Source organism: Subsaximicrobium wynnwilliamsii (assembly GCF_007997225.1).
In the GTDB taxonomy this organism is placed as follows: Bacteria; Bacteroidota; Bacteroidia; order Flavobacteriales; family Flavobacteriaceae; genus Psychroserpens; species Psychroserpens wynnwilliamsii.
This window is the reverse complement of record NZ_VORM01000017.1, coordinates 57,672-106,103: the sequence shown is the minus strand read 5'-3', so window position 1 is coordinate 106,103 and position 48,432 is coordinate 57,672. Positions and strand designations below refer to the sequence as shown.

The window sequence follows — 48,432 nt, the reverse complement described above, 5'->3', positions numbered from 1 at the left end:
CACAACTAGCAACCTTGCAGCTTACTAATGGTTCAAGGCGTTACCCCTGCCCATAAGGGACTTGCACCCTCTAGATTAATTAACTACTTTTCTGTAGTTATAAAGATGCCCATGCTGGGCACACACATCGCGTATAATTAATTGCTTGGCCTGTTCTTCTTCCGAAAATCCTCGTGGATTCGCTAGTTCGTTTTTATTTGCTAAATTAGCGCTTGAGACACGCAACTAATCATACTCAAGGGCGTTGTAGTGCATTTGAGAAAAATGAGAAATCGAATAAAAATATTGCTATTGATTTTTGCAATCGGATTTACAAATCTGACTTTTGCAGAAGTTAAAATGGACACAATTACGAATTGGCAACTTTATAAAGACTCTGAATTACTATTTAAAAGTCACTTTCTAGATTCAAACAGATATACTGCAAAAATCAACTCAACTGATAAATACGAGAACTTAGTCCTTTCTGTTTTTTACGATTTCAACAATGAAGTTATTGATAGAAAAATTGAACTAGTATGCGATAATCAAATTATTGCAACATTTAAAAATGAAAGTAATAGTCGTTCCAAATTTAGAATTCCAAAAAGCGAGATTGATAAACTTTTTTCAAAAAATTTAAACAAAGAAATATCCATAAATTACTCAGATAAAATTAATGGAAATGGATTTACAATTGGACTATTAAAGCTGTTTGTTACTGAATACACACAATTATCAATACCGGAAATTAGGCAAATAGTTCAAATGGCAATTGATTTACCTGAATTACAACAATACTTTCATATTGATAAATCCCCAAACAGAAAACCATTGATTTTTAAAGAGTTTGGCGTAATCAATAAAAACAATATTGAAAGCATCACGAAATTTGACACGAATGTCAAGTTTCTTTCCGAAGAAGAAATTAAAAGAAAATCGATAACTGAATATATTGGAATAGGAGATTGGACTTGTATAATTGATAAATTAAGACTTCAACTATACTATGTACCAGAAGGAATAACAATAAATTATATTTTTAATAAACTTGATTCGGAATGGAAAATAGTTGAATCAATAATAATGGAAGAATAAAAACGCACTACAACGTATATAAAAAATAGCGCGAGTCATTGCTAACATTAAGGTTCGGGCATTTTTGGAAAGTCGCCAAATTTTTAAATTTGACAAAATCACAAAAATAAAATAATTAGTAAAATTTAAAAATTCGGCTTGTGTTTTATCCGAAAATTATCGCTTATTTTCAGCGCTAATTTTCATATACCAAACGTTCTACACCATTTGAAAAAAACCACAATTATGAAAAGAATATTTTTAGTATTATTAGTAATTTCAATAACATTTTCTTGCAAAAAAGATGGAGAAATAACAAAAAGAGAAACTTTTGATTTAACAGTTTCTGCAAAAAATTTCCTTGATAGCACTAAAGTATATCTTTACAATAGAGATATTGACAAAAACATAGATTCTGCTTTTGTGATAAATGAACGTTTCAAATTTTCTGGAAAAGTAGATTTACCATCGCTTTGCTATTTAGAATTTTACGACAAAAACAAAAAGCATATAGAACCATATAAATTTTTCTTTTTAGAAAATGAAAATATATCAATTTCAGGAGATTACTCTGATTTTATTAATGCAAAAGTAACTGGTTCAAATCAAACAGATTTATATTCGAAATACGATTCTATATCTATAAATAGTGATAAGAGATATAAAGTTGATAAAGAAATTGATTTTCTCTTTTCAAATGCCAATAACCAAATGACATTGAACGAATTATTATACAAGAAAAAAGAAGTTTCAAAAGATAGTTTATTACTATTTCATAAAAAGTTAGATTCTATAAATTCAAATTCACCAAAAGGTCAAGAATTGTTGGCTTATGCTAAAACAGTTGACATAAAACCTGGAGATAAATTCAGAGATATTGTTGGAAAAGACTTGAATGGTAAACAACATAAATTATCTGATTATAAAGGTAAAGTCATTTTGTTGGATTTTTGGGCAGCAGGTTGTTATCCTTGCAGATTACAAAACAAAAAAGAATTTCCCGAATTAGTTAAAAAGTATAGTAATGATGATTTTATTATTGTTAGTTATTCGCTTGACACTGATGAAAAATCGTGGAGAAAATCAAGTCAAGACGATAAAATTAATTGGTTGAGTATTTCGGACTTGAAAGGAATGAAAGGCGAAAACGTTAAAAATTATGCAGTTACTGCAATTCCGAATAGTTTTTTAATCGACCAAAACGGAGTTATAGTTAAATCATTTGTTGGTTTTTCAGAAGGAGCAAATATAATTGAAAAGGAAATTGACCAACTTCTGAAATAAAATACATGTGGTAAGTCGCGTATAATTAATTGCTTGGCTTGTTCTTCTTCCGAAAATCCTCGTGGATGCCCAAGTTCGTTTTTATTAGCTAAATTAGTGCTTGAGACGCACAGCTAATCATACTCAAACAAGTTCCACAATACAGCTCCGGATATAATTTCTGCAAGATTGAAATTGGCGTAACTCGAAATAACCACCTAGTGCAATTTCAAGCGTTATGTTAAGCAGCGAGAAAAAATCGCACAAAAAAAAGCCTCGAACCATCGAGACTTTATTTTTATTAAAATAAACTCCTAATTACTTAGGCATTACAACGGTGTCTATCACATGGATTACACCATTGCTACCCATGACATCTGTAGCAGTAATTTCGCTATAATTTCCTTTTGAGTCTTTCAACCAAATTTTACCATCTTTTTGCATTACAGTAATTTCTTCGCCATTTAAAGCTTCTAATTCAACAGTGCCATTGCCGTTCTTTAAAGCAGCAGTTACGTCTTTTGCTGTTAATTTTCCAGCTACTACGTGGTAAGTTAAGATGTTTGCCAGTGCTTTTTGATTTTTTTCCTCTAACAAAGAATTTAAGGTTTTTGAATCAATTTTAGCGAAAGCATCATTGGTGGGAGCAAAAACGGTAAAGGGACCATCACCTTGCAAAGCTCCAACTAAATCGGCAGCTTTTAAAGCAGTTACCAAGGTCGAAAAATCTTCGTTTCCAACGGCAACATCTACAATTGTTTCTTGTGCGGTAACAGTGTTAGAAAGTGCTACAGACATACTAATAGTCAAAATAAGGATTAATTTTTTCATAATTTATAAGTTTTTATTTCTTCAAATATATAACTTAAAACTTTATTCTGTTTAACTTTTAACTAAATATGTTAAACAGAAAATCCTAAAATAATCTTAAATTTTCGGTGTAACGAAACAAACCCTTCTGCAAATAATGGGTCTTTCGCACTGCCCATTGTCCACAAACACGATACATACTAGATCTCAAACATCCCATTTGTGATTATTAAAACTTTTCGTAATGTTTCAACCGAATATTTGCTGAAGAAAATACAACGAAGATGTTTAATTTATTAACTGGCTGGGGAACAAAATAAATTGATCCATAACATCTGAAGAATTGCATAGTTTAAAAGCTAGTTCGCTTACTGGCATTGATAGCCCTGGGATAGCGTTTACAGTAACTCAAGGATTCCAGACAGGATAGAACACATTGTTTAAATTTACAAAACGATTGAAATACTATTCTCTTTACACCTGATGAAGCAACGGATTTTGCGTTACAACGATTCACTTTTTTCAACTCACGCTTAAAAATTCACTAATATTAAATTCCTAGATAAACTACTTGGTATAGGCTATACATTTACATTATATTTGTTTCTAAATTGTAACCCTCCTCTTTAACACATCAGCTTTTGATCTCATAACTGTTACAATTAAAACAGATTTTCGCAATTGAAACTTAAACGAAGACGGAAGCTAATTAGCTATTCAAATATTCTCGATCAACCCATTAGGTTCAATCCATTCGTGTTTTCCCGAATGTTTATTTTGTGGGCGATTTTAGGATTGGTTGGCGGGGTCATAGCAGGCATCTATTGGATTGCTCTAGAGTTCCTTACTCATGAATTGGCAGCCTTTACCGGTTGGCTGGTTATTCCTGTCATGGCGATTTGCGGACTTCTAGCTGGTTTGGTGATACACTTTATTGGCGATCCAGGAGAGATTCACCTCATCGTGAATAACATTAGATTCAATAAGGGAAAACTCGACCCGAAGAATAATCCGTCAATGATCCTCTCCTCTTTACTTTGTATTGCATCTGGATGAAGCTTGGGGCCTGAGGCGCCGTTGGTTCAGGTAATTGGCTCTACAGGCACTTGGTTTGGCAAATTGTTTAGACTGAAGGGCGAGCAATTACGATCGATGAGCATTGCGGGGATGGCATCAGGTTTTACCGCAATGTTTGGCGCGCCATTGGGCGGAAGTTTATTCTCTTTGGAAATTTTACACCATAAACACGCCGTTGAATACTATAAAGCAATCATTCCTGCACTGGTGGCCAGTAGTTTTAGCTAGGTGGTGTTCGCTTTAATCATTCACCTGGGACTCGGTACGCTATGGGAATTGTCGTCTTATGAATATTCGGGGGTATTGGATTTTTTGATGGCCGTAGCTTTTGCCATCGCCGCAACTGCCGTGGGATGGTTCTTTATTCACTGCACAAAATTCTTTAAATTAGCGTTTGAAAAACGACCTATCCCCATTTACATCAAGACTTTAATTGGCGGGGTGCTTTTGGGTATTATTCCCTATTATTTCCCTATTACGAGATACTTTAGCCACTATCAATTAAACGACTTGCTTGCGGGTGAATACAGCCTCAATTTTTTGTTGCTCATCCTCCTATTTAAAATCATCGCAATTGCCATTACCGTAACATCGGGCTGGAGAGGTGGGTTCATCATTCCGTTGTTCTTTGTTGGAGCAACTTTAGGCTTGATTATTCATCACATCTTCCCGGCCACAAGCTTAACCTTGGCAATTATTAGCTGCATGGCCGGCATCAACGCCTGTGTGACTAGAACCCCCATGAGCACAACGATTTTACTTGCGACCCTAACTGGGTTTTCTTATTTCATCCCTATTTTATTTGCGAGCCTCACAGGATATTTTCTAGCGCCAAGAATACCATTTATAAGTTCCCAATTGGAGAAGCAAAGTGAATGATGCTTCAGAAAATAAAGACATCCGAAGCTTTTAGAAAAATAATAAAGTAGTTTGATGTTTTTCAGTTAAACAAGAGACCGGATATTGGCATAACTATTCTCCAGCGCGTCTCGGCTCTCTTCCGCCGTTAACCATTTAACCTGGGTAATGCCTTCGTTTAACTCTGGTTGCAATTCACCTTCAAAATTTGTTTTCATTTCAAACCAGTGGGTAATTTTGATTTTGTGCTTGCCGTTGCGTTTGAAAATATGATAGGTGGATTCTAAGCGACTCACAATCTCAAGGCCTGTTACGCCTGTCTCCTCCTCCACCTCCCTAAGGGCGGTTTCTTCAATGGTTTCTTTACGTTCTGCTTTGCCTTTGGGAAGGTCCCATTTGTCATTGCGGTAAATAAAGAGAATTTTGCCTTCAGTATTGTAAACTTTGCCGCCACCTGCAATTACATTGGGCAATTTTTTGAGAAATTTTTTAAGCAGTTTTTCTTCTTTCTTGCCTATAAGGCGTACTTCTTTGAGAGAGGTTTTATTCAAAACCTTGATCACTTTACCTATACTGACTCTTGAAAGCAGATAATTTTTAAACCCATCTTCCTCTTCAACCGTGGTGGTTAAGACTATGGGTTTATCGTTTACAAAGACCTTGTGCATTGTTGGTTTTCTATCTTGATGCCGTAAAAATATCATTTTTATAATCTTCCCAACCATTTTTAAATTGAAATTTATTCAATTTAAAAAAAACCATATAGTTAAAAATCCGTAGTTTTGTCTTATGATTTTTGACAAAGAAACCGCCAAAAAAACAGCCGAGCTTTTATTGCAAGTCAATGCCATAAAGCTTCAACCCAACGACCCTTTCACTTGGGCCTCTGGCTGGAAATCGCCAATTTATTGCGATAATAGAATTGTACTCTCCTACCCGCCAATTAGAAATTACATACGCACCACCATGGCCAGGCAAATCGAGGCCCACTACGGAAAGGTAGATGTCATTGCTGGAGTTGCCACAGGCGCCATTGGCATAGGCATCTTGGTTGCCGAGTATTTAGGCCTCCCTTTTGTATATGTGCGACCAGAACCAAAATCGCACGGGAGACAGAACCAGATCGAAGGATTTTTGGAGTCTGGACAACATGTGGTTGTTGTTGAAGATTTGATAAGTACAGGCAAAAGCAGTCTTAATGCTGTAAGAGCTTTGAAGGAAGCCAATGTACACGTCAAAGGCATGCTTGCGATTTTCTCCTACGGATTTGAGGTTGCTGAAAAGAACTTTGAAGAAGCGCATGTAGAATTACGCAGCTTGAGCAACTATGATAATTTGTTGGAGCAAGCCCAAGAAACACTTTATATCAATAAAAAAGAGCAGCAAATACTTTCACTCTGGAATGCTAACCCCAGTGAATGGACTGCCAAATAACTCATATCAAGACCTTACCATGAAATTAGAATCAAAAAAAACAATCATACCCAAGTCTGCGGAAGAAACCTATCATTTTTTATCCGATGTCAAGAACTTTGAGAAGCTAATGCCAGAAAACATTAGCAAATTCGAAGTTTTAGGAGAAGATAAATTCCTCTTCGCTCTTAAAGGCATGCCAGAAATTGTGCTTAAAAAGAAAGAGGCCATCCCTTACAATAAAATTATTCTAGGCGCTGCTGGCGGAAAATTGGATTTTTCATTAACTGCCATAATTCTTGAGATTACCGGAGACTCCAGTGAAGTACAACTCAAGTTTGAAGGCGAATTCAATGCGATGATGGGCATGATGATTAAAAGCCCCATCAACAAATTTTTAGAGACCTTAGCTACCAATCTGCCTAAAGAAGTCTAGAATAGTAGCTTGACGTCTTTGAGATCGAAGGTTTTTAGAATATTATCTTCAACTCTAATCTGAAGCAATCCAACATCTGAAACCCCTTTGATAAAACCGGAAAAACGATGACCATCAGGCGTTTGAAACGTTGAAGGTTTGTCTTTTCTAAAGAGTGCCGCTTCATAGTCTTTTTTCACATTTTCAAGTTTACCTGTTTCAAGACGCTTCATTTCAACAACTACCTGCTCTGCCAGGCGTTTTAAAAGTTGATCTAAATCATGATCCACACCAGTTATGGATTTTAATGAGGTCGCTTGTGATAAATCACCAAACTGGGTTTGGTTCACATTTAGGCCAATACCTATAATGGTGGTTTCCATTAAAGTGTTCTTAATGCTGTTTTCAATTAAGATGCCTGCAATTTTCAGGTTGTCTGCCAAAATGTCGTTGGGCCATTTTACATATAATTGCCTCAAATGAAATTCACGCAAAACCTTCAGCAAAGCTAAAGAAGTGGCCATGCTAATATAAAAGGCCTGATGAATCTCCAAATACGAAACCTTAGCATAGATGCTCGCTGTGAGATTTTTTGAAGCTTCAGATTGCCATTGTGTACCCATTTGACCTCGACCTTGAGATTGTTTTTTGGCAACCACCACGGTATAATTCTCTAGTGATTCTTGGGTCTTTAAATTCCGTAAATAAGAATTTGTGGAGTCAATGGCATCAAGTTTGATAATATTCATGCGAGAAAGCAGATAAAAATTATAGATATCTTATGAATTTTTACCGCTTGTAAACCGCAAAAAAACAATAACTTTGCACAAAATTAAACCAAATTAATGGCTAAAAAAAATATAAGCCCAGATCAACTTATAACCACCATTATTGCTGGTATTGAAGATGTAAAGGGTAAAGAGATAACAATTTTAGACTTAAGAGAAATTGAAAATACCGTTTGTGATTATTTTATCATTTGCGAAGGCAGCTCAAATACTCAAGTAAATGCCATTGTGAACTCCATTCAGAAAAAAGTAAGCAAAGAGCTTAAAGACAACCCTTGGCACGTTGAAGGTAGCGACAATGCCGAATGGGTGTTGATGGATTATGTCAATGTGGTAGTACATGTTTTTCAGAAGCAAATTAGAACCTACTACGATATTGAAAGTCTTTGGGGTGACGCTAAGACTACCGTTATTGAATCAAGTTATCAAAAATAACATATTAATAAATAAGTACCACAACCGTGATATATACGTATGGCAAAAGACAATAACAATTTAAATAAAAAACCAAAATTCAGTCCTTACTGGATCTACGGTTTTATTATAGCTGCTTTTTTAGGGTTTCAATTGATCTCCGGCGGTTTGAGCGGCAGTGACGTTAAACAAATCAATCCAAACCAGTTCTTTGAATTCATGAAGGATGGCGATGTTGCAAAAGTAAACATCATCAACAATCGTGAGGCACGGGTTTATCTCGTCAAAGAAGCTTTAGCCAAAGAAGTTCACAAGGGCACCAAACCTAATAATATTTTACCTTCTGTATCACCTCAAGCCAATTATAGTTTTGAGTTTGGTGATTTAAAATTATTTCAAGAGGAGATTAATAAAATCAAAGCCGAGAGCAATCTTACCGTCCCTGTATCTTTTAAAACGGAGGAAAACGTTTGGGGTAATTTCATTTTCTCCTTACTGCCATTCGTATTGATTATTGGTGTTTGGATCTTTATCATGAGACGCATGTCAAGCGGCGGCGGTGGCGGTGCCGGTGGTCAGCTTTTCAATATAGGAAAATCAAAAGCCAAGCTTTTCGATGAAAAGACTGATGTAAAAACGTCCTTTAAAGATGTTGCAGGCTTGGAAGGCGCTAAAGAAGAGGTTCAGGAAATTGTTGATTTCTTGAAATTTCCCGAAAAATACACCTCCTTAGGTGGTAAAATCCCTAAAGGTGCTTTGTTGGTAGGCCAACCTGGTACTGGAAAAACCTTATTGGCAAAAGCAGTAGCCGGTGAAGCCAAAGTTCCTTTTTTCTCACTATCTGGATCAGATTTTGTTGAAATGTTCGTAGGCGTTGGCGCATCTCGTGTGCGTGACCTTTTCAAGCAAGCCAAGGAAAAATCACCTTCCATTATCTTTATCGACGAAATCGATGCCATTGGTCGCGCTAGAGGTAAGAGTAATATGTCAGGCTCTAATGATGAACGTGAAAATACGCTCAACCAATTATTGACAGAGATGGATGGCTTTGGAACCAATACCAATGTTATTGTCTTAGCCGCGACGAACCGTGCCGATGTTTTGGATAAAGCTTTAATGCGCGCAGGTCGTTTTGACAGACAGATTTTCGTAGATCTTCCCGACGTTCGCGAGCGTAAAGAGATCTTTGAGGTACATTTAAGACCTATCAAACAATCTGAAAAACTGGATATTGACTTTTTGGCCAAACAAACACCTGGTTTCTCTGGTGCCGATATTGCAAACGTTTGTAACGAAGCTGCATTGATCGCTGCCCGTAATGGCAAGAAAGCAGTAGATAAACAAGATTTCTTGGATGCGGTAGACCGTATCGTTGGTGGGCTTGAAAAGAAAAACAAGATCATTACTAAAGACGAGAAGAAAGCCATTGCTTATCACGAAGCTGGCCACGCCACAGTGAGTTGGATGCTGGAACACGCAGCACCTTTAGTTAAAGTAACCATCGTACCAAGAGGGCAATCTTTGGGCGCTGCATGGTATTTGCCAGAAGAGCGACTCATTGTGAGACCAGAACAAATGTTGGATGAAATGTGTGCCGCCCTTGGCGGTAGAGCTGCTGAAAAAGTTATTTTCGATAAAATATCAACAGGCGCTTTGAGCGACTTGGAGAAAGTAACCAAACAGGCAAGAGCCATGGTAACCATCTATGGATTAAGTGAAAAGGTAGGTAATCTAACCTATTACGATTCTTCGGGACAGTCTGAATATAATTTTTCAAAACCATACAGTGAGAAAACTTCAGAACTTATTGACAATGAGATATCAGATATCATTGAAACACAATATAGACGTGCTATCGCGCTTTTAGAAGACAACAAGGATAAGCTTACGCAACTAGCAGAAGTTCTGCTTGAAAAAGAGGTAATCTTTAAAGACAATCTCGAAAAGATATTTGGCAAGCGTCCTTTTGAGAAGAGAGAATTGATCACGCCAGAAGACACTCCTGCTTCAACTGGAGCAGAGGTAAAAGGCGAGGAAATCAAGATTGAGGACGATAAGTAACAAGATTATCTAAATTTCATATAAAAAACTTAAAATATCGCATCGATACTTTAAGTTTTTTTATATTTGGTCAACCCTATACTGTTAAAGGTTAATAGCAATTTATTACATGAGTCTATTTCGTAAAATCTTCGGCTTGAAAAACACACCCGAGGAAACCATAAAAAACGAAGAGAGAGGCAAATATATGCCTGAAGTTAAGTTGCCTATTGATGAACAGTTCACGATCAATTTCAAAGCAAATGGCGGGAAATTTCTGTATTGTGAGAATATGCAGGAAATTCAACAGAATTTAAAATTCATCCTTTCTGAAAACAATTGGCAAAACGAAAAGGTCTTCATCTATGACGAGCAACTAAACCAACTGTTCAAGGCTATGGACTTTGATGCTACGAAAAAGGTTTCTGAAAGTACTTATTTCTTCTCCACCTGTGAGTATCTCATTGCTGATGATGGTTCACTCTTAATATCTTCCAACCAAATTGCCGAAAAGAAACTTAAGGAACTCCCAGACCACTTAATTATTTTTGCCACCACGAGTCAATTTGTGCAAAATATAGGCGAAGGCTTAAGAGGCATTAAACACAAAAGCAAGCAGAATTCTAAAATCCCCACCAACATTACCACCATCAAACATTTCAAGACCATAGAAGACAAAGACTTTCTTTCTTACGGAAGCAGCTCAAAAAACCTATATTTGTTGCTCTTAGAAGATTTATAGATGAAGGAACTTCGTACGCGTGCCCTGTCGGGCATTATTTACATAAGCTTATTGATTGTATCGCTCTATTGGCAGCATGCGCTAATTGTACTTTTTTTCCTCTTCGGAATGGTTTGTATGGGCGAATTCAAAAAACTCATTCAACTCAAAAGCATTTGGCCTTACATCGTCTTTGCCGTATTGTATGCTGGTTTTGCATATTGGGAATCCATTTTAACAACTTCTTCAGGATACGCAGAAGCCTCTCAAATACTCTTGGTAATCACCATTTTTGTGCAGCTCCTTTTGATTAAGGATCTGTTTTCAGAAAAAATAATACCCTTGTTTGAAACCAAACGCTTTATCATTACCACCTTCTACCTTTCGAGCGCATTTGTCTTTTTGATTTCCATTGCCAATTTTGAGCGTAACTTCACACCCTTGCTCTTATTGGGCGTCTTTATATTGGTCTGGGTCAACGATACCTTCGCTTTTTTGGTAGGGAAAAACTTCGGAAAGCAGAAATTATTTTCCAGTATTTCTCCCAAAAAAACAGTTGAAGGCTTTTTGGGCGGACTCTTTTTTGCCTGTATCGCAAGTTATTTCATTGCAAGATTTACAGAAACCCTTAACTTTACCCATTGGCTAATGCTCGGTATCATTGTAAGTGTTTTTGGCACTTTGGGCGACTTGATTGAATCCAAATTTAAACGTCAAGCCAAAGTCAAGGATAGTGGCGTGATCATGCCTGGTCATGGCGGCCTCCTAGATCGACTGGATAGTATTATATTTGCTGCAGCATTTGTATTTTTGTACTTAAGACTCATAACCTATGTTCCATAAAGAAGGCTATAAAATCATTGTGATCACATTCGCCATAGTCGTGGCAGCAGTGCTCTTGATCGATACTTTTGTAAGCTTAGCTTGGCTGCGAATGACATTGATTGTTTGCACAACCCTATTATTGATCCTGATCCTTCAGTTTTTTAGAAACCCAAAGCGACAAACTATTTTAGGCGAACATACGGCGATGTCGCCCGTGGACGGTAAGGTGGTCGTTATTGAGGAAGTTTTTGAAAAAGAATTTTTCAAAGATAAACGCATACAGATCTCTGTATTTATGTCGCCTATTAATGTGCACGTTACGCGATTCCCAATTAGTGGCAAAGTGATCTATAGCGAATACCATCCAGGAAAATTCCTCGTGGCATGGCACCCAAAATCAAGTGAGGAAAACGAACGCACAACAGTTGTGGTCGAAAACGATAGTTTCGGAAAGGTGCTGTACCGCCAGATTGCTGGAGCAATGGCCAAACGTATCGTGAATTATGCAACTCTGGAAGAGGAAGCCATACAAGGCGCCGATTCCGGTTTTATAAAATTCGGGTCACGTGTGGATGTGTTTTTGCCATTGGATGCCAATATCAAAGTGAAACTCAACCAAAAAGTACGAGGCGGTGAAAGTATCATTGCAGAATTGACAAAATGACTTCAGAAGAGTTACATATAGAGTTTGAGGAAGCGGTAGAACGCATTAACAGTTTTAAAGAACCCTACCCTGCCGATTTGTTGTTGCGTCTTTATGCCTACTTCAAAAAAGCCAGCAACGACTACAGAAGACCTAGCAGTAGCAAACCCATCATTAATGCCTTTAAGACCAATGCGCTGTTTCAAGTTAAGGATGTCACACAAGATGAGGCAAAGCGTATCTATATTGATCTAGTCAACAATTATTTTCTGTATAGAAAATAAAAAAGCAGAATCTGGTAAGATTCTGCTTTTTCAATATTGGGAAAACTCAAATTAATTGGCTCTGAGAGCTTTAATCAACGCTTTCTTTTTCATAGTGCTTCTTCCGCTTATACCAACAGTTTTTGCCTGTTCGTACAATTCTTTCATCGTTCGTTCTTCATAAGGCTTAGCTCCTCCACCCTTTTTACCAGGGTTTTTAGTATTGGCTATTTTTGCAGCCTTTTCCTTACTATAACCTTCGTCGCGTAGAGCTTCATACGTTTCATCGTCTTTGATACTTGGCCCATGATCTGTTTGTTTTCCCATAATATATGGTATCAAATATTAAGCAACTTGCTCTTCATGCTTACCTTCATAGACTTCCTCTACTAATTTAGAACAAAATGCCGGTAAATCATTTGGAGTTCTACTCGTTACCAAGCCTTCATCTACAACAACTTCTTCATCAACCCAATTTGCTCCTGCATTGATCATGTCGGTCTTTATAGAACTGAAAGAGGTAATTTTTCGTCCCTTGAGCACATCAGCTTCAGCCAACATCCATGGTCCATGGCATATTGCTGCAACAGGTTTTTTGTGTTCAAAAAAGGAGCGTGTAACGTTTACTGCGTGCTTGTTGCGTCTCAAAACGTCTGGATTGATTACACCACCTGGCAATACCAAGGCGTGATAATCTTTTTGATCGACCTCGCTCAATGTTTTGTCAACATTATACTCTGGTCCCCAATTTCCATCGGCCCAAGATTTGATTTTTCCTTTTTCTTCTGAAATGATATGCACGTCGGCCCCAGCTTTTTTCAAAGCATTCATTGGCTCCCTAAGTTCACTTTCTTCGAATCCGTTAGTTGCTAAAATGGCTACTGTCTTTTTATTTAAATCTTTCATGTTATTTAGTTTTAGTAATATTAATGATTACTTCAATATACAGGTTAGATAGGCCAAACCCTAATGTTTACAAGGCTTTAACGAAGATTTAGCAGGAAGTGTTAAGGCTTCTTAATGTTGGGCCAGAATCTTGACCAAGAGCTCTCGGAGTAAATCGCCTTGCGGCACAGCGTTAGAATTCACGCCCTTACCCTTGACATCAAATTCACGCAAGGTCGCGATGACTTGACTCACACGGCGCATGGGAAAATTGCGTGCTGCCGTAAGGTACTCATCTACAAAATAGGGATTGATCTTTAATGCAGTAGCCACGTCTCTAGGATTTCTGCTGCTCATGCCATGAAGGTGCAGCAAACTGGCAAAAAAGCCGAATAGCAACGAGACCGTGACCACCATGGGATTATCTTTTGGATTCTCGCCAAAGTAGTTTACGATTTTGAAAGCTTTAACCGTATCTCTATAACCAATGGCTTTGCGCAATTCAAAATTGTTGTAGTCTTTGCTTATGCCTATGTTCTGCTCGATGTGTTCTGGTGTGATCTGGCTGCCTTTCGGCAAAACGATCTTGAGCTTATTGAGTTCGTTACTGATCTTGCCCAAATCATTCCCTAGAAATTCCACCAGCATTTGGGAGGCTTTTGGGGTAATGCTATAATCTTGACCAGACAACACCCGATTGATCCAGCTGGGCACTTTGTCTTCGTAGATTTTCTTGCTTTCAAAAACCACCCCTGTTTTCTTGATGGTCTTGTACAAGGTCTTGCGCTTATCAATAGACTTATACTTGTAGTTTAGCACCAAAACCGTGCTAGGCTGCGGGTTTTTGGCATAGCGTTCTAAATTGGCAATGGTACGCGAGAGGTCTTGGGCCTCTTTGACAATAATCACTTGCCGCTCGGCCATCATCGGGTAGCGCTTGGCATTGCTTTCAATATCTTCTACGGAAACATCTCGTCCATAAAGCACCATTTGATTGAAACCCCTTTCTTCTTCGGAAAGTACATTCTTCTCTATAAAATCTGAAATAGCGTCTATATAATAAGGCTCCTCGCCCATAAGAAGGTAAATAGGCTTGATCTGGCCTTTTTTGATGTCTGCTACAATTGTTTTAACGTCGTCCAACTCTTGAAAATCTTAAAGTTCATTCGCCTAAAAACCGAAACATGGGTTTGGTTTTTAGATTTCGGTCAAGGTAAACTATCTTTGGAAAAAATGAGGATTAGTGCTTCAAGATTTGAATTTTCCGAAGTTTACATTTCGATTCAAAAATAGCGAAAATAAAGTTTCCATTTTTGATGAGATCCGTAAAAAGTTCATCATTCTTCAGCCCGAAGAATGGGTACGCCAACATACCGTGCGATTTCTCATGGAACATAAAAATTATCCAAAATCGCTCATTAACGTCGAAAAGGAACTCAAGCTAAACGGCTTGTCAAAACGCTACGATGTAGTCGTGTTCAACCCAGACGGAAGTCTCCACCTTATTGTGGAATGCAAAGCTCCCAAAATCAAGATCAACCAATCCACCTTCGACCAGATCGCTCGTTATAATTTAGAGCTCAATGCCACCTATTTAATGGTCACTAACGGAATTAATCATTACTATTGCCAGATGGATTTTGAAAATGAAAAATATGTGTTTCTGAAGGATATTCCGGAGTATGAGTCTTGAAACTGAACTTGAAATTGAAGTTGATCATGAACGTGAACATGAACTTGAATTTGAATTTGAAATTGAATTTGAATTGCTCGCAACATTGAAGAATCATCAATGAAAATATCGTATACAAAACATTGGAAACGTTTAAATTGCAAAATTATAGATATCACATTCGGCAAACAGAACTTGCTTGACGTAAACCATTGACTAATTAATACAACTAAAAAGCTTCCTTAGGGGAATTTAGCGCTTAACCTTAAACCTTGTAACTTGAAAATAGCAATCGTCATATTAAATTGGAATGGAAGGAAGTTGCTCGAGAACTTCTTAGCTTCCGTTGTGGCGCATGCTTCAGGAGCTGCTGTTTATGTGGCCGACAATGCGTCTACCGATACTTCGATACAGTTTATAAAAACCAGCTTTCCGAAGGTAAAAATTATTCAAAATAGCACTAATGGCGGCTATGCCAAAGGTTACAATGACGCCTTAAAACAAGTGGATGCCGAGGTGTTTTGTTTGCTCAACAGTGATGTTGAAGTGACCGCAGGTTGGTTAGATTCCATTTACACTGAATTTGAGACACATCCCGAAACTGCCATAGTTCAACCTAAGATTTTAGATTATAAAAAGAAAGACCATTTTGAATATGCTGGTGCTGCAGGCGGATTTTTAGACCGATATGGTTTTGCATTTTGTCGTGGGCGTATTTTTGAGAGTATTGAGAAAGATGAGGGCCAATACAATGACCGAAGCTCAATCTTTTGGGCCTCTGGAGCTTGCTTTTTTATTAGGAAATCCACTTTTGACGCCCTCAATGGCTTTGACGAACACTATTTTGCCCATTTTGAAGAGATTGATCTTTGCTGGCGGGCATTCAACAAAGGTTTTGATTGCGTCTATATTGGCCAATCAACCGTCTATCACGTGGGCGGCGCCACTTTAGAGCCCGCAAATCCTAAAAAAACATATCTCAATTTTAGAAACAGTTTGTACACCATCACAAAAAACACTGGCTATTTCTTGCCGGGCATTTTATTTAGCAGGATGCTTCTGGATGGCATCGCTGGACTTCGGTTTTTGTTACAATTGAAATTCGATCATTTTTGGGCTATTCTCAGGGCGCACTTCACATTTTATTCCAATTTGCCTCGTCTTTTGAAACAGCGAAGAATGCTTCCGCAGAAAAAAAACCATGAGCTAATACAGTCCATTGTTTGGGCTTATTTTATCAATAAAAAACGCCGGTTTAAATTTCTCACATAAGTGTTAAAGTTTTAGTTAAAGCTTGCGAAGGCCTACGTTCTTTTATATAATTTTGGTAAGTTAAATTTTAACCATTTATACTAAAACTCATTATGAAAAAACTAATGCTATTAAGCGTCGTTGGGATGTTAATTATGTCATCCTGCGTGTCCAAGAAGGAATTTACGGCACTCGAGGCGAAACAAAAGGAAACCCAAGATCTTTTAAATACTGCAACTGTTAAATTAAACAGCTGTCTTACTGATAAAGCTGCTTCAGATGCAAGAGTATCAGGACTGCAAGATCAATTGGCAGACATGCGCAGTACAAACCTAGATTTGATCAACACCAAAGGAAATTTGACCACCTTGACTCAAAAAGGTGCTGAAAACCTAGAAAAATCTCTTGAAAGCCTAAAAGAAAGAGATCTTAAAATCACTCGTTTGCAAGATGCGTTGACCAGAAAAGACAGTGTAACATTGGCAATTGTTTCAAGTTTGAAACGTGATGTTGGATTGAATGATCCAGACATCCAAATCAATGTAGAGAAAGGTGTTGTTTATATCTCAATCGCCGACAAATTGTTATTCCAAAGCGGAAGCTACAATGTGACTTCAAGAGCAAGAGAAATTTTAGCTAAAGTCGCAAAAGTGGTTAACAGCAAACCAGACTTTGAAGCTATGGTTGAAGGTCATACGGATTCAGTACCATACAATAAAGGTGGTGTATTAGTTGACAACTGGGATTTAAGTGTGAAACGTGCTACGTCTATCGTAAGAGTATTGGAAGATTTAGGCGTGAATCCTAAGCAATTGGTAGCAGCGGGACGTTCAGAATATGTGCCATTGGTACCAAACGACTCTGTAGAAAACAGAGCAACCAACAGAAGAACCCGTATTTTGGTACTTCCAAAAATCGATCAGTTCTACGAAATGGTTGAAAAAGAAATGAAAAATCTTGCTGAAAGTGAAAAATAATTTGCTTTAAGTTTTATAAAGTAAAAGCCCAATCGAAAGATTGGGCTTTTTTTATGGGCTGAATTTAATTTCCTTTCATTAATCTGCGAGGATAGAGTTGCTTTTGGCTTTTAAAACATCTACAGTCAGCTCTGAGCTTCAAACACTCCACTTCACGCTTCGTGCTTCAAAAAATCTCCAAACTCCCTTTGCCTTCCCGAACGACTTTTGGTTCAGCTTCAGACAAGTCAATCACCGTGGAAGCTTCATTGTCGCCATAACCACCATCAATAACTAGATCGACTAGTTTATCCCATTTTTCAAGAATGAGTTCTGGATCTGTGGTGTATTCCAACACATAATCCTCATCTCGAATGGAGGTTGAAATTATAGGATTGCCAAGTTGCTTGACGATTTCCAAAGCGATCTTATTGTTTGGCACTCTAATACCAACTGTTTTTTTCTTTTTAAATGGATTTGGTAAACTTTTGGAACCAGGCAATATAAAAGTGTAGGGCCCGGGAAGCGCACGCTTTAAAATCTTAAAGGTGGCCGTGTCAATCTGTTTCACGTAGTCACTTAAATTACTCAAATCATGGCAAATAAATGAAAAGTTTGATTTTTCCAATTTCACGCCTTTGATTCGGGCTACTTTTTCTAAAGCCTTCATATTATTGATGTCACAGCCCAAGCCATAGACGGTATCGGTTGGGTAAATGATGAGTCCGCCATTTCTCAAAACCTCAACGACCTTTCTAATTTCCTTGGGATTTGGGTTCTCTTCGTAAATTCTTATTAATTCAGCCATAATATGTATCTTAACTTTACGTTTACAAAATAAATAATATTTCAACATGAAGCACATAAAAATAACCTTACTCGCACTTTTTATCGCTTTCGGCTTTACCTCGTGCTCAGATAACGATGCTTCTCCATCTCCAGAAAACAATCCTGATCTACTCTATCAAGAAACGCTCAATGTATCTTACGGAAATGATACAGACCAGAAATTCGATCTTTATCTTCCTGCCAATAGAACTTTAGATACAAAGGTAATGATTATGATCCATGGCGGCGGATGGATTTCTGGCGATAAGGCCGATATGAATTTTCTCAAGGATTTAATGCGCCTCGACTTGCCCAATATCGCCATTGTGAATATGAATTACAGATTGGCAGATGCGAATAATCCGCCAATCCCAATGCAAATCGATGACATTAGTACGGTCGTGGATATGCTGAAGGCAAAGCAGGACGAGTATGTGATTTCAGACGATATTGGGTTTGTTGGCGTGAGTGCTGGCGCTCATTTGTCATTACTGTGGAGTTATGCCCATGACAGCAACTCACAAGTTAAAATGGTTGGCAGTGTCGTAGGACCAACAAACCTAACCGATCCAGCCTATTTGGAATCTGAGAATCCCTATTTACTGCAACTTATAGAAGTTTTCGGAATCGACACCTCCTCCGCTTTTCTTGAAAGTGTTAGTCCGTATCATCAAGCAACGACTAGCTCACCTCCAACAATTTTATTCAATGGCGGTAATGACCCACTGGTTCCCACAAGCCAAGGTATTGATATGGATGCTAAATTAAGTAGCTTGGGCGTGACCCATTCGTTTACCCTGTATCCAGAAGAAGGTCATGGATGGACAGGCGCAGCGCTATTAGACACTTGGATCTCCTTTAAAGCATTTACAAAAACCCATTTGGAAGATTAACCTCAACGCAGTTAAAGCACTTTACTTGAGGCATTGATAATAAAATCTTTTCAATAGAGTTCCAAACCCTGAACAGGCTTTGAGCTTTGAGCTTTGAGCTTTGAGCTTTGTACTTTAAAATCAACCCAACACATCCAACTTTGCAAAGCGCAACAACAGATTTTTCACACCGCCGTGCTCAAAGTTGATTTCTGCCTTGGTGTCTGGTCCTTTGCCTTCAAGCTTAAGCACCTCCCCTTTTCCGAAGCGGGAATGCTCCACAATACTGCCAACCGCCAAATCACCATCAAATAAATTGGTCTTGAAATTATTCGCGTTGGCAGCTCCCGTTTTTTTAACCGGCTTTAAGTTTTTTGGTGCTACAAATTTTGGGGTTTTAGCTTCAGACTTCCGTGTTATAGGCTTCTTAAACCGAATATGGTTTGGCTCCACATCTCCAAAAATATCTGCACTCAACATGGGATTTTGACGCGGATCATTTACTGGCGTCATCACATCCAAATACTGCTCATCAATTTCCTCTATGAATCGGCTAGGTTCAGCATCTATGAGTTTTCCCCAACGGTAACGTGATAAAGTATAAGTGAGATAGGCTTGTTTTTCGGCGCGGGTTAATGCCACATAAAATAAACGTCGCTCCTCCTCCAACTCACTTCTGGTATTCATGCTCATCGCACTTGGGAAAAGATCTTCCTCCATGCCCACAATATACACATACGGAAACTCCAAACCTTTGGCCAAGTGAATGGTCATCAAAGCCACGCGGTCATCGTCGCCTTTGTCATTATCCAAATCGGTCGCCAAGGCAACATCTTCCAAGAATTCGGCTATGTTGCCGGTGGCATCCACCAATTCCATTTGGCCTTCCACAAAATCCTTGATCCCGTTTAAAAGCTCCTCAATATTTTCGAGACGCTGAATGTCTTCTGGCGTGCTTTCCTTATTGTATTCTTTAATAATGCCAGACGCTTTGGCCACATGTTCTGCCAATTCAAAAGCATTTGCCGATTGGTTCATGACCTGAAAACTCTCGATCAAGGTTACAAAATTCTTCAGCTTATTTCTTGTGCCAGAATTCACATTGACCTCTGTTTGATCAATATGCTTCATGACCTCAAATATGCTTTTTTCGTAACCGTTGGCGGCCACCACCAATTTATCAACCGTGGTTTGGCCTATGGCACGAGACGGGAAATTGATGATACGTTTCAAGGCTTCCTCATCGTTGGGGTTGATGATCAACCGCAAATAGGAGAGCACATCCTTGATTTCCTTCCGTTGGTAAAAAGATAAACCACCGTAAATGCGATAGGGAATTCCTCGTTTTCTCAAGGCATCTTCCATGGCACGGGATTGCGCGTTGGTACGGTACAAAATGGCAAAATCATTGTCCTTGAGCTGGTCGTTCATTTTGTGCTCAAAAATGGAACTGGCCACAAAACGGCCTTCATCACCATCGGTCATCAAACGGTTGACCTTAATTTTTCCACCATCGTCGTTGGCGGTCCATACAATTTTTTCAAGTTTAGTTTTGTTCTTATCGATGATGGAATTGGCAGCATTTACGATATTTTTTGTCGATCGATAATTCTGTTCTAAACGAAACACTTTCACATCGTCATAATCCTTCTGGAAATTGAGAATGTTGTTGATATTCGCGCCACGGAAGGCATAGATACTCTGCGCATCATCGCCTACCACGCAAATATTCTGAAATTTATCAGACAAGGCTCTCACAATCAAATACTGCGAATGGTTGGTATCTTGGTACTCATCAACCAGAATATATCGAAAACGGTTTTGATATTTGGCCAGCACCTCCGGAAAACGGGTAAGCAACTCATTGGTGCGCAGCAAGAGATCATCAAAATCCATCGCACCAGCCTTAAAGCAGCGATCCACATAGTTTTTATAGATATCGCCCATGCGCGGTCGCTTGGCCATGGTATCGGCTTCGATCAATTCAGCGTTTTGGAAATATGCCCTTACTGTAATCAAGCTATTTTTATAGGAAGAAATCTTTGAGCGTACCTGCTTCGTTTTATAGACATCCTTTTCTAGTCCCATCTCTCTAATGATGGCACCAATAAGTTTATCGGAATCCTGGGTGTCATAAATCGTGAAATTACTAGGGAAGCCCAGTTTATCGGCTTCGATGCGTAAGATTTTAGCAAACACCGAGTGAAAAGTGCCCATCCATAGATTCTTGGCTTCGCTGGTACCAACAATATCGGCAATACGGGTTTTCATCTCCTTCGCTGCCTTATTGGTAAAGGTCAACGACAAAATATTGAAGGGATCGACACCTTGATGCATCAAATAGGCAATGCGATAGGTCAAGACCCTGGTCTTACCGGAACCCGCACCGGCAATGATAATCATTGGGCCATCCTTTTGAAGGGTAGGTTCTAATTGGGCCTCGTTTAACTGACTTAAATACTTTTCCATAGTGTCTTCAAAAATAAAACACTCTGCCACTTAAAACAACCGTATGTGTTTAAAGTTATAAACGATTGGGGTTAAAATATAATAGGATCAGAGGAGAACTTTTACGAACTCTATAAAAGCGATTAAAAAAATCTATTCCTTCTTCCCGCCACCAGTCATTGCTGAAAGCAATCCACTTTTAGCATTGAGCCAGACGAAGTTGAAAACAGACTTCGTTTTATCGCGCTCCACATTTTCAGCGTTTCCGTAGCGATAATCATCTTCTTTTTTCTGACTGGTTTTTGCAACAAATAGGTTGACAATCCCAGAAAGCAGTTTGTTTTTGTCTTTGCCATCTCCTTTTAAAATGTTAATGTCAAATTGGGCGTAATCCGTTTTAAGGTCAATGCTTCCGGTATTGGCGTTTGCATCTATGGTGAAAAAGGTTTTATTCAATTCACCATCTAAGGTAATGTTGAGATTTGGGGTCATGAATGGGTTCAAATCCTCGGCTTTGAGCAATCCCAAATCGGCCTTAAAGATAAAATGATCATTGACATCTTGCACATCAAAATCCCAATTGACCTTGAGCGGGGTGCTTTTCATGAAATTGGTACTAATCTCAATTTCAACGGGGGCTTCATAAGTATTGCCAACATTAAGCATGCTGGCCTCCAATTGCCCAAACTGCAATTCACCGGCCGGCTTATCTTGTTTGACCTTTTCCTCATAAAGGATACTGCTTTCCTCAATCAACAGCTCATCCAGAGCCAGGTTGAACTTCAATTCGCGCAGCATTTTGCTGTAAAGATCTTTTCTCGTGGGATCATCGGCCACCAACTTGTCACGATAAACATTCAGTTTCAATCCGTTTATCAACACTTTTTTACTTCGGAAATCAAAAATGGAATCCCCATGAAAGCCCGCATCTTGTTCAAATACTTCCGCGGAAGCGATTGTGACATCAAAATGATCGCGTTCTTTTTTGATGCGTTGTGAGAGCTCTGATTTGGAGTATTTGGTCTTGATGGCCACGCCGGAAAACTTGGAATGCGTTTTAGTAACACTGATGGAATCCACATACAAATCGTCAAATTCGTTGGTCTGAAACTTTAGATTTTTAGTTGAAAAAGTCAGGTCCTTAAACTCAAGGGGCAGTTTTGACGCTAAGGTTTCAGCGTTGACACTAATCCCCTCAAGTTTGAATTCAAGATTATTGGTTTTGAAAATCAGGGAATCTGAAGCTTGGTCAAAAACTTCGATCGAAGCGTTTAAAATCTCAAAGGATTTGACATTAACGTCTTGTTTCAGTTTAGCATTTCCTGAACCTTTATAGGCTTCATTTTTAATTAGCTTGTTATGAAAGTAGGTAATTTCAGGAGCATTCAGTACAATTCTATCCAAATTGATATTAGCATTGAAAATTAAATCCCAATAACTCAAATCTTCAATAGTGAAACTTTCCAGCTTGATTTTAGCATTTGTGCTTTGCGTGGTTTTTCCTTTAATGCTAAGCAGCGGTTTTTCTAATGTCACACTCCCGCTTAACACACTAATATCTGCGGCCTCATATTGCAATTGGATGTTTTCGGGCAAATTGGCAACCATGGATTCCAATTTTTGTTTGGCGAAGTAATTTGCGATCAAAAAGCAAATGATTAACACTACAGCGATGATGCCTACTATAGCTAGGGTTTTTTTGGTTTTTTTTGACATGACCTAAAGATAGCGCAACAATAGTTTTATAACAATATATTTTAAATATCTTTACAATTAATCCCCTTTCAAAGATGGATACCGTATTAGATTTTATCTCGCGCATTTCTTGGTGGCAATGGATTTTGATTGTAATCGTCATCGTTGCGATTCGTGACGTATTGCAACGCAGTCACAGTATTAGCCATAATTTTCCTATCGTTGGGCACTTTCGATATTGGTTGGAAAGCATTGGTCCGGAATTGCGTCAATATCTAGTTGCGAATAATAGAGAAGAGCTTCCCTTTAACCGTATTGAACGGGGTTGGGTCTACGCCTCTTCCAAAGATGAAAACAACTATGAAGGCTTTGGCACCGATCGTGATATTTATGCGCACCAACACATTTTTGTCAACAATGCCATGTTTCCCTATAAAATAGGCGAAAACCATCCCAACACGATTGACAAAACTTTTTTGCCTTGCGCTAAAGTCATGGGCATATACCACAAACGCGCAAAACCTTACCGGCCAGGATCTGTAATCAATGTTTCTGCCATGAGTTTCGGCTCACTTTCGGCCAAAGCCATAGAGTCTTTGAATAAAGGGGTTAAGATTGCTGGCGCTTACCACAATACAGGAGAAGGTGGATTATCGCCCTACCACAAGCACGGAGGCGATGTCGTTTTTCACTTCGGAACCGGTTATTTTGGCGTTCGAGGTAAAGACGGTAAATTTTCAATGGAAAAGATGAAACAATTGGTCATCGACAATCCGTTTATCAAAGCCATTGAAATCAAATTATCACAGGGCGCCAAACCTGGAAAAGGAGGCGTACTGCCAGGTTCAAAAATCAGTAAGGAAATTGCTGAAATTAGAGGTGTAGAAGTCGGTAAGACTGTATTATCACCTCCAAATCACAGCGCATTTTCAACCGTACCTGAAATGGTAGCGCTTATTGAAGCCATTGCCAAAGAAACCGGCTTACCAGTGGGAATAAAAGCAGCCATTGGCAAATTGGAACAATGGGAAGAGCTTGCCGATTATATGGTAAAAACCGATACTGGACCAGATTTCCTTACCATTGATGGTGGTGAAGGTGGAACGGGAGCTGCCCCACCAAGTTTTGCAGACCATGTAAGCCTACCTTGGACTTATGCGTTTGAGGATATTTATGAATTGTTTAAACGCAAGGAACTCTGTGAGCGTATCGTATTTATAGGAAGCGGAAAATTGGGCTTTCCAGCAAAAGCTGCGATGGCCTTTGCCATGGGTGCCGATTGTATAAACGTGGCTCGCGAGGCCATGATGAGCATCGGTTGTATCCAAGCGCAGATTTGCCATACCAATCGTTGCCCTAGTGGTGTCGCGACTCAAAACCAATGGTTGCAACGCGGTATCAACGTACCATTAAAGTCGGAGCGAATGGCACAATATTTCAAAACCTTTAGAAAGGAACTTATTGAAATTACACATGCTACTGGATATGAGCATCCTTGCCAATTCAACATGGCTGATATTGAAATGAATGTTGATGACCACAACTTGTCCAAAAAGTTGAGAAATGCCTACCATTACAGCAAAGTACCGGTGGACTTTGAATCGATGCAAGCACTTAAGGATTGCACGTATTTAGGAGGAAAACCTTTTGACCCAGATAGTGAGGAGGTTGAAGGCGATAATACTTTAAATAATTAATGACTATAAAAAGATCACAAAGAAAATATGGAAAATGACATTTTAGCACTACTTTTTTACTGCGTTCCTGCTGCCATTACTGGAGCTGTAGCCTATTATTTTTTTAAGGAACATGTGAGCAACGAAGATAAAAGACGCGATTATTTAATAAAAAAAGATTTGCAGAAAGAGGCTTTGCCTTTGCGATTGCAAGCTTATGAACGCATCTCCTTGTTTTTGGAACGCATAAAACCATCTCAACTTTTGCTTCGTGTATCGCCAAACTCCAACGATAAAGCAGATTATGAAACACTCCTTATTGCTAATATTGAACAGGAATTTGAACATAACCTCTCCCAGCAGATTTACGTAACCGATAAGTGTTGGAACATTACCGCCACTGCTAAAAATGCAACCATTCAAATGATTAGGAAAGCCACCATGTCTGATAACGTGGATTCTGCCGATAAGGTTCGAGAGGTCATCTTAACCGAACTTATGGATAAACGCTCGCCAAGTGATGCTGCGCTGTCATTTATTAAAGAGGAAGTGACCAGTATGTGGAGCTGAATTAGTTCAAGGTTTGAGGTTCAAGATTCAAGATTTTATTGTTTTTGGAACCTCAACTTACTACTTTTTTATAAAAATTTAAAATTGATGGGGCTTCCAGTTATGAGAATGCATTTGCGCAATTGGGATGTTTTAATGTCCAATAAAGCAGCACCTTTTCACGGTAAGCTATGGTCTGTGATTCTTACAAACGCTAGTGAACCCCATATTTTTGAAGAGTACTTATTTGAAATTCTAAACTTTGAATTTTGAATTCAAAACTTTGAACTCAAGCCCCCAAATCATTCTAGGTTGGTATTGATTTGACTGCTTTCCTGATCTTTCAGTTTGGCGTAGTTAACACCACGTTCCCACCATTGGGTCATTTTATCTTTTCTGAATACTAATGAATTTGTGGTCAAAACTGTTGGTGTGTAGTAAAAATTGATGATTGCATCATTGTTGGTCGCAACAAATTTGCCGATCCTGATGTTGCTGTTTTCAATCCTATCCACCATAAAGGCGAACATATTGGTCATCAATGAGAAAGCATTGAGCGATGGCATTCTATTGAATTGGGTCACTTCTGTTTGTAAAATTATAGCATCAACAACCGTTGCCCCGCGCTTAATGGCTTCTTCAATAGGCACCATTGAGCCCAAACCACCATCGGCATACTCGCATCCGTTTTTGGTGACCAAAGACATGAATGGGGTGTAGTTGCAGGAAATCCAAACCCATTCACAGAAATCCTCATAATCAAAGTCATTAATGGATTTGTACTCCACTTCGTTGAGGGATAGATTGGAAACCGTGACCACAATGTCAACATCCATTTGTTTTAAAGTCTCAAATTCAGCTATGGTTATGGTATCCTTAATTAGTGCCTTGAGATTGTAACTTTCCCCGAAGGTCTTACTGCCTCGCAACAGATTAAGCAGCACATTAAAGTGATTGATGCCAATGGTTTCTACTCCTTTTTTGCGTTTGATGTAAAACGGACAAACATTGAAAATAGAGTTTTGATTCACATTGGTGTAGACCCTCTTTATTTTTTCCACTTTTTGAAGCGCCAAATGCGAGACCAACAAGCTTCCTGTGGATGTGCCGATGAACAAATCATACTTATGTCCCTTCTTCTCCATAAGGTATTGCGCCACACCTCCAGCAAATGCTCCTTTACTTCCTCCTCCCGATATGACTAATGCTCTCAAATTTTATTGGTTTTTTGATTTTTTATATCGGAAATAGTTGCCTTCAATTCTGGATTGGTTTCCAACTCGGCCAATAGGGTTTTGGCAAATTTTGAAAACTGCCACACCGGATGCTTGGTCGCTTCCATCAAACTTGTGACAGATTGCTTTTCAAATGCACCCAACAATTTTAAGTATCTAAACGCATTCATGCGCAATTCAAAATGTGCTTTGGGTAAGGAATAGCCTATCAATTCATCTAAAACCGCTTGCTTCGTTTCGGGCTGGTATTCTATGGTATTCAAATTAAGCGCCAACCAAAGCAAGCGTACATTTTTATCATTAAAGCCCAAAACATCCTTGGTTTTCTGTAAATATTTGACCCGATCTTCAGGAAAATTTACCCATAAATTATAAAGTGCGTTTTCAATGGTTACATATGATTTATCGTTCAACAGACTTTCATATTCGGCTTTGATTTCCTTAGGAATATCTTGTACATATCCTGAAATTGCCTGTCTTACTTCCAAGCTATTTCTAAAAGCTTCCGCTTCAATATGAGTTGGCATCTGGCTGATGATCTTGATTTTTGCCTTATCGGAAACAGTGGATATTAAATAATCCTTGCAGCTTTCAGAATACGTCTCACAATTTATATCGAAATAGTCGCGCATAAAATCCGATTTTTTCAGACTCCTTACCATTGCATCCTCTGGGAGTACCTTCGTGTTGAGCCATTCGTTTTCAAAACCACTCAAATCAAAACCACTGGCCTGCTCTACTTCAGTTATAAAATCCTCGGTTTCAACATTCGCAAAAGCATGTTTGTTCAAATAGGTTTTTACCGCCAATTTAAAGACGCTATCGCCAACTTGTTCCCTTAAACTATGCAAAGCCCAAGCGCCTTTTTTGTAAAAGGTAGCACTGCTAGATTTTGGGTCCAGCAAAGAAGTGCTCTCGCCAGCTTCCTCTTGAGCGATGAGTTCTTGGGCATTTTCAAACAATTGCCAATAATAATGTTCATCTCCAAAAATCTCACGCTCTGCCAATAAGGCGTAATATGTGGCGAATCCCTCTTGCAACCAATGGTGCTCGCTGGAAGTTGCGGTTACATAATTTCCAAACCACTGGTGAGCCAGCTCATGGGCATTTACCGTGATGTAATTTTTATCAGTATATCCAATGGAATCTACCACGAAGCTATCGGAAAAGATAGTGAGGCTTGTGTTTTCCATCCCCGAGTACAGAAAATCCTTAACAGGCACCTGTTTGTAATTTTGCCAGGGAAAGGCTAGGCCAATCTCCGTTTCCAAAAAATCAAACATGCGTTTTGAATAGCGATAGGTAGGCTCCACCTTTGAAGCGTCTTCAGGGTAATAGTAAAATTCTAGGGGTGTCCCGCTTTTTGAGGTTTCGGACTTTTTGCTGTATTTACCTATGGCCAAAGCCAGCAAATAACTTGACATGGGCTGTTGCATATCGTAATGCCACGTCGTGGTATTTGCTTCTACGGTCTTGTTTGTCAAACTGCCATTGGCCAAAACTTCAAATCCGTTTTCATAGGTTATGGAGAGATCAAATTCAATCTTATCGTTTACATCATCGATGCTTGGCAACCAATTGCTGGTGTATTTGCCTTGACCTTGGGTCCAGATTTGATCATCTACAAAATACAGCGCCTTTTTGGGTTGCATTTGGTAATCAAAAACAACATTGTAAGTAGTGCCTGCTTCAAAAGCATTGATAAGATAAAGCTTGTCTTCGCCAATGTAAGTTGTGATGTTTTTATGCTGAATGGAATTGTTCTCACTTGTAACTTCCGACTTCAACTTCAAATGCTTGGCATCTAAAAAAATAGAATCTGTATGTTCTAAAATCTCAAACCTTACAGCGATTTTTCCGTGTATTGCTTCGTCTGCTTTTGAAAAGCTCAAGTCTGCCTTTATGCTCTTAAAATCTACCGTCGCTGTTTGCTGGGCAGAACAAATTCCGAAGAAAAATATTAAAAGGGTAAGATTAAAAAATAACTTCATGTTTTGGGTTTGCTAAAGATGAGACTAAAATAAGAAAATTTAGTTGGTTCCAATGGAGCTCATCGGTTTAAAAAGCTGCGAGGTCTTGGATAAGGTTTCGACCGAATTGGTTAAATTCGCAACTATGAGCGTCAACCTTCAAACTCCTATTGATTACCTTAAAGGTGTGGGTCCCCAACGTGCCGATTTGCTGCGCAGTGAGTTGGGCATACATACCTATCAAGATTTGCTCAACCTGTTCCCAAACCGGTATTTGGACCGTACACAATATTACAAAATCAACCAATTGCAACGCAACAGTGCCGAAGTTCAAATCATTGGCAAGGTGGTTGGATTTCAAGAAATCGCACAGAAAAGAGGCAAGCGCTTGGTTGCCAAGTTTCAGGATGACACAGGAATCATGGAATTGGTATGGTTTCGTAGTCAAAAATGGATTCGTGATAACATAAAACCCAATGTGCCCTATGTGATCTTCGGAAAGGTAAATTGGTTCAATGGCACATTCAGTATGCCGCATCCAGAGATGGAAGTGTTGCAAGAACATGAAAACAACCTGCGCTCTTCGATGCAGGCCGTATATCCTTCCACCGAAAAATTATCCAATAAAGGCGTAACCAATAAAGTGCTCAACAAAATCATGCAGAGTCTGTTTTTGGAAACCAACGGACGCTTTGTTGAAACCCTGCACGAACCCCTTCTCGACGAATTGAAATTGATGCGGAAGTCTGAGGCGCTCTTCAACATCCATTTTCCGAAAAACCAAGAGCTTTTGGCCAAGGCAGAATTTAGATTGAAGTTTGAGGAGTTATTTTACATTCAGCTGCAATTAATTCTGAAGAACCTCATCCATAAAGCCAAAATCAAGGGTTTCAATTTTGATTCCGTTGGCACTTATTTCAACACCTTCTACAAAAACCACTTGCCATTTGACCTTACCAACGCTCAAAAACGGGTGCTTAAGGAAATTAGGCAAGACCTAGGCAGCAACGCCCAAATGAACCGCCTTTTGCAAGGTGATGTAGGCTCGGGCAAGACCATCGTTGCTTTTATGTCTATGCTCATGGCCTTGGATAATGGCTTTCAAGCCTGTCTCATGGCACCTACTGAAATCTTGGCGATACAGCACTTTCAAGGCTTGGGAGAATTAGCGGCAGAAATGGATATCAGCATCAAACTGCTCACAGGATCCAGTAAGACCAAGCAACGCAAAATCATACATGAAACTCTTGAAAATGGCGAATTGCAAATCTTGATTGGTACCCATGCGCTATTAGAGGATAAAGTAAAATTTCAAAACTTAGGGCTGGCGATAATTGATGAGCAACACCGTTTTGGTGTGGCGCAACGTTCTAAATTATGGGAAAAGAATTCTATCCCGCCACATATTTTAGTGATGACCGCGACGCCGATCCCGAGAACCTTGGCAATGTCTGTGTATGGCGATTTGGATATTTCGGTCATTGATGAATTGCCACCAGGTAGACAAGCGATCAAAACCGTGCATCGCTTCGATAAGAACCGACTTAAGGTCATGCGTTTTATGCGTGATGAGATTGAGAAAGGCAGGCAAATCTATGTGGTTTATCCGCTTATTCAAGAAAGTGAAAAGATGGATTATAAGGATTTAATGGATGGTTATGAAAGTATTGTGAGGGATTTTCCGCAGCCTAAATATCAGATTTCCATTGTTCACGGACAAATGAAGCCGGCCGATAAAGATTTTGAAATGCAACGTTTTGTGAAAGGCGAAACGCAGATCATGGTAGCGACTACGGTTATAGAGGTTGGGGTCAATGTGCAAAATGCTTCTGTAATGATCATTGAGAGTTCTGAGCGGTTCGGGCTTTCGCAACTGCACCAGTTGAGAGGTCGCGTAGGTCGAGGTGCAGAGCAAAGCTATTGCATCTTAATGACCGGCCATAAACTGAGCCAGGACAGCAAAGTGCGTTTGGAGACCATGACCAGAACCAGCGATGGTTTTGAAATTGCCGAAGTGGATTTGAGGCTTCGCGGTCCTGGGGACATTATGGGCACCCAGCAAAGTGGCATTCTAAACTTAAAGATTGCCAATATCATAAAAGATAAAGACATCTTACAAAGTGCTCGTTTTTATGCAAAACGAATCTTAAGCAACGACCCCTCCTTAGTGCAACCCGAACATCAAGCGATTCTCAATACCTATCGCGCACTCGGCAAATACAAAAATATTTGGAATTATATATCGTGACGTTGTGGCGTTGTGGAATAAAGAACCCCATTTTGGTTTAGTACCAAACTTCGATATTCGATATTCAAAATTCTGAATTCTGAATTCGTACTATATTTTACTCCCGCAGATAAGCAACTTTTATGGAGAATTTTCAAGCTAAAAGCAGGAACACATCTGAGACTGCGACTGAAGACTGAAGACTGAATACTAAATAATGAATCCTTAAAAACCCTATCTTTACACGATCTAAAATATAAAAGACCAAAGAGAACATGTTACACCTTCAGTTAGAGACCGATCCACGTTGGGTGGACATTGTGGAAAGCAATATCGAGGAGATTTTAACCGATCACGCGTGGTGCGAACAAAAGGCTGCCACCAATGCGATTACAATTATTACCCATAATTCGCAATATCCCGATTTGGTTACCGATTTGTTGGAATTGGCCAAGGAAGAGCTGGAGCACTTTCAAATGGTACACGAAATCATCAAGGCGCGTGGCTACACTTTAGGCAGAGAGCGCAAGGACAGCTATGTCAACGAGCTCTATAAATTCATGAACAAAGGAGGCAACCATTTACAAAGCATGGTGGATCGTCTGTTATTTTCAGCAATGATCGAAGCCAGAAGTTGCGAGCGTTTCAAACTCTTGTCCCAAAACATAAAAGATCCAGAACTCTCAAAATTCTATTATGATTTAATGGTAAGTGAGGCCGGTCATTACACGCTGTTCATTAGTTATGCCAGAAAATACGGGAAGGAGATCGATGTGGATAAGCGCTGGAAAGAATTGGTGGCTTTTGAAGGCGAACTCATCAAGAGTTACGGCAAAAGTGAAACCATACATGGGTAGCTTGCCCTATCAATTGCAAAAAGGTTTGAACTTGTGAGCGTCAATAGACAGATTGGGAATCGCTCGTTTTGGCTGAGCTCAATAGAGTGGCTTTTAGACTCTATAACTAGACTTGCTTCCAATAAAAAATTAAGTTGTATATTATTATGGTTTTTACCTATTTAGTATCATAATTACCTCAAGATCAGATTTAAGATGCTATAGATATCAACTTAATTTTACAATGCTAACAATCAATTCATGAAGAATCTACTAATTACCGGACTTTTACTATTATTCGTTAGCTTAAGTAAGGCGCAAACTTTCAATACGTTTTATGCCGAAGTGGTTGCCAATATTTCAGAAAGCAATCTGCTTTCCGATTTGACCACTTTTGAAAAATTTGGGGTTAAAACCGTAGGTTCCCCTGCATTGACCCATACCGAAAATTGGATAAGCCATCGCTATGAAAGCATGGGATATACCGATGTGGTGTTACAACCTTTTACCTACCGTAAAGGCAGCAGCAATAATATCATTGTTACCAAAACAGGAACGATATACCCGTATACGTTTTTGATTATCGATGCGCATTACGACACCATCAACGGCCCAGGCACCAATGATAATGGCACAGGAACTGTGTTGCTCTTGGAAATGGCGCGACTTTTAAAGGACGTTGAAACCGAGTATTCCATAAAGTTCATTCATTTTTCTGGAGAGGAAGATGGCTTGATCGGGAGTAAGTTTTACGTAAAAAATACCGTCGTTCCAGAAAACATGGATATTAAATTGGTGTTTAATATTGACGAAGTAGGAGGTGTTAGTGGATTGACCAACGATACGGTTGTTTGTGAGCAGGATTTGGGGGCTCCTACCTTTAACAACGCAGCCTCTAGTGCTGCAACTGAAAGTCTGGCGATTCTTATGGGATTGTACTCCACCTTGAATACTCAAATTTCCAAAACTTATGGGTCTGATTATATGCCTTTTGAAAACAATGGCGAGATCATTACCGGCTTGTACGAAAAAAACATATCTCCAGTAAACCACAGCGCCAACGACAATCTCGAAAACATGGATGTGGGGTATTTTTATGAAGTGGTTAGAGGAGCCATTGGCGCAGCCATGGAATTTGCTGTGGCCTATGAAACTTCAAGTTTAGTAGAACAAAAATATTATGAACGCATCCTAAAAATTTATCCAGACCCTTCAAATAGTTACCTCAACATCGAATTTGATGAACCCTTGGAAGACGAGGTAGAATTTAAGCTTATGGATCGATTGGGAAAGGAAATTTACACAAAGACCATTTCCGAACAAAACTTTAGGTTTGCCACAGATTTTATAGCTTCAGATACTTACGAGGCTGTTTTTAAAATGGGAAATAAGCGTTTTGTGAAAACGGTGGTTGTAGAGTGAGATGAATTACGATAGACAATCGATTGACGATTGACGATTGACGATTAACGATTGTTGATTGTTGATTGTTGAATCAACAATATTGAATATTGAGAATCGAAGTTAAAATTAAGACATTAACCACCTAATAATTTTTGATTGTTCAACTTTGAACTTTGAACTTTGAACTTTGAACCTTGAACCTTGAACCTTAAACTTAGAACCCCCCTAATCCCTGATCAACGGCATCGTGCTGCAACGCAACAAACCTTCTTGTTTTGAGATTTCGGCATAAGGCACTTCTTCCACCGTAAATCCTTGTTGTCGCAACCATGCATTTAGTCTCGTGAAGCCTCTTTCAGAAATAATGACGCTTTCAGAAATGGAAAACACATTAGAATTCATGTGGTACATTTCCTCTTTATCGATAATGAAACAATTTTCTTTTCCGAAGACATTGAGCAACCATTCAAACTCTTCAACATTTAGGAAGCCTTCTTTATGCAAGATGGCTTTATTTTTGCCAATAGGCTGAAAACAGCAATCCAAATGCAGTGCGTTATCCATGGCGTTGGTTTGTGATTTCCTCAAATCGAAGCTCTTGACTTTTTTATGCGGAAAGGTTTTTTTGATAAATTCAACCCCTTGGGTATTGGTTCGCGCCACGATAAAATCTGGATAATCTTCCGCAGTATAGGTGCCAATGAAGATGTAATCATTCCACAAAATCACGTCACCGCCTTCAATGTGCACTTCCTTTGGCGGACGAATTACTTTTTCTGGATCCACTTGATCGATCACGTATTGAATGGCATCCAACTCTTCCTCACGATTGGGCAAGATGTTGGCTTTCACAAACACATCGTCAATCACAAAAGCAATATCACGTGAAAATATCTGGTTGCAATCTGCAATCAGCTCTGGCCTGTAAACCGTCACGTCATATTTTTCAAAAACCTTGGCGACAGCCTCCATTTCCTTGACCATATCGGCTTCCACGGGATAAGTGCCCGCTTTGATATGCTCCAAGGATTTTGGATCATAAGCCTCCTCAATTTTTGGGGTTGGCCCATTGCTGTTTGCAGTGCCTAAAACAACTGCTCGCAAGCGGGAAGTTTCGTTCTTGATGTTTAGTTTTATCATGGGATAAATATATATATAAAATTGCCTAGAAAAAATCTCGAAATATGCTTAAAAAAGCAAATTCAAAATCGTTCTAGGCAATTTAGAATAGAATACTATTTAGCGTTCGCTAATATCTTTAAATGGTCTGTGGTTTTCTCCAACATAAACTTGTCTTGGTCGACCAATTGGCTCTTTTTGCAAACGCATTTCACGCCATTGTGCAATCCAACCTGGTAAACGCCCCAAGGCGAACATTACCGTAAACATATCTGTTGGGATTCCCATTCCGCGGTAAATGATACCCGAGTAAAAATCGACGTTTGGATAGAGCTTACGATCTACGAAATACGAATCTTCCAGAGCTTCTTTTTCCAATCCCTTGGCGATAGCCAAGATTGGATCCTCAACACCCAATTGATCCAAAACATCATCTGCTGATTTCTTGATGATCTTTGCTCTAGGGTCGAAATTTTTATAAACGCGATGCCCAAATCCCATTAAACGGAATGGATCATCTTTGTCTTTGGCCTTCGCCATATATTTTTTAGTATCGCCACCATCTGCCTTAATGCCTTCGAGCATTTCAAGTACTGCTTGGTTTGCGCCACCATGAAGTGGTCCCCAAAGTGCAGAAATACCTGCGGAAAGTGAAGCGAATAATCCTGCATGTGATGAGCCCACAATCCTTACTGTAGAGGTAGAGCAGTTTTGCTCATGATCGGCATGTAATATCAAAAGTTTGTCCAAGGCATTTACCAAAATCGGATTCTGGGTATATTCTTCATTGGGTTCCTTAAACATCATTTTCAAGACATTTTCAACGTAACCTAAAGACTTATCTCCGTAATCCAAAGGCAAGCCTTGCTTCTTACGCAAAGTCCAAGCCACTAAGACTGGAAATTTCCCCATGATTTTAACGATGGCATTGTACATATCTTCTTCAGACTCGACATTTACCGAGGACGGATTAAAAGCCGTGAGTGCGCTGGTAAGTGATGATAGCACACCCATTGGATGGGCGGTTTTTGGAAATGCATCCAAAATTTTCTTGATATCTTCATCAACCACTGCCTGTTTCTTGATATCGGTATAAAACTTATCGAGTTTTTCGCGTGTTGGCAGCTCTCCAAAAATCAACAGATACGCCACTTCTAAAAAGTCTGCCTTCTCCGCTAGTTCTTCAATAGAATAACCTCTGTAACGCAAAATTCCCTTTTCACCATTTAAGAAGGTAATGGCACTTTCGCAGGAACCTGTATTTTTGTAACCAGGGTCAATAGTTGTAACGCCTCCTGTTACACTTCTAAGCGTTTTTATATCTATTGCGGTTTCATTTTCTGTTCCTGTAATTAAAGGAAATTCGTACTTTTTACCGTTAATTTCTAACGTAGCTTTATCTGACATATATGTTAAGAGTTTAATTTTTATGCGGAACGCTAAGTTACAAAATATCCAAGGATTAGAAAAAACTATTTAAACGGTTTTAACACTTATACTGCACTGTTGCTCTGATGAGAATCACAGAGCATAATTTGATTGTACCGTTTTGATAAACACTGCGCTTTTTCAGTTGACTTTTTTCATATTTATGTTTAAAGAAAACTGAAAATCAAGCGTCTAAACTTACAAACTATAGCAACCCACTGTTACCAGTGTTTGTTGATCAATTTGCGAATACCTTAATGCGCTCTGAAAATCCTAAAAAGACTAAAGGTTACTTAAAGGAAGATTTCTGTAATTTCATTTTAAACCGTGATCAAGTCTGTGGTATTTTGGTATTAATCCTATTTTTGCAAAAACTTTTTTGTCATGCGTTTTTTCCTCATTTTGATTCTTCTTTTAATCTCCATGTCCTGTTTTTCACAAGTCATCAATATTGAAACACTTCGAAAGGCATCAGATTCGGCCAAATGGTCGGGATCGGTGGGTTTGGATGTGTCCCTAATCAAGAATACCAACTCGATTTTCCGCATTGCCAACAAAGCCCATGTGCAATACAATGATCAATTCAATTCATGGCTGTTTGTAAATGATTTGAATTTTGAAAAGGTAGAAGGCAATTCTTTGGTAAATAAAGGCACCCAACATTTGAGATACAACCGAAGATTAAATCAATGGCTCAAGTGGGAAGCTTTTGCCCAATCCCAATACGATGCTATTTCCGAAATTGATTTTAGAGGCTTGCTGGGCATGGGGCCAAGGTTTAAGTTAAGCAGTGACGAGGATTACAGGTTTTACTTGGGTACTTTATTGATGTATGAATATGAACAAGCTACCAATGTGGTTTCCAATCGTATTGAGAAAGATATTAGGGCAAGTGCCTATTTGTCTTTCAGCTTATATCCCACTGAGAGCATTAGCATTATCAGCACCAGTTATTATCAGCCAAAATTAAAGGTTTTCAAGGATTACCGTTTTTCCAGTAATACAGCGATCCTTTTCAAAATCTATGAGGATTTAGCGTTTAAGACCAACTTCAACTTTATTTATGATGCCTTTCCTGTAAGTACAGCGGTACCCAGCACGCAATATGAGTGGACCAATGGAATTTTGTACTCGTTCTAAATGGGATTGAGTTTGTGGATTGTGGGTAGTGGGTGGTGGGTAAACTAAAAAAAGCCCAAACGGATCATACGTTTGGGCTTTCAAATACTCTTATTTTAAATATTAAGATTTGATCTTGAAGGCGTTATTCTGCGGAAAGTAAGCAACTTCTGCCAACTCTTCCTCTATACGTAACAATTGATTGTATTTCGCCATACGATCACTACGTGACGCCGATCCTGTTTTGATTTGACCTGTGTTCAAGGCAACTGCAAGATCTGCAATGGTGTTGTCTTCGGTCTCACCAGAGCGGTGTGACATTACCGAGGTGTAACCTGCATTGTGAGCCATGGTTACGGCCGCAATAGTTTCAGAAAGTGTACCGATTTGGTTTACTTTAATCAAAATGGAGTTTGCGATTCCATTTTCAATGCCTCGTGACAAACGCTCCACATTAGTGACAAATAAATCATCGCCTACCAGCTGCACTTTATCGCCAATTTTATCGGTTAGGTATTTCCATCCCTCCCAATCGTTTTCATCCATACCGTCCTCAATGGAAATGATTGGATATTTAGCGGCCAATTCAGCTAAATAATCTGCCTGCTCATGGCTTGTTCTCACTTTGCCATTACTGCCTTCAAACTTGGTGTAATCATAAGCACCATCCACGTAAAATTCTGCAGCAGCGCAATCTAGGGCGATCATAATGTCGTCGCCCAGTTTATAGCCAGCGTTCTCCACTGCTTTTTTTATGGTATCCAGAGCATCTTCGGTACCACCTTCCAATGTTGGGGCGAAACCGCCTTCATCACCAACAGCAGTACTCAATCCTCTATCATGCAATACTTTTTTCAGATTGTGAAAGATCTCCGTTCCCATTTGCATGGCATGTGAGAAATCCTTCGCCTTTACCGGCATGATCATAAACTCTTGAAATGCGATAGGTGCGTCACTATGAGAGCCGCCATTGATGATGTTCATCATGGGCACAGGCAAGGTGTTTGCTGAAACCCCACCAACATAACGATAAAGTGGCATTCCCAATTCTCCAGCTGCAGCTTTAGCAACCGCCAAAGAAACACCCAAGATGGCGTTAGCTCCTAATTTTGATTTGTTTGAGGTGCCGTCTAGATCGATCATGATTTGGTCGATTCTATTTTGCTCAAATATCGATTCACCCAATAATTCCTGGGCAATAATGGAATTGACATTATCAACCGCCTTAGAGACGCCTTTGCCCATATAGGCTTTTCCGCCATCGCGCAGCTCTACAGCCTCATGTTCTCCTGTTGAAGCCCCTGAAGGAACCGCAGCACGACCCATGATGCCATTTTCTGTTACGACATCAACCTCTACGGTTGGATTGCCTCTTGAGTCAAAAATTTGTCTTGCATGGATATTGATGATAATGCTCATTGTATCTGTTTTTTTGGTTAATTTCCTTTAATACATTTCTATAAGCTCTATAAGGCTTCTAGCCTTTGGAGACTTCTAGTGACTTGCTATGAAACAAATTTACAAAATAGTTGCTCCATTAAAAACTTCAGACTGTTAGATTTATGGTAAATAGGAACGACAAGGTTTGCGTAAAACAAAAATGTCAAGAATTTTAAAGCTTTCTTGACATTTTAGGATTATTTTTTTTGAATGTTTTCTATAAAGGCATCAAATAGATAGCTGGCATCATTAGGTCCTGGACTAGCCTCTGGATGGTATTGCACAGAATAGCAGTTTTTATGTTTCATTTTCATACCGGCGACCGTTTGGTCATTGAGATGAATGTGGGTGATTTCAAAATCTGGATGATTTTCGGCCTCTTCCCTATTAATGGCGAACCCGTGGTTTTGGGAGGTAATCTCACCTTTCCCTGTAATCAGGTTCTTAACGGGATGATTGATGCCACGGTGTCCGTTGTGCATCTTATAAGTAGAAATGCCGTTTGCTTGCGCGATGACTTGGTGTCCCAGACAAATGCCGAACAGTGGTAAATTTAACTCAATGATTTTTTTGGCCAACTTTTGGGCATCCTTCAAAGGTTCTGGATCTCCTGGTCCATTGGAGAGGAAGTAGCCATCAGGATTAAACGCCTGCATTTCCTCAAAGGTCGCGTCATAAGGAAAGACCTTAACATAAATATCGCGATTGGCCATATTGCGAAGAATATTGGTCTTGATCCCTAAGTCTAACGCAGAAACACGGTATTTGGCAGTTTCGTTTCCGAAGTAATAGGGATCCTTGGTAGAGACTTTTGAAGCCAATTCCAATCCATCCATATTTGGGAACTCAGCCAATTCCTTTTTTAAGGCCTCTAAATTATCAACCTCTGTTGTTATTACAGCATTCATGGCGCCATGGTCCCTGATATAGCCCACTAAGGCCCGTGTGTCTACATTTGATATTGCCAAAATATCCTGTTTGATGAAATAATTTTCCAGAGAATCATCACCGGCAGCCCTAGAATATTCATAACTGAAATTTCTACAGATGAGTCCGGCAATCTTAATGGACTTGGATTGGGATTCTTCTGTTAAGGTGCCATAATTGCCTATATGGGCATTGGTGGTTACCATAAGTTGCCCGAAGTAGGAAGGATCTGTGAAAATTTCTTGGTACCCTGTTGTTCCAGTATTGAAACAGACTTCCCCAAAGGCAGAGCCCTCTTTCCCTACTGCTTTCCCGTAAAAAATTGTACCATCGGCTAGCAAGATGAGCGCCTTTTTTCTTTTTAGATATGACATGTCTCTGTATTGGTTTTTAATGAATTAAAATGAACTATACTAAATTCAAAAATTATTTATTAGCTATTGCATATTCGCAAAATTCCATAAAAAAAAGGATAATCTAAAATAGATTATCCTTTATATTTTTAATGCTTATTAACATCTATTCTTCTTCTTTAGGCGTTTTTTTCGTTTCTTCCTTAGAAGCCGTCGTTTCTTTCGAAGCTTCTGTATCAACAGGAGTGGTAGTCTCTGCAGTTTTAGTACCACCTCTTCTACTTCTTCTTGTTGATTTTTTATCAGGTTTGTTGACATTGTAGATCTCATTATAATCTACTAACTCAATCATTGCCATATCTGCATTATCACCAAGTCTGTTTCCAAGTTTGATGATTCTGGTATAACCTCCTGGACGATCTGCCACCTTTACAGCCACATCTCTAAACAATTCTATCACGGCATCTTTTTGTCTTAATCTTGACATTACGATACGTCTACTGTGAGTAGTATCTGTTTTGGATTTCGTGATCATTGGCTCAACAAACTGTTTCAAGGCTTTTGCTTTGGCAACAGTAGTATTGATACGTTTGTGCTCAATTAGGGAACACGCCATATTTGCCAACATTGATTTTCTGTGAGCAGTTTGTCTTCCTAAATGGTTAAATTTCTTTCCGTGTCTCATGACATTTTGTTTTAATCATCATCTTGCTACGATATCCGTTCGTCGGAGAGCAAATTATGAAGGGTTTATTTTTTGTGTTGATATAATGGATTATTTGATAATCGTTGAAACGAATATCTACTAATCTTTATCTAATTTATATTTCGCTAAGTCCATTCCGAAGTTAAGTCCTTTAACATTTACAAGCTCTTCAAGCTCTGTTAGGGATTTCTTACCGAAGTTACGGAACTTCATTAAATCATTTTTATTGAAAGACACCAAGTCACCTAAGGTATCTACTTCTGCTGCCTTCAAACAGTTAAGTGCACGCACAGATAAATCCATATCCACCAATTTGGTTTTCAACAATTGTCTCATGTGAAGGGATTCTTCATCATAAGTTTCGGTTTGTGCAATTTCATCAGCTTCCAATGTTATGCGCTCATCAGAGAACAACATGAAGTGGTGAATCAATATTTTAGCAGCTTCCGTTAAGGCATCTTTAGGATGGATAGAACCATCTGTAATGATTTCAAAGATCAATTTTTCGTAATCGGTCTTTTGTTCAACACGGAAGTTCTCGATACTATACTTGACGTTCTTAATTGGCGTGTAGATAGAATCTGTAAAGATGGTTCCAATTGCTGCTGACGCTTTTTTATTTTCCTCTGCAGCCACATAGCCTCTACCCTTTTCAATGGTAATTTCCATGTTAAGGTTTACCTTAGGATCAAGGTTACAAATAACAAGGTCTTTATTCAACACCTGGAAACCAGAAATAAACTTCTGAAAATCCCCAGCAGTAAGTTGCTTTTGACCAGAGATGGATATAGATACCGCCTCATTATCAACTTCGTCAATTTGACGCTTGAAGTTAACTTGTTTTAAGTTGAGGATCATTTCGGTAACATCTTCCACAACACCTGCAATGGTAGAGAACTCATGATCAACACTTTCAATTTTCACTGAAGTGATCGCGAAACCTTCTAAAGAAGATAACAAAACTCGTCGCAGAGCATTTCCTACTGTTAATCCATACCCAGGTTCTAAGGGTCTAAACTCAAATTTCCCTTCGAACTCCGTAGAGTCGATCATGACTACTTTGTCGGGCTTCTGAAAATTTAATATTGCCATATTGCGTTTTGTATCTAGTTATTATTTAGAATATAATTCGACGATATTCTGCTCGTTGATATTCTCTGGGATTTGAACACGCTCTGGAATTGAGACGTAAGTTCCTTGTTTGGTATCGTTATTCCAAGTGATCCATTCGTAGACGCTGCTAGAATTGGCTAATGAACTCTGAATAGCTTCCAAAGATTTAGATTTCTCTCTTACCGCAACCACATCACCTGCTTGAAGCTGGTAAGACGGTATGTTTACGATTTCACCATTTACGGTGATATGTCTGTGTGAAACCAATTGTCTTGCACCGCTTCTAGAAGGGGATAGACCCATTCTATAGGCCACATTATCTAATCGAGACTCACATAATTGCAACAATACTTCACCGGTAATACCAGGTGCAGAGGTTGCTTTTTTAAACATATTTCTGAATTGCTTTTCTAAAATACCATAAGTGTATTTCGCTTTTTGCTTCTCCATCAATTGGATTGCATATTCAGATTTTTTGCCACGTCTTCTATTGTTGCCGTGTTGTCCTGGAGGATAGTTTCTTTTTTCGAACGCTTTATCATCTCCAAAAATAGCTTCACCGAATTTTCGGGCTATTTTAGTTTTAGGACCAGTATATCTTGCCATATTTAATTGTTATTAAGAGAGTGATTATGAATTAAGGTCTTAATCTTATCCTTCGATAATCGTTGATCTCCCGGTTATACTTGTTAATTTTTTTCAATTTGCAAATTTACGCATAAAAAAATTAATATCAACTGCGCGCAGTTGATATTAATTTCTCTGTAAATCACTGTTAGACTCTTCTTCTTTTTGGAGGTCTGCAGCCATTGTGCGGTAGAGGGGTGACATCAATGATTTCGGTCACCTCTATCCCAGCATTGTGTAAAGATCTTATTGCAGATTCACGACCATTTCCAGGTCCCTTCACATACACTTTGACTTTCTTGAGTCCTGCTTCTTTTGCTACACCTGCAGCATCTTCTGCAGCTAATTGTGCAGCGTAAGGCGTGTTCTTTTTAGAACCTCTAAAGCCCATTTTACCTGCAGATGACCATGAAATGACATCTCCTTTTTTGTTGGTCAATGAGATAAGGATGTTATTAAAAGAAGCTGCGATGTGCGCTTCTCCTAAAGCTTCCACTATTACCTTGCGTTTTTTTGTACTTGACTTTGCCATAGTTTCTAGTTTATAGTGTTAGTTTTTAGTTGTTAGAATCCTAAACCTTTCAATTTCAAACAGATTCGGCTAACTTCTAATTACTAATGACTACTGTCTTAATTATTATTTAGTTGCCTTTTTCTTGTTGGCAACAGTTTTTCTTCTACCTTTTCTGGTTCTAGAGTTGTTTTTGGTTCTTTGACCTCTCAAAGGAAGACCAGCTCTATGACGAATCCCTCTGTAACAACCAATATCCATTAATCGCTTAATGTTCAATTGGGTTTCAGAACGTAATTCACCTTCAATTTTAAAAGTCCCAACAGCCTCACGGATTGCTCCAATTTGCTCGTCTGTCCAATCTTCTACCTTGATGCTTTCGTCAACTTTAGCGGTTGCCAAAATTTCTTGTGATCTACTATTACCTACCCCGTAGATATATGTCAACGAGATCACTCCTCTTTTTTGTTTGGGTATGTCTACACCTGCAATTCTTGCCATAATTTAACCTTGTCTTTGTTTGAATCTAGGATTCTTTTTGTTAATGACGTACAGTCTGCCTTTTCTGCGGACCAATTTACAATCAACACTTCTCTTTTTAACTGATGCTCTTACTTTCATCTGTCCTCTTATTTAATGTTATGACACCTTCGGGCTATCTTTCGACGGCACCTTACTAGTATCTATAGGTTATGCGAGCCTTAGTTAAATCATAAGGGCTCATTTCCAATTTTACTTTATCTCCAGGTAACAACTTAATGTAATGCATCCGCATTTTACCCGAAATATGTGCGGTCACAATGTGACCATTCTCTAATTCAACACGGAACATCGCATTTGATAATGCTTCGATGATGGATCCGTCCTGTTCAATTGCTGCTTGTTTTGCCATATTTTAGTTTTTAGTTCTTCGTATTTAGTTATTAGAACTACGTTTTTATATTATATGCTAAATATCTCTAATATCCAAATCCTGTGGACTATTGTCTAATTTTAGGCCACTGCCTTTCTATTCTTGCCGGTCTTCATCAAACCATCATAATGTTTATTCAACAAATACGAGTTGATTTGTTGCATCGTATCGATAGCAACACCAACCATAATCAATAAAGAAGTACCGCCAAAGAACAATGCCCAGCCTGCTTGTACATCCATAAGCTTAACTATAATTGCTGGGAACACAGCAATAAGCGCCAAGAAAATAGATCCAGGCAATGTAATTTGAGACATTATTTTATCTAAGTATTCTGAAGTTTCAGATCCTGGTCTAATTCCAGGAATAAAACCACCACTTCGTTTGAGATCATCTGCCATTTTATTGGTAGGCACCGTGATTGCTGTATAGAAATACGTAAAGATGATTATCAATAACGCAAACACCACATTATACCACAAACCAAATATATCTGTAAACTGAGCTTGAATCCATTGCCCTACTTCACTGGAAGATCCAAAGGATTTTCCGATTAAGCTGGGTACGAACATAATTGCTTGAGCAAAGATAATTGGCATTACACCAGAAGCATTCAATTTCAACGGAAGGAACTGTCGCGATCCAAACACGTTTTTCTCATAACCCCCAGAGGCCGTACGTCTTGCGTATTGCACAGCAATTTTACGCACTGCCATTACTAACAAAACAGATGCCATAATAATCACGAACCAAACCACCAACTCAATTAAAATCATCATTAGACCTCCATTGCCACCACCATCTAAACGGGATGCAGCATTTTGGATGAATGATTGAGGTAAGGTCGCTATAATTCCTACCATGATCAATAAAGAGATACCATTACCAATACCTTTATCGGTAATTTTCTCACCCAACCACATTGCAAAAATAGTTCCTGTTACCAAAATGATAACCCCAGAGATGTAAAATGTTGGTCCAGTACCCAATAAAAAGGCCGAAGTTGGTATACCAAATGCTGGTTGTAAACTCGCCAAATACCCAGGAGCCTGGAATAAACAGATAATGATGGTCAACCATCGTGTAATCTGAGTGATTTTCTTTTGTCCGCTGGCACCTTCTTTTTGCAGTTTTTGCAGGTAGGGAATCGCAATTCCCATTAACTGCACTACAATGGATGCAGAGATATAAGGCATGATACCTAAGGCAAATACCGAAGCGTTGGCAAAGGCACCTCCAGTAAACATATTGAGAATACCCAATATCCCTTGATCTGTACCTTGAGCTAAACCTCCTAATTGACTTGCATCAATCCCTGGTAAAACCACCTGCGCACCAAAACGATACACCAAAAGCAGACCAAGTGTTAGTATGATTCTGTCTTTCAGTTCAGTAATTTTCCAAACATTTTTTAATGTATCTATAAATTTCATACTTATAAAGATCTTATAAAGTTACAACTTCTCCTCCTGCAGCTTCAATTGCAGCTTTTGCTGAAGCAGTAAATTTATGAGCAGTTACCTTTAAGGTTGATTTTAATTCGCCACGTCCAAGAATTTTTACCATTTCATTCTTTCCAGCCAAACCTAATTCAACCAAAGTTTGAAAATCCACTACATCGCTAATCTTCTTGTCATCTGCCAATTGTTGCAACTTATCCAAGTTTACCCCTTGATAGACAACACGGTTTCTATTCGTGAACCCAAATTTAGGCACACGTCTTTGAAGTGGCATTTGACCACCTTCAAAACCTACTTTCTTGGAATAGCCAGAACGCGATTTAGCTCCATTGTGACCGCGAGTTGCAGTACCACCTTTTCCAGAGCCTTGTCCTCTACCTATTCTTTTGCCTTGATTTTTATTGGAACCTTCGGCTGGTTTTAAATTACTTAAGTCCATTGTATCTTATTGTTTTGTTTTATCTGAAGGAATTATTTTCCGTTAGGCTAAATGTATTCACTTTGGCCTAAAGCGTAAAAAGATTCCGCAAATATATTTAGCTCATTTCTTCTACAGAAACTAAATGTGAAACTTTATTAACCATCCCAAGAACACTCGGGGAAGCATCATGTACTTTAACCTGACCAATTTTGTTCAAACCTAGAGATTCTAATGTCCTCTTTTGGGTCTGGGCACGGTTAATTGCACTTCTTACTTTGGTTACTTTTATTTTTTTTGCCATTTTCTTGGTTTTTAGTGATCGTTATTAGTGAGGAGTGGTATTGATATTATTATACCGAATCTCCAACTAAAGACTAAGATCTAATAGTTATCCGTTAAACACTTTATCAAGCGAAATCCCTCTTTCTTTAGCAACAGAAGCGGCGCTTCTCAATTGCAACAAGGCGTCAAAGGTTGCTTTTACAACGTTATGAGGGTTAGAAGATCCTTGGGATTTTGACAATACGTCATGAACACCCACCGATTCTAACACTGTTCTCACAGCACCACCAGCGATAACACCTGTACCAGGCGCTGCCGGAATAATGTTTACACGAGCACCACCATACTTACCTTTTTGTTCGTGTGGTAAAGTTCCCTTTATAATAGGAATCCTAACTAGGTTCTTTTTAGCATCTTCTACCGCCTTAGCGATTGCCGTTGCCACATCTTTAGATTTACCTAGACCTTGACCCACGACACCAGCTTCATCACCTACCACTACAATAGCTGAAAAACCGAAAGCACGACCACCTTTAGTTACTTTTGTAACTCTTTGTACACCAATAAGTCGATCCTTAAGATCTATTCCACTTGGTTTTACTAATTCTGCGTTTTTATATTTATGATACATAATGTCTTAGAATTTAAGTCCTCCTTCTCTAGCTCCTTCAGCTAATGATTTTACTCTACCGTGATACTGATATCCGCCTCTATCAAAAGAAATGGTGTTGACGCCCGCTTTAATTGCTCTTTCAGCAACAGCTTTACCAACCAATGTAGCTTTATCAGTTTTATTTCCTTTATCTGAAGCAATATCTTTATCTCTTGAAGATGCCGCAGCCAAGGTTACACCTGTGACGTCATCTACAACTTGAGCATAAATTTCTTTATTGCTTCTAAAAACAGCCAGTCGTGGTCTTGCTTCTGTACCAGAAACTACCTTGCGAATTCTGCTTTTAATTCTTAGTCTTTTTTCGTTCTTTGTTAATGCCATTTTGATTTACGATTTATGATTAACGATTTATGATTTATGATTTACTGTGTTTGTTTCGTAACTCTTAAATCTAACATCGTAAATTCATTTATGCAGATTTACCTGCTTTTCTTCTTAATATTTCACCAACAAACTTGATACCTTTTCCTTTGTAAGGTTCTGGTCTTCTAAAACCGCGAATCTTCGCAGCTACTTGGCCTACCAATTGTTTATCGTGAGAGGTTAGTTTTATAACCGGATTCTTACCTTTTTCTGAAATGGTCTCCACTTTCACTTCTGGAGCTACATTGAGAACGATGTTGTGTGAAAAACCTAAGGCCATGTCTAACTTTTGACCTTGACAGGATGCTCTATAACCAACACCTACCAATTCTAACTGCTTAGTCCAGCCGTTTGATACACCTTCAATCATATTTTCCATCAACGATCTATACAAACCGTGCTTGGATTTATCTTCTTTACTATCCCCTGCGCGTCTCACTAAGATGTTACCGTCTTCAACTTTTATAGTCACAGTATCGAAATCTTGCGTCAATTCGCCCAATTTCCCTTTAACTGTAATGTTGTTTTCTTTTATATCAACCGTAACTCCTTCTGGAATCGCTACTGGGTTATTACCTATTCTTGACATGTTCTTTCTTCTTTATGATTAGTAAACGTAGCAAATGACCTCACCACCTAAATTATCTCTCTGAGCTTGCTTACCGGTAATGACACCATGAGATGTAGAAACGATTGCAATACCAAGACCGTTAAGAATTCGTGGCATTTCGTTAGAGCCTGCATACTTACGTAAACCTGGCTTACTTATTCTTTGAATCTTTTTAATGACAGATTCTTTGGTGTCTTTGTTGTACTTTAAGGCGATCTTTATGGAGCCCTGTGCAGTGGAATCAACAAATTTGTAACTCAAAATATATCCCTGATCGAATAAAATTTTGGTTATTTCTTTTTTTAAATTGGATGCAGGAATCTCTACCACTCTGTGGTTGGCCTTCACTGCGTTTCTGATTCTTGTTAAGTAATCAGCAATTGGATCTGTATTCATTTATATTAAATTGCGGTAATGGTTTTCCATCTCGAACCGTCGAGACCGAACCTAAGACCAGTTTATACTTTTTTTGATATGTGAACAATCACATATTAACTCGCGAAAAATCGCGGGTTTACCAAGATGCTTTTCTCACACCTGGGATCAAACCTTGATTTGCCATTTCACGAAACATTACACGCGAAAGTCCGAAAGTTCTCATATACCCTCTAGGTCTTCCTGTTATTTTGCATCTGTTGTGCAAACGAACAGGAGAAGCATCTTTAGGTAACTTTTGTAAGCCTTCGTAATCGCCAGCTTCTTTCAAAGCTTTGCGTTTTTCGGCATATTTAGCTACTGTCTTTTCTCTCTTAACCTCACGGGCTTTCATTGATTCTTTAGCCATATTCTAGTTCTTTTGAAACGGAAGACCCATTTCAGTTAATAACGATTTTGCCTCTTTGTCTGTAGCTGCTGAAGTTACAAACGTAATATCCATACCGGAAATCTTATTGATCTTGTCAATATTCATTTCAGGAAAGATAATTTGCTCAACAACACCTAAGTTGTAATTTCCTCTACCATCAAAACCAGTGGCCTTGATTCCTGTAAAGTCTCTTACTCGTGGTAATGCCGAAGTAATCAAACGGTCCAAAAACTCATACATTTGCTCTCCTCTCAAGGTCACTCTAACACCAATTGGCATTCCTTTTCGCAACTTGAAAGATGCAACATCCTTTTTAGACAAGGTAGCTACCGCTTTTTGACCAGTGATGGCGGTTAATTCATCAATAGCATGATCAATTAACTTTTTATCGGCAACTGCAGCTCCAACTCCTTTAGATAACACGATCTTTTTAAGTTTAGGAACTTCCATTACGTTTTTATATCCGAACTCT

The 48,432-nt window shown here is 38.9% G+C and carries 51 protein-coding genes and 1 pseudogene (1 of these 52 cut by a window edge); 21 read left to right on the top strand and 31 right to left on the bottom strand.

The features are described 5' to 3' along the window. Nucleotides 1-291: 291 nt before the first annotated feature. Nucleotides 292-1,077: a hypothetical protein gene (locus ESY88_RS14305; RefSeq protein ID WP_147087436.1), complete on the top strand. Its 786-nt coding sequence runs from the start codon at nt 292-294 to the stop codon at nt 1,075-1,077. A gap of 225 nt (nt 1,078-1,302) precedes the next feature. Next, a complete protein-coding gene (locus ESY88_RS14300; protein WP_147087435.1) occupies nt 1,303-2,340 on the top strand; it encodes a TlpA disulfide reductase family protein in 1,038 nt (345 codons plus the stop codon). 297 nt (nt 2,341-2,637) lie between these two features. On the opposite strand, the gene ESY88_RS14295 is transcribed toward ESY88_RS14300, so the two are convergent. Continuing rightward, nucleotides 2,638-3,150: a fasciclin domain-containing protein gene (locus tag ESY88_RS14295; protein ID WP_147087434.1), complete on the bottom strand. Its 513-nt coding sequence runs from the start codon at nt 3,148-3,150 to the stop codon at nt 2,638-2,640. Between the two features lie 660 nt (nt 3,151-3,810). Between ESY88_RS14295 and ESY88_RS14290 the strand changes: the two are divergent. Beyond that, a pseudogene (locus tag ESY88_RS14290) lies at nt 3,811-5,085 on the top strand (chloride channel protein). Nucleotides 5,086-5,150: 65 nt separating this feature from the next. Here ESY88_RS14290 and ESY88_RS14285 read toward each other — a convergent pair. Next, nucleotides 5,151-5,732 (bottom strand): NUDIX hydrolase, encoded by a 582-nt coding sequence (locus ESY88_RS14285; RefSeq protein ID WP_147087439.1) that lies wholly within the window; start codon nt 5,730-5,732, stop codon nt 5,151-5,153. A gap of 121 nt (nt 5,733-5,853) precedes the next feature. On the opposite strand from ESY88_RS14285, the gene pyrE reads away from it, so the two are divergent. Further along, complete coding sequence (gene pyrE, locus ESY88_RS14280; protein ID WP_147087433.1) at nt 5,854-6,498, top strand: orotate phosphoribosyltransferase; 645 nt, start codon at nt 5,854-5,856, stop codon at nt 6,496-6,498. Between the two features lie 19 nt (nt 6,499-6,517). Further along, on the top strand, nt 6,518-6,913 hold the full coding sequence (locus ESY88_RS14275; protein WP_147087432.1) for an SRPBCC family protein: 396 nt from the start codon (nt 6,518-6,520) through the stop codon (nt 6,911-6,913). On the opposite strand, the gene ESY88_RS14270 is transcribed toward ESY88_RS14275, so the two are convergent. After that, on the bottom strand, nt 6,910-7,641 hold the full coding sequence (locus tag ESY88_RS14270) for a biotin--[acetyl-CoA-carboxylase] ligase (RefSeq protein WP_147087431.1): 732 nt from the start codon (nt 7,639-7,641) through the stop codon (nt 6,910-6,912). The two genes, ESY88_RS14275 and ESY88_RS14270, sit on opposite strands and share 4 nt — an antisense overlap. Nucleotides 7,642-7,737: 96 nt before the next feature. Between ESY88_RS14270 and rsfS the strand changes: the two genes are divergently transcribed. The 6 genes from rsfS (at nt 7,738) to ESY88_RS14240 (ending at nt 12,607) form a co-directional block, all read left to right on the top strand. Next, nucleotides 7,738-8,115, top strand: a complete 378-nt coding sequence (gene rsfS / locus ESY88_RS14265; RefSeq protein WP_147087430.1) for a ribosome silencing factor — start codon at nt 7,738-7,740, stop codon at nt 8,113-8,115. A 39-nt stretch (nt 8,116-8,154) separates the two neighbouring features. Next, entirely contained in the window at nt 8,155-10,155 is a 2,001-nt protein-coding gene (gene ftsH / locus ESY88_RS14260) for an ATP-dependent zinc metalloprotease FtsH (protein ID WP_147087429.1), read from the top strand. A gap of 109 nt (nt 10,156-10,264) precedes the next feature. Continuing rightward, entirely contained in the window at nt 10,265-10,876 is a 612-nt protein-coding gene (locus ESY88_RS14255) for an LUD domain-containing protein (protein WP_147087428.1), read from the top strand. Further along, nucleotides 10,877-11,698 (top strand): phosphatidate cytidylyltransferase, encoded by an 822-nt coding sequence (locus ESY88_RS14250; protein WP_147087427.1) that lies wholly within the window; start codon nt 10,877-10,879, stop codon nt 11,696-11,698. It begins immediately after the preceding gene. Continuing rightward, a complete protein-coding gene (locus ESY88_RS14245; protein WP_147087426.1) occupies nt 11,688-12,344 on the top strand; it encodes a phosphatidylserine decarboxylase family protein in 657 nt (218 codons plus the stop codon). Before ESY88_RS14250 ends, ESY88_RS14245 begins: the two co-directional genes overlap by 11 nt. Next, on the top strand, nt 12,341-12,607 hold the full coding sequence (locus ESY88_RS14240; protein ID WP_147087425.1) for an acyl-CoA-binding protein: 267 nt from the start codon (nt 12,341-12,343) through the stop codon (nt 12,605-12,607). The genes ESY88_RS14245 and ESY88_RS14240 overlap by 4 nt, the downstream gene beginning before the upstream one ends. A gap of 51 nt (nt 12,608-12,658) precedes the next feature. Here ESY88_RS14240 and ESY88_RS14235 read toward each other — a convergent pair whose 3' ends face one another. From ESY88_RS14235 to holA, 3 genes are all read right to left on the bottom strand, one after another. Continuing rightward, the gene (locus ESY88_RS14235) at nt 12,659-12,913 is read right to left on the bottom strand and encodes a DUF7218 family protein (protein ID WP_147087424.1); all 255 of its coding nucleotides are present in this window, start codon (nt 12,911-12,913) and stop codon (nt 12,659-12,661) included. A gap of 18 nt (nt 12,914-12,931) precedes the next feature. Further along, nucleotides 12,932-13,492: a type 1 glutamine amidotransferase domain-containing protein gene (locus ESY88_RS14230; protein ID WP_147087423.1), complete on the bottom strand. Its 561-nt coding sequence runs from the start codon at nt 13,490-13,492 to the stop codon at nt 12,932-12,934. A gap of 111 nt (nt 13,493-13,603) precedes the next feature. Next, the gene (gene holA / locus ESY88_RS14225; protein ID WP_147087422.1) at nt 13,604-14,614 is read right to left on the bottom strand and encodes a DNA polymerase III subunit delta; all 1,011 of its coding nucleotides are present in this window, start codon (nt 14,612-14,614) and stop codon (nt 13,604-13,606) included. A 100-nt stretch (nt 14,615-14,714) separates the two neighbouring features. Between holA and ESY88_RS14220 the strand changes: the two genes are divergently transcribed. From ESY88_RS14220 to ESY88_RS14210, 3 genes are all read left to right on the top strand, one after another. Beyond that, a complete protein-coding gene (locus ESY88_RS14220; protein ID WP_147087421.1) occupies nt 14,715-15,164 on the top strand; it encodes a type I restriction enzyme HsdR N-terminal domain-containing protein in 450 nt (149 codons plus the stop codon). 258 nt (nt 15,165-15,422) lie between these two features. Next, on the top strand, nt 15,423-16,415 hold the full coding sequence (locus ESY88_RS14215; RefSeq protein ID WP_147087420.1) for a glycosyltransferase family 2 protein: 993 nt from the start codon (nt 15,423-15,425) through the stop codon (nt 16,413-16,415). Between the two features lie 92 nt (nt 16,416-16,507). Then, nucleotides 16,508-17,371, top strand: coding sequence for an OmpA/MotB family protein (locus ESY88_RS14210; protein ID WP_147087419.1), 864 nt, complete (start codon nt 16,508-16,510; stop codon nt 17,369-17,371). A 166-nt stretch (nt 17,372-17,537) separates the two neighbouring features. Here the strand turns inward: ESY88_RS14210 and ESY88_RS14205 are convergent, their stop codons facing one another. Beyond that, on the bottom strand, nt 17,538-18,158 hold the full coding sequence (locus tag ESY88_RS14205) for an L-threonylcarbamoyladenylate synthase (protein ID WP_147087418.1): 621 nt from the start codon (nt 18,156-18,158) through the stop codon (nt 17,538-17,540). Between the two features lie 46 nt (nt 18,159-18,204). On the opposite strand from ESY88_RS14205, the gene ESY88_RS14200 reads away from it, so the two are divergent. After that, on the top strand, nt 18,205-19,071 hold the full coding sequence (locus tag ESY88_RS14200; RefSeq protein WP_147087417.1) for an alpha/beta hydrolase: 867 nt from the start codon (nt 18,205-18,207) through the stop codon (nt 19,069-19,071). A 120-nt stretch (nt 19,072-19,191) separates the two neighbouring features. Here the strand turns inward: ESY88_RS14200 and ESY88_RS14195 are convergent, their stop codons facing one another. Continuing rightward, nucleotides 19,192-21,519, bottom strand: a complete 2,328-nt coding sequence (locus ESY88_RS14195; RefSeq protein WP_147087416.1) for an ATP-dependent helicase — start codon at nt 21,517-21,519, stop codon at nt 19,192-19,194. 132 nt (nt 21,520-21,651) lie between these two features. Then, entirely contained in the window at nt 21,652-23,214 is a 1,563-nt protein-coding gene (locus tag ESY88_RS14190; RefSeq protein ID WP_147087415.1) for an AsmA family protein, read from the bottom strand. A gap of 74 nt (nt 23,215-23,288) precedes the next feature. On the opposite strand from ESY88_RS14190, the gene ESY88_RS14185 reads away from it, so the two are divergent. Then, complete coding sequence (locus ESY88_RS14185; protein WP_147087414.1) at nt 23,289-24,890, top strand: FMN-binding glutamate synthase family protein; 1,602 nt, start codon at nt 23,289-23,291, stop codon at nt 24,888-24,890. Between the two features lie 27 nt (nt 24,891-24,917). Continuing rightward, nucleotides 24,918-25,439, top strand: a complete 522-nt coding sequence (locus tag ESY88_RS14180) for a DUF7935 family protein (RefSeq protein WP_147087413.1) — start codon at nt 24,918-24,920, stop codon at nt 25,437-25,439. A 281-nt stretch (nt 25,440-25,720) separates the two neighbouring features. Here the strand turns inward: ESY88_RS14180 and ESY88_RS14175 are convergent, their stop codons facing one another. Next, nucleotides 25,721-26,632, bottom strand: a complete 912-nt coding sequence (locus ESY88_RS14175) for a patatin-like phospholipase family protein (protein WP_147087412.1) — start codon at nt 26,630-26,632, stop codon at nt 25,721-25,723. Further along, entirely contained in the window at nt 26,629-28,644 is a 2,016-nt protein-coding gene (locus ESY88_RS14170; protein WP_147087411.1) for a M1 family metallopeptidase, read from the bottom strand. Before ESY88_RS14170 ends, ESY88_RS14175 begins: the two co-directional genes overlap by 4 nt. Nucleotides 28,645-28,768: 124 nt before the next feature. On the opposite strand from ESY88_RS14170, the gene recG reads away from it, so the two are divergent. The 3 genes from recG to ESY88_RS14155 all read left to right on the top strand — a co-directional run bounded on the left by recG (nt 28,769) and on the right by ESY88_RS14155 (nt 33,108). Further along, on the top strand, nt 28,769-30,871 hold the full coding sequence (recG, locus tag ESY88_RS14165) for an ATP-dependent DNA helicase RecG (RefSeq protein WP_147087410.1): 2,103 nt from the start codon (nt 28,769-28,771) through the stop codon (nt 30,869-30,871). Nucleotides 30,872-31,125: 254 nt separating this feature from the next. After that, nucleotides 31,126-31,707, top strand: coding sequence for a tRNA-(ms[2]io[6]A)-hydroxylase (gene miaE, locus ESY88_RS14160; RefSeq protein WP_147087409.1), 582 nt, complete (start codon nt 31,126-31,128; stop codon nt 31,705-31,707). Between the two features lie 240 nt (nt 31,708-31,947). After that, nucleotides 31,948-33,108, top strand: coding sequence for a M28 family peptidase (locus tag ESY88_RS14155; protein ID WP_147087408.1), 1,161 nt, complete (start codon nt 31,948-31,950; stop codon nt 33,106-33,108). A 207-nt stretch (nt 33,109-33,315) separates the two neighbouring features. Here ESY88_RS14155 and ESY88_RS14150 read toward each other — a convergent pair whose 3' ends face one another. Together ESY88_RS14150 and ESY88_RS14145 are read right to left on the bottom strand one after the other, a co-directional pair. Beyond that, nucleotides 33,316-34,230 (bottom strand): dimethylarginine dimethylaminohydrolase family protein, encoded by a 915-nt coding sequence (locus tag ESY88_RS14150; RefSeq protein WP_147087407.1) that lies wholly within the window; start codon nt 34,228-34,230, stop codon nt 33,316-33,318. A gap of 99 nt (nt 34,231-34,329) precedes the next feature. Further along, nucleotides 34,330-35,616, bottom strand: a complete 1,287-nt coding sequence (locus ESY88_RS14145) for a citrate synthase (protein WP_147087406.1) — start codon at nt 35,614-35,616, stop codon at nt 34,330-34,332. Between the two features lie 405 nt (nt 35,617-36,021). Here ESY88_RS14145 and ESY88_RS14140 point away from each other — a divergent pair, with 405 nt between their 5' ends. After that, nucleotides 36,022-36,777, top strand: a complete 756-nt coding sequence (locus ESY88_RS14140) for a DUF481 domain-containing protein (protein ID WP_147087405.1) — start codon at nt 36,022-36,024, stop codon at nt 36,775-36,777. 102 nt (nt 36,778-36,879) lie between these two features. On the opposite strand, the gene eno is transcribed toward ESY88_RS14140, so the two are convergent. The 18 genes from eno to rplE form a co-directional block, all read right to left on the bottom strand. Further along, the gene (eno, locus tag ESY88_RS14135; RefSeq protein WP_147087404.1) at nt 36,880-38,175 is read right to left on the bottom strand and encodes a phosphopyruvate hydratase; all 1,296 of its coding nucleotides are present in this window, start codon (nt 38,173-38,175) and stop codon (nt 36,880-36,882) included. Between the two features lie 218 nt (nt 38,176-38,393). Next, nucleotides 38,394-39,497, bottom strand: coding sequence for a glutamine-hydrolyzing carbamoyl-phosphate synthase small subunit (carA, locus tag ESY88_RS14130; RefSeq protein ID WP_147087403.1), 1,104 nt, complete (start codon nt 39,495-39,497; stop codon nt 38,394-38,396). 145 nt (nt 39,498-39,642) lie between these two features. Next, on the bottom strand, nt 39,643-40,161 hold the full coding sequence (rplQ, locus tag ESY88_RS14125; RefSeq protein WP_147087402.1) for a 50S ribosomal protein L17: 519 nt from the start codon (nt 40,159-40,161) through the stop codon (nt 39,643-39,645). Between the two features lie 120 nt (nt 40,162-40,281). Further along, nucleotides 40,282-41,274, bottom strand: coding sequence for a DNA-directed RNA polymerase subunit alpha (locus ESY88_RS14120; protein ID WP_147087401.1), 993 nt, complete (start codon nt 41,272-41,274; stop codon nt 40,282-40,284). A 21-nt stretch (nt 41,275-41,295) separates the two neighbouring features. Further along, complete coding sequence (gene rpsD / locus ESY88_RS14115) at nt 41,296-41,901, bottom strand: 30S ribosomal protein S4 (RefSeq protein ID WP_147087400.1); 606 nt, start codon at nt 41,899-41,901, stop codon at nt 41,296-41,298. A gap of 169 nt (nt 41,902-42,070) precedes the next feature. Continuing rightward, nucleotides 42,071-42,454: a 30S ribosomal protein S11 gene (rpsK, locus tag ESY88_RS14110; RefSeq protein ID WP_147087399.1), complete on the bottom strand. Its 384-nt coding sequence runs from the start codon at nt 42,452-42,454 to the stop codon at nt 42,071-42,073. A gap of 105 nt (nt 42,455-42,559) precedes the next feature. Continuing rightward, nucleotides 42,560-42,934 (bottom strand): 30S ribosomal protein S13, encoded by a 375-nt coding sequence (rpsM, locus tag ESY88_RS14105; RefSeq protein ID WP_147087398.1) that lies wholly within the window; start codon nt 42,932-42,934, stop codon nt 42,560-42,562. A 3-nt stretch (nt 42,935-42,937) separates the two neighbouring features. Then, nucleotides 42,938-43,054: a type B 50S ribosomal protein L36 gene (ykgO, locus tag ESY88_RS14100; protein ID WP_081988313.1), complete on the bottom strand. Its 117-nt coding sequence runs from the start codon at nt 43,052-43,054 to the stop codon at nt 42,938-42,940. 55 nt (nt 43,055-43,109) lie between these two features. After that, nucleotides 43,110-43,325: a translation initiation factor IF-1 gene (gene infA, locus ESY88_RS14095; RefSeq protein WP_026753784.1), complete on the bottom strand. Its 216-nt coding sequence runs from the start codon at nt 43,323-43,325 to the stop codon at nt 43,110-43,112. A 101-nt stretch (nt 43,326-43,426) separates the two neighbouring features. Continuing rightward, nucleotides 43,427-44,779: a preprotein translocase subunit SecY gene (gene secY, locus ESY88_RS14090; RefSeq protein ID WP_147087397.1), complete on the bottom strand. Its 1,353-nt coding sequence runs from the start codon at nt 44,777-44,779 to the stop codon at nt 43,427-43,429. A 13-nt stretch (nt 44,780-44,792) separates the two neighbouring features. Next, a complete protein-coding gene (gene rplO, locus ESY88_RS14085) occupies nt 44,793-45,245 on the bottom strand; it encodes a 50S ribosomal protein L15 (RefSeq protein WP_147087396.1) in 453 nt (150 codons plus the stop codon). A gap of 97 nt (nt 45,246-45,342) precedes the next feature. Further along, the gene (gene rpmD / locus ESY88_RS14080) at nt 45,343-45,528 is read right to left on the bottom strand and encodes a 50S ribosomal protein L30 (RefSeq protein WP_147087395.1); all 186 of its coding nucleotides are present in this window, start codon (nt 45,526-45,528) and stop codon (nt 45,343-45,345) included. A gap of 87 nt (nt 45,529-45,615) precedes the next feature. After that, complete coding sequence (gene rpsE / locus ESY88_RS14075; protein WP_147087394.1) at nt 45,616-46,140, bottom strand: 30S ribosomal protein S5; 525 nt, start codon at nt 46,138-46,140, stop codon at nt 45,616-45,618. A gap of 6 nt (nt 46,141-46,146) precedes the next feature. Beyond that, complete coding sequence (rplR, locus tag ESY88_RS14070) at nt 46,147-46,503, bottom strand: 50S ribosomal protein L18 (RefSeq protein WP_147087393.1); 357 nt, start codon at nt 46,501-46,503, stop codon at nt 46,147-46,149. Nucleotides 46,504-46,591: 88 nt separating this feature from the next. After that, nucleotides 46,592-47,134: a 50S ribosomal protein L6 gene (gene rplF / locus ESY88_RS14065; RefSeq protein ID WP_147087392.1), complete on the bottom strand. Its 543-nt coding sequence runs from the start codon at nt 47,132-47,134 to the stop codon at nt 46,592-46,594. Nucleotides 47,135-47,152: 18 nt separating this feature from the next. Then, nucleotides 47,153-47,551: a 30S ribosomal protein S8 gene (rpsH, locus tag ESY88_RS14060; protein ID WP_147087391.1), complete on the bottom strand. Its 399-nt coding sequence runs from the start codon at nt 47,549-47,551 to the stop codon at nt 47,153-47,155. A gap of 118 nt (nt 47,552-47,669) precedes the next feature. Then, nucleotides 47,670-47,939: a 30S ribosomal protein S14 gene (gene rpsN, locus ESY88_RS14055; RefSeq protein WP_147087390.1), complete on the bottom strand. Its 270-nt coding sequence runs from the start codon at nt 47,937-47,939 to the stop codon at nt 47,670-47,672. Nucleotides 47,940-47,942: 3 nt separating this feature from the next. Further along, a protein-coding gene (gene rplE, locus ESY88_RS14050) for a 50S ribosomal protein L5 (RefSeq protein ID WP_147087389.1) crosses the window boundary here: on the bottom strand, nt 47,943-48,432 show its 3' portion. It continues 62 nt past the right edge of the window; only the last 490 of its 552 coding nucleotides appear in the window; its start codon lies off the right edge, out of view; its stop codon occupies nt 47,943-47,945.

Bases quoted from the DNA above. Each gene is read 5' to 3' on its own strand.
- ESY88_RS14300 (WP_147087435.1), top strand. From the start codon at position 1,303: ATGAAAAGAATATTTTTAGTATTATTAGTAATTTCAATAACATTTTCT.
- ESY88_RS14295 (WP_147087434.1), bottom strand. From the start codon at position 3,150: ATGAAAAAATTAATCCTTATTTTGACTATTAGTATGTCTGTAGCACTT.
- ESY88_RS14285 (WP_147087439.1), bottom strand. From the start codon at position 5,732: ATGCACAAGGTCTTTGTAAACGATAAACCCATAGTCTTAACCACCACG.
- pyrE (WP_147087433.1), top strand. From the start codon at position 5,854: ATGATTTTTGACAAAGAAACCGCCAAAAAAACAGCCGAGCTTTTATTG.
- ESY88_RS14275 (WP_147087432.1), top strand. From the start codon at position 6,518: ATGAAATTAGAATCAAAAAAAACAATCATACCCAAGTCTGCGGAAGAA.
- ESY88_RS14270 (WP_147087431.1), bottom strand. From the start codon at position 7,641: ATGAATATTATCAAACTTGATGCCATTGACTCCACAAATTCTTATTTA.
- rsfS (WP_147087430.1), top strand. From the start codon at position 7,738: ATGGCTAAAAAAAATATAAGCCCAGATCAACTTATAACCACCATTATT.
- ftsH (WP_147087429.1), top strand. From the start codon at position 8,155: ATGGCAAAAGACAATAACAATTTAAATAAAAAACCAAAATTCAGTCCT.
- ESY88_RS14255 (WP_147087428.1), top strand. From the start codon at position 10,265: ATGAGTCTATTTCGTAAAATCTTCGGCTTGAAAAACACACCCGAGGAA.
- ESY88_RS14250 (WP_147087427.1), top strand. From the start codon at position 10,877: ATGAAGGAACTTCGTACGCGTGCCCTGTCGGGCATTATTTACATAAGC.
- ESY88_RS14245 (WP_147087426.1), top strand. From the start codon at position 11,688: ATGTTCCATAAAGAAGGCTATAAAATCATTGTGATCACATTCGCCATA.
- ESY88_RS14240 (WP_147087425.1), top strand. From the start codon at position 12,341: ATGACTTCAGAAGAGTTACATATAGAGTTTGAGGAAGCGGTAGAACGC.
- ESY88_RS14235 (WP_147087424.1), bottom strand. From the start codon at position 12,913: ATGGGAAAACAAACAGATCATGGGCCAAGTATCAAAGACGATGAAACG.
- ESY88_RS14230 (WP_147087423.1), bottom strand. From the start codon at position 13,492: ATGAAAGATTTAAATAAAAAGACAGTAGCCATTTTAGCAACTAACGGA.
- ESY88_RS14210 (WP_147087419.1), top strand. From the start codon at position 16,508: ATGAAAAAACTAATGCTATTAAGCGTCGTTGGGATGTTAATTATGTCA.
- ESY88_RS14205 (WP_147087418.1), bottom strand. From the start codon at position 18,158: ATGGCTGAATTAATAAGAATTTACGAAGAGAACCCAAATCCCAAGGAA.
- ESY88_RS14200 (WP_147087417.1), top strand. From the start codon at position 18,205: ATGAAGCACATAAAAATAACCTTACTCGCACTTTTTATCGCTTTCGGC.
- ESY88_RS14195 (WP_147087416.1), bottom strand. From the start codon at position 21,519: ATGGAAAAGTATTTAAGTCAGTTAAACGAGGCCCAATTAGAACCTACC.
- ESY88_RS14190 (WP_147087415.1), bottom strand. From the start codon at position 23,214: ATGTCAAAAAAAACCAAAAAAACCCTAGCTATAGTAGGCATCATCGCT.
- ESY88_RS14185 (WP_147087414.1), top strand. From the start codon at position 23,289: ATGGATACCGTATTAGATTTTATCTCGCGCATTTCTTGGTGGCAATGG.
- ESY88_RS14180 (WP_147087413.1), top strand. From the start codon at position 24,918: ATGGAAAATGACATTTTAGCACTACTTTTTTACTGCGTTCCTGCTGCC.
- ESY88_RS14170 (WP_147087411.1), bottom strand. From the start codon at position 28,644: ATGAAGTTATTTTTTAATCTTACCCTTTTAATATTTTTCTTCGGAATT.
- recG (WP_147087410.1), top strand. From the start codon at position 28,769: ATGAGCGTCAACCTTCAAACTCCTATTGATTACCTTAAAGGTGTGGGT.
- miaE (WP_147087409.1), top strand. From the start codon at position 31,126: ATGTTACACCTTCAGTTAGAGACCGATCCACGTTGGGTGGACATTGTG.
- ESY88_RS14155 (WP_147087408.1), top strand. From the start codon at position 31,948: ATGAAGAATCTACTAATTACCGGACTTTTACTATTATTCGTTAGCTTA.
- ESY88_RS14150 (WP_147087407.1), bottom strand. From the start codon at position 34,230: ATGATAAAACTAAACATCAAGAACGAAACTTCCCGCTTGCGAGCAGTT.
- ESY88_RS14145 (WP_147087406.1), bottom strand. From the start codon at position 35,616: ATGTCAGATAAAGCTACGTTAGAAATTAACGGTAAAAAGTACGAATTT.
- ESY88_RS14140 (WP_147087405.1), top strand. From the start codon at position 36,022: ATGCGTTTTTTCCTCATTTTGATTCTTCTTTTAATCTCCATGTCCTGT.
- eno (WP_147087404.1), bottom strand. From the start codon at position 38,175: ATGAGCATTATCATCAATATCCATGCAAGACAAATTTTTGACTCAAGA.
- carA (WP_147087403.1), bottom strand. From the start codon at position 39,497: ATGTCATATCTAAAAAGAAAAAAGGCGCTCATCTTGCTAGCCGATGGT.
- rplQ (WP_147087402.1), bottom strand. From the start codon at position 40,161: ATGAGACACGGAAAGAAATTTAACCATTTAGGAAGACAAACTGCTCAC.
- ESY88_RS14120 (WP_147087401.1), bottom strand. From the start codon at position 41,274: ATGGCAATATTAAATTTTCAGAAGCCCGACAAAGTAGTCATGATCGAC.
- rpsD (WP_147087400.1), bottom strand. From the start codon at position 41,901: ATGGCAAGATATACTGGTCCTAAAACTAAAATAGCCCGAAAATTCGGT.
- rpsK (WP_147087399.1), bottom strand. From the start codon at position 42,454: ATGGCAAAGTCAAGTACAAAAAAACGCAAGGTAATAGTGGAAGCTTTA.
- rpsM (WP_147087398.1), bottom strand. From the start codon at position 42,934: ATGGCAAGAATTGCAGGTGTAGACATACCCAAACAAAAAAGAGGAGTG.
- ykgO (WP_081988313.1), bottom strand. From the start codon at position 43,054: ATGAAAGTAAGAGCATCAGTTAAAAAGAGAAGTGTTGATTGTAAATTG.
- infA (WP_026753784.1), bottom strand. From the start codon at position 43,325: ATGGCAAAACAAGCAGCAATTGAACAGGACGGATCCATCATCGAAGCA.
- secY (WP_147087397.1), bottom strand. From the start codon at position 44,779: ATGAAATTTATAGATACATTAAAAAATGTTTGGAAAATTACTGAACTG.
- rplO (WP_147087396.1), bottom strand. From the start codon at position 45,245: ATGGACTTAAGTAATTTAAAACCAGCCGAAGGTTCCAATAAAAATCAA.
- rpmD (WP_147087395.1), bottom strand. From the start codon at position 45,528: ATGGCAAAAAAAATAAAAGTAACCAAAGTAAGAAGTGCAATTAACCGT.
- rpsE (WP_147087394.1), bottom strand. From the start codon at position 46,140: ATGTATCATAAATATAAAAACGCAGAATTAGTAAAACCAAGTGGAATA.
- rplR (WP_147087393.1), bottom strand. From the start codon at position 46,503: ATGGCATTAACAAAGAACGAAAAAAGACTAAGAATTAAAAGCAGAATT.
- rplF (WP_147087392.1), bottom strand. From the start codon at position 47,134: ATGTCAAGAATAGGTAATAACCCAGTAGCGATTCCAGAAGGAGTTACG.
- rpsH (WP_147087391.1), bottom strand. From the start codon at position 47,551: ATGAATACAGATCCAATTGCTGATTACTTAACAAGAATCAGAAACGCA.
- rpsN (WP_147087390.1), bottom strand. From the start codon at position 47,939: ATGGCTAAAGAATCAATGAAAGCCCGTGAGGTTAAGAGAGAAAAGACA.